The organism is Mesorhizobium sp. M1163, assembly GCF_040318415.1.
In the GTDB taxonomy this organism is placed as follows: domain Bacteria; phylum Pseudomonadota; class Alphaproteobacteria; order Rhizobiales; family Rhizobiaceae; genus Mesorhizobium.
Window position 1 is genome coordinate 56,449 of the sequence record NZ_JAMYMF010000009.1, and the last position, 56,870, is coordinate 113,318.

A 56,870-nucleotide genomic window follows, 5' to 3' on the forward strand; every position below is an offset into this window, starting at 1 on the left:
ATGCCGTGGCTCGGCGCGTTCCGGTCGATCGTCCGGCCTTCTGCGCCGGCCGTCCATCTGCCGTCGATCAGCATCTCGAAGCCGCGCACGGGCGCGTCGGCAAGCGCTGTTGGCCTGATCTCTAACGTCATCACCATTCTCCCTTGAAGACCGCCGCGCGCTTCTGCGAGAAGGCGGCGACGCCTTCCTTGAGATCCCCAGTCTTGGCGGCCAGAATCGAGCCGAGCGCTTCGACCGCCGAACCATTGTCCTCGCCATTCGCGACGGCGATCATTAGCTTCGATATCTCGACGGCCGCCGGTCCCCGCGTCGCGACCCGCGCCGCGTAGGCCTTCGCCTCGATGACGGCAGCGCCGCTGTCCACGACGGCGTCGACCAGTCCGTACTTGAGGGCTTCCTCGGCGGAGAACGTCTCACCTCCCAGGACCATGCGGCGAACTCCCGGTATCATGCCGAGCCCGGTCTCCGGCAGGCCGATGCGGATATTTTGTTCCGCGATGCGGAAGTCGGCTGCGGCCGCGAGTTCCAGGCCGCCGCCGAGCGCGTGGCCGTTGAGTGCGGCGATCACCGGCATGCGCAGAGTCGCCAGACGCTCGAAGACGCGATGGCCGAAGCGGACCCAGGCATGGCCGAACTCGTTCGCCTGCATGGCGCCCCAAGCTTTGATGTCGCCACCGGCGCTGAAGGCTCTGCCTTCGCCGGTAAGCACCACCGCGCGGACATCGATCATCGCCTCGACCTCGTCGCAGATGGCGGCCAATGCCTTCAGCATGTCAATATCGACGGCGTTGAGCTTCTCGGGTCGAGCGATCGTGACGGATGCGACCGCGCCTTCGGCGGCAAGCCTCATGTGCGCGTCAGCCATTACATGCCCCCGCCAAGCTACGGGCCGGCTTCACGGCAAGCGACAGGCCGATCGGCCTGTCGACGAAGAGCGCGCCGTCCATGACTTTTAGGGTGTCGGACACGATCAGCGGGAACTCCGACTGTTCAAGAATGCCGGTGTTGAGATCGATGCCCGGCGCAATTTCAGTCAGCACGACGCCGTCCGGCGTCAGTCTCATCACGCCGCGCTCGGTGACATAGGTGATATCCTGGCGCTGTTCGATGGCTCGCCTGCCCGAAAAGGTGACGTGCTCGACCTCTTTGACGAGCTTCCTAAGCTTGCCCTCCTTCTCTACAACGACCTTGCCGTCCTCGACAGCGAGCTTGGCGCCGGCATTGAACATGCCGGAGAAGACGATCTTCCTCGCCCTTGCCGTAATGTCGACGAAGCCGCCGGCGCCCGCCGTGATATGAGGGCGGAACGAGAGCTTTGACACGTTGACGGAGCCGTCGCGGCCTATCTCTAGGAATGACAGCAGCGAGGCGTCGAAACCTGCCCCTTGGAAATATGTAAACTGGTAGGGCGAGGGCATGAAGGCGTCGGCATTCGCGGCGCAGCCAAAGGCGAAGTCAAGCAGCGGCACGCCCCCGACCGCCCCCTGTTCGATGACCCAAGTGACCGCGCCGTGCAGCCCTTCCTCCAGGAGAATGCGTGGGACATTGGCCGAAATCCCGAAGCCGAGATTGACGGCGCTGCCCGCCTCGAGTTCCTGCGCGACGCGCCGCGCGATTATCTTCTGGATGTTGAACTCCGGCACGCGAAAACTTTCGAGCGGCCGAAAAATCTCACCCGAGATTGCAGGGTCGTAGAGCGTCTGCGTTGTCTGTTTCTGGTCGGGATCGACGACGACGTAGTCGACGAGAATTCCGGGCACTCGCACGTCATGCGGCCTCATCGATCCGTCCTTGGTGATGCGCTTCACCTGGGCGATGACGATGCCGCCATTGTTGTGGGCCGCGAGCGCTTGGTCGAGGCCGCCGAGATAGGCGCCTTCGTGTTCGTAGGTCAAATTGCCGCGCTCGTCCGCCGTCGTGGCACGGATGATCGCTACCTGCGGCGCGATCGCCTCGAAGTAGAGGTACTCCTCACCGTAGAATTGGATTTTGCTCACCACGGGCCGGGCTTCCGCGGCCGCATTCATCGCGCAGCCCTGGCGGTTCGGGTCGGCGAAGGTGTCGAGCCCGATCTTGGTGATAACGCCCGGGCGCTTCGCGGCCGCTTCGCGGTGCATGTCGAAGAGCACTCCGGAAGGGATGTTGTACGCCGCCACGTCGTTGCTTGCGATCATTTGCCAAATGAGGGGCGGCTCGGCGGTGGAAGGACCTGAAGGGTAGGAGCCGCCGATGATGGTCTTCAAGAGGCCTTTTTGGGCTATGTAATCGACGCCGTTGATGCCGCTCATGTCGCCCGCGGCAATCGGGTGGAGCGTGGTCAGGTCGCGCGGATGCCCGGCGGCCTCGAAGCGTTCGCCGATCGCCTTCAGCATCAGGTCCGGGCAACCGAGCCCGCTCGAGGACGAGACCGACACGACAGCGCCATCCGGAATGAGGGCGGCGGCTTGGGCGGGGGTGATGTGCTTGCTCATTGCGGGATGCTCAAAGTCCTGGTTCGACGCGCATATGTCTTGGCGCGCCCAACACTGGAACTGACGACTGATACGACCTGCCTCGGCTTCCCCGCATACCAGTGACCCACTCGCGCGCGATCATGCTCGCACCGATCAATGCCCATCGAACCGTCATCCTAACTTCCCCTCTGGTTTGCTCTGGCCAGTTCCACAACTCTGGCGGACGACCAGCCTGACCGCCGCAATGATGTTCTCCGCATCTGCTTTTCCCGCATTGATCTGCTTCAGAAGGAGGTGTGCGGCGCGCCTGCCCATAGCTTGCGGATCGACCGAGATCGTCGTCAGGGCCGGAACCGCCGTTTTCGCCTCGATAACGTCGTCGAAACCTACCACCGCGAAGTCCCGCCCCGGTTCCATGCGCCGAGCGCGCAATCCATCACACACGCCAAACGCCACCGCGTCATTGAAGCAGACGGCCCCGGTCGGTCGATCGCTGATGGTCATCGCACGTCCGATGGCTTCCACGCCACCTGCTCTCGAGGGAATGGACGGAACAACTAACTCCTCATCGAACTTAAGACCACTTTCGTCCATCGCTTTGCGGTAACCAGACCGTCGCTCGGCAAACACAGCCGTATCTGGAAAGCCTCCCAAAAAAGCGATCCGGCTATGCCCTAGCGACACCAAATGCTTGACCGCCATCGCCACGCCGCCAACGTTATCAGACACAATCGACGACATTCTCGCGCCGGGCAGGCTGCGGACTACCACAACCACCGGGATTCCTGACGCCACGAGCGGCTTGAAGTCTGCTGCATCGGTGGCGCGGGCCGGCGAAACGATAAGCCCCGAAATTCCATGCTCACGCATCGAGGCAACCACCTCTCGCTGCCGGTCGGTATTTTCACTCGTATTTGAGAGGAACTGGACGAAGCCCGCCGACTGGACGACCGTGTCGACCCCTACGGCCAACTCTGCAAAGAAGCTGTTTGTAAGATCGTTCACCACGACACCGATGATGCCCGATCTGGCGCTCGCCTGTCGAAGGTTTGCGGCACCCCGGTTGTAGACATACCCCAACTCGCGCATTGTCGCGTTGACCTTGGAACGCGTCGCTTCCTTCACCAGAGGCGAGCCCTGCAAGACCAACGAAACCGTGGACTTGGAAACGCCTGCGGCTTTGGCGATGTCGATGACAGTCAGTCTCGCCTTTGACATCGCAACCTCGGTCTTCTCAAATTAGGCTTCAAACAATTGGAACGTTCCTAGCTTGTCAAGCGGAATTTTATCTAATGGGAGCGCCTGTCACCCGCCGCTTTTGTCATTGCGCCCCGATGGTGTGCCATAAAGCCCCATATTTGCAGTCCTTTGGGTAGACCTAGCTTGAAGCGGTGCAGATCTGGGCCCGATGGGTGAGGGAAAATAGTTGTTGCAATTTAGAACGTTCCAATTTATTGAGTTAATCCGTGCGATCACGCCGGTCACGCGCGGCGTCCACAAACACCGGAGCGGTGTCGATCCATCGCTTGATCGTAGTCGGTGGAGGAGGTGGTCCATTCGAAGCCGGCACGGCCGGCGGCGAGGATATCAAGCCAAACAAACTGAACAGGGAGTGAATGGATGATACGCAACGTCATGAAGTCGGCCGTCCTCGCAGCGGCCACAGCGATGTTCGCCGCGGGTTCGGCCAACGCGGAGCAGGTCGTGCTAAAATTCTGGGACAACCAGCGGGCCGAATCCGATTTCAATCAGAATCAGCAGAACGCCTTGAAGCGCTTCGAGAAGGAAAACCCCGAAATCAAAGTAGAGCTTACCACAATACCATATTCGGAGTACCAACAGCGCTTGTTGACGGCGGTACAGGGCGGTAATGCGCCTGATGTAGCCACCCTGGATCAAATCTGGATGGGCGCCTTTGCTCAAGCCGGCGCAATTACGGCTCTCGACGACCAAGTCAAGACTTCCGGTCTTACGGGCGACACTTTCTTCAAAGGAGCCTGGGACTCGAACGTTTCTGACGGCAAGCTCTGGGGAATCCCCATCAACGTGGACGTTTGGTCCTTCACTTATTACAACACGGCACTCCTCAAAGAGGCTGGCGTTGATCCTGCCTCGCTAAAGACCTTCGAGGGATTGAAGGCAGCGGCGCCGAAGCTTACGGACAAGTCCAAGGGCCGCTACGGCATTGGCTTGTTCGGCCACAAGGGGGAAGACACGGTCGTCGTTCTCGATACTTTCATCTTCTCCAATGGCGGTAAAGTCTTGGATGAGAAGGGCAAATGCGCGCTCACCAGCCCTGAAGCGGTCGGGGCATTGAGTTACCTGCAGTCACTGGTGCCATATGCGCCGCAGGGCATCATGAACGCCAGTTCCGCAACGATGCGCGAACTTTTTCTAAACGGATCTCTTGCAACGGAGTTCTGGCCCGCGCTGGAGCAGCCGACTCTGCAGAAGTCCAAACTTGACTGGGATTTCGTTGTAGGGAATGCGCCCGAAGGTAAGACGGCGATTGGCACGTATGGTGGGTGGAACCTTGCCATCTTTGAAGCTTCCCAGCACAAGGAAGCCGCTTGGAAACTCATCCAGTTCCTAACCCGCGAAGACGTGAACGGCGATGTTGTCGAACTTGTCCCGGCAAACATGAAGGCCGCAAAAAGCTTTTTGGCGGCAAACCGCAAAGGTGCGGATCTCATCATCCCTCATCTCGAGAATGCCTCACCCCGGCCGTTGTCACCTCGCTATCTCGAAGTCGCCGACATCGAGGTGACTCTAGCGCAGGATGTATTTTCCGGAATGGATCCGCAGAAGGCAGCCGGCAAGGCCTGCACTGCTATCGACGCCCTTAACTAGTCACCAGGACTAAGCCGGGCTCGGGCTTTGCCCCGAGCCCGGCCCTCTCTATCGGGAAATGACACAATGTCCCATCGTGAACGCTGGATGGCCTGGATTTTCGTAGCTCCGGCGCTGCTGCTGGTCGGCGCACTTATGTATTACCCGATGATCGGCACCATAATTGAAAGCCTTTATTCGACCTCGTTCATCAACCCGGTGCCGAAGTTCCAGGGGCTTGCAGCGTATTACAAGATCTTGGCCGATCCGATCTTCGGCCAAGTAGTGTGGAACTCCCTCATTTGGACTGTCTTTGTGGTAGCACTGCAGAATGTGTTCGGCTTGCTGGTCGCACTGCTGCTCAATCAGCAGATGCCTGGCCAGGGACTTATGCGGTCGTTGGTGCTTTTGCCTTGGGTCCTCCCCGGCGTAGTGGCCGCCATCCTTTGGCGATTCATGTATGACCCGCAACTCGGTTTGGTGAACTCGTTACTTATTAGCCTGGGACTGATCGACCACGGTACCGCTTGGCTGGCGGAAACGTCGACAGCCATGGGCTCGATCATTATGGCGGCCGTATGGAAAGGGTTCCCCTTCTCGGCGATCGTCTACTTAGCGGCCCTGCAGACGGTCGACCAAGAGCAGGTCGAGGCCGCCAAGATAGACGGAGCGGGAGCGACTAGGCGCCTGTTTGACGTTGTGCTCCCCGGAATCAAAGACGTGATCGCCATCAATCTCCTCCTTACCACTATCCTCACTTTCAATTACTTCGACATAATCTGGGTGATGACAAACGGTGGCCCACAGAATGCCACAGCCATCTTCCCAACCCAGATCTACGAACTCGGTTTCGGACAATTTCGCTTTGGCGAAGCCGCTGTATATGGCGTTTTTTCAATCTTGGTCCTGGCGCTGCTGATAATGGTCTATTTCGGCGTTTTGTCGCGCGGCCGGCATAGGGGGAAGGCGTCATGAACACCCGTTCCCACAGGAGCCGCCAAGCCGCACTGCTGGCCCTCAACGTCGTATTGGCGCTGATAATCCTGGTGCCCTTCTTTTGGATGGTTTCAGTGTCGTTGAAGCCGGCGGCCGAGCCTTTTTCCATTCCCGCCAGGCTGTGGCCGGAGAACCCGACCTTCGACAACTACATCACTGCATTCCGGCCGGAGTTCCGAACCTATTTTATGAATTCGGTCATCGTTTCACTGTCCACCGTCATCATCACCGTTTCGTTAGCCCTGCTGGCCGCCTATGCATTTACGCGCACCCACGTCCGCCTACTTATCATCGCCATGACGCTGGTGATCGTCACGCAGATGTTCCCGGCCAGCGCCATCATCATCCCGATCTACAAGATGATGAAGGGGGCCAACCTACTCAACACATATACGTCGTTGATCCTCGCCTACGTCACCGTAACCTTGCCGGTGGCGATCTGGATGCTGCGTGGCTTCATGGCCAATTTGCCGCTGACACTCGAAGAAGCGGCGGCGATCGATGGGGCCGGGCCGTTCAGAACGTTTTTCGAGATAATCGTGCCGCTTTGCCGGCCGGGGATAGTCGCCACTGCAGTCTTTGTGCTTATCGTCACCTGGCAGGAGTTCCTCTTTGCGCTCTCCTTTACCTCGACCAAGGAGATGCGCACGCTGCCAGTTGGAGTGAATGACTTTATCGGCCAGTACGGCATCCGCTACGGAGAGCTCATGGCCTCATCCGTGATGATCTCCATGCCCGTGGTCGCTGTCTTCTTCTTTCTGCAACGACAGTTCGTAGCAGGCCTGACGGCCGGCGCGGTGAAGGGCTGACGTGTCGGATATCATGCTCTTGGATATTCCTGAGCCCAGCATCGCGTTGCTGACGTGGGACTGGCTGGAGAAGCTGAACGTAGTGCCCTCTGATCCAGACGTGCATGTGCATATTCTCACCGGTACTGACGTTGGCGCCTTAGCACTTGGCACCGACATCGCCGGCTACATGGGCCGACCTGAGCGGGAGTTCATGGAGTTTCAGTTTGCTCGATGCGGGCTGAACGACCGTCGGAGGCGTTCCCAAAACCGACCATCGCCGTCAACGATTTATCGTGACAAATACTCCACAGCTATGACTGCTGTCCGTAGCATCGTCCACGAAGGGATATGATCTTGGCCTCCGTAACGTTGTCATCCGTATCTAAATTTTGGGGCTCCTTTGTCGCCGTGGAAAAGATCTCGCTCGCCATGGCCGATGGCGAGTTCATCGTGTTGCTCGGGCCCTCTGGCTGTGGCAAGTCCACCACAATGCGCATGATCGCCGGGCTCGACGACCCGAGCGCTGGCGAGATTCGCATAGACGATCGTGTGGTCAACGATTTGCCCCCGGGTAAACGCGACCTCGCCATGGTGTTCCAGAACTATGGCCTCTATCCGCATATGACCGTGGCGGACAATATTGGTTATCCGCTCAAAGTCGCAGGTGTGAACCGTGAGGAACGCGAGCGCCAGGTACGCGCCGCCGCCGAGCGCGTCGAACTCGGCGGGCTTCTAGAGCGCAAACCCGGTCAACTGTCCGGCGGGCAAAGACAGCGCGTGGCGCTCGGTCGTGCCATCGTACGCACGCCCAAACTGTTTTTGATGGACGAACCTCTGTCCAATCTCGACGCCAAGCTGCGCGTCTATATGCGCGCGGAATTGAAGCACCTGCAGCGCGACCTCGGTACCACTACGATCTATGTGACGCACGACCAGGTCGAAGCGATGACGCTGGCTGACCGTGTCGCCGTGATGGCGAACGGCAAACTACAGCAGGTCGGCACACCCCTCGACATCTACAACACGCCGGCAAACGTCTTTGTTGCCGGCTTCCTCGGCAATCCACCCATGAACCTGCTTCCGATAGCAATTGCCGACGGACGGGTGCAGGACTCCGAGTTGACGCTTGCGGCTCCGGCCGGCGTGAACGGCGCGATCACCGTCGGCCAGCGACCCGAAGATATGCGGCTCAGCGAAACAGACGCGGGTAATATGGCCGGCGAGGTTTATACCACCGAACTATTGGGCGACAGCACGCTGGTTACCGTAAAGGTCGGCAAAAACTTGGTCGCCGTGAAGACCGACAAAAATACCAAGGTGCACATGGGAGAAAACGTCGGCATCCGCTTCGATCCGAAACATCTGCATTTCTTCGACACGACCAGCGGCACGCGGGTCGCGTTCGACGCAAGTAGGTGAGGCTAGTCAATATCTCATGCAGCGTGACACCTACAAAGTTGAATTCACAGTCGAGCCTTGAGGTAAGATAATGAACGCCGAATTGCGTTGGGGGATTCTAGCGACCGGCTGGATTGCTGATCTCTTTGTCCAGGATTTGCAGCTTGCCGGTCATCGTGTCTCGGCTGTCGGCTCTCGAACACAGGCAGGAGCCGACAAGTTCGCCAATCGTTTCAGTATTCCCAACGCGCACGCCAGCTACAAGGACCTTTTGTCGGACCCGGAGGTCGATATTATCTATGTGGCTACACCCCATCCGATGCACGCCGACAACGCGCTTAAGGCGCTGACCGCCGGCAAGCACGTGCTTATCGAAAAGCCATTCACGATCAATGCACGGGAAGCGCGCAATGTCGTTGATTTCGCCTCTGCGAAAAACCTGGTCGTGATGGAGGCGATGTGGACGCGCTTCCTTCCTCATATGGTGCGCATCCGGGAGATCATCGCATCAGGAGTGCTTGGAAAGATCTATTCGGTGATCGCCGATCATACTCGTGACCTTCCTGGCGATCCCAATCATCGGCTCAACGCTCTGGAACTCGGCGGAGGCGCCCTGCTTGATCTCGCCATTTACCCCATTTCGTTCGCCTTTGACGTGCTCGGAGAGCCTGAACACATCGTTTCGATGGCTCGGATTAAGGAGACAGGAGTGGACGCTGAGGTAGCAACTATCTTCCAACACGCCGGCGGGGCTTTGTCTACCACCATCTCCAGTCTCGACAACACCGGACCCAATGTTGCATCGATCCTCGGCACCGAGGGGAGAGTTGAGATTGCATCTACCTGGTATTCGCCAACTTCATTTCGCCACATCGACAAGAATGACAGGGTGATAGAAGAGTATTCGTCGTCGGTAGCAGGACGTGGCATGCAATATGAAGCTGCCGAAATGGAGAGGCTTGTGACGGCTGGAAAATTGTCCGGTGAGATCATGCCTGCTAACGAGACCGTGTCGATAATGCAATCACTTGATACGATCAGGGCGCAAATCGGACTGCGCTATCCGAACGAATAGAGCATTTTAGTTGATTTCGGTCGAGAAGTGCTGGAGCGGATGCCGCGACGACGGCCGCGGACCGCACCTTGGCTTGGGCTGGTAGACCTCCGGCGGCTTTATTACTTGATTACTTGAGCAAGCCCTTGATCCTAAAGTCAGGGTCTATCAGCGAACTGGCCGCAACCACAGTTCCGCGCTCGATGAGCTTCTCGAGAACACTCATGTCCCTCGCGACCGTGTTCCCCTGTCCTATTGCGGCGGCCGCTGAGACCCGGGCATCTTGATCGCACTGAAAGACGATGCGGACCCCACCGGAGGCTGCGCGGTGATGTATATCCCGGGTTAGATCGAACTGCCCTGCGACCTGCAGAGTCAGATCGAACTGATCCGACCAAAACCACGGGACTTTCTGGTACTCTCCACTGGCACCGAGCATGGCTGCTGCGGCATGGGCACCCTGGTCCTGTGCGGCCTTCCAGCTTTCAAGTCGCATACGGGCTCCTCGCCACTCGAAATTGCAGCAGTCGCCTGCGGCGAAGATATTGGGTTCGGAGGTTCGGAATGCGCTGTCGACAACAATCCCGTTATCCACGAACAGACCGGCCTTTTCGGCGAGCTCGGTATTAGGGATCGCCCCGACGCCAGCGATAACGGCGTCGAACTCCAGTTCAATCCCGTTGGCCAGCACAATGCGGTTCGTTCCAGCCTCGGTGACGACAGTACCAGTCAGAATCTTGACCCCTGCGGTTTCGTGCCGCGCGTGAACGATTTGGGCGATCGCCCCGGGCACGGCGCGTCCGAGAATGCGCGGTGCGGTCTCGATCACCGTAACCTCGGCACCTGCCTGCCGCGCAGTCGCGGCGAGTTCAAGGCCAATGAATCCGCCACCAATGACCCCGATGCGCGCATTGCTGCTGAACTCCAGCATAATGCGCCGCGCCTGCACATCGGTTCGTAGTGTGAGACAGCCTTCAAGGCCAGGAAACAATCTGGCACGGGCTCCCGTCGCAAGGAGCAACTGATCATACGTCAAGAGCGTGCCATCGGCGAGGTGAATCTCCCGCCTCTCAGGCACCAGAGACTCGACCAGCGCACCACGTCGGAGTTCGATCCCTGCTCCGGGATAGGCATCTTCGGCACGAATGGCCTTGGGATTGGCTAGCATCGTCTTGGATAACGGCGGTCGTTCATATGGCAGAGCTTTCTCTGCAGTCAGCAACGTTACCGACCCTTGAAAACCAAGTTCCCGCAACGTGAATGCGGCGCGGACACCGCATTCTCCGGCGCCGACAATAGCTATCTCTGCCATGCGGTCCTTCACTTCAGCTCTTGAGAACGACTTTGTTGTCTGGCGCAAACTGTTCGTTCAATGGAACCAGAGCAGCGCCAATCGCGCGGGCGTTAAACCCGATCGAGCCCACACGGAACTCAGGAATGATGATGCCCTCCAGATCGTAGCCTGCCACTCGTTCCCGGACGCTCACGATGAGACGATCGAGGAGAGGTCGCAAGAGGACGCCGTCAACAACGACACTATCGGCTTCGATGAAGCTCGTGCCAGAGATGGCCGCAAAAGCAAGTGCATCCGCCGCCAGATCGCACCACTCATCGAAACAGGCAAGTGCCGGTTCATCAAGCTTGGCGACGGATCCACCATCTTCACGGAACGTCTTCATTGGCAATTTGTGCTGCGCCGCAAGGACCTCCAACCGATTGAGGGAGGCGGCTTGACTCAACCGCGCGGGCGCTGGACTCCTATTGTGCGATCCAAGTTTAAGAGGGATTGCACCCACCGCGCCCGCGTTGCCGGTGTGGCCGGTAATTAGATTGCCCTCCAAAACAACACTGCCGCCAATCAAGGTGCTGATGTAAAAGTATACGATTGACCGATTCCGGTTCTCTCTCCGGAAATCAATCTCAGCCAAGCAAGCAGCGTCAGCGTCATTGAGCACCACGGCGCTCAAGCCGGAGGTTTCTTCGACCCTGGCGACCATGTCGGCCTCCCGCCAGCGTGGGGATGCACCGCCAGGATCACCGATGACGGCTATGCCAGACTCGATCGCCGTTGGAGCAGCAATACCTACGCCCACGAGTCTGGATTTCTGGACGCGGCTCAAATCATCCTTCAGGCTGTCGAACGCTGTTCCCATCAGGCCCGAGACGACGTCCGCGTCGAGGGCATCGTAGGCAAAGCTTTTCTTAGCAATCACCCGGCGGTCGAACGATAGAGCCAGCAGATCCAAGGAGCGGCGGCCAATCTTGACCCCGATCGAAATCGCTCCATCCGGTGCAATCTCGATCGGAGTAGAAGGCTGACCAATCCGGCCGCGGATTACGTCCTTCTTCCGCAGGTATCCTTCCTTGAGGAGGCGATTTACGATAATCGTGACCGTTTGCGAGGACAAATGTGTAATGCGCGCGATCTCGGCCTTGGAAAGCGCGCCAGCCTCCTGGATCAGACTAAGGATTAAGCGCTCATTGTAGTGTTTGACACCTATCTGGTTGCCGCCACGGTGCGTCGCGTTGCCTACGAATGCGTTGAAGGTGCTGTCGACTGACATTAGATACAGCTCGCGTTTTCAGGGGCGTTAAGATCGGAAACGCCGGTTATCATGGCGCCCTTCTCGTTACTGCTGGCCGGTCTTGACGTCCAGAACGCCCGCGATGCCATCGCGCCAGTGCCCGCCGCGTCTGATATCCCAATTGAGGCTCCCTTTGAGCGCGTGAATGCGGTCGTAGTGCTTCGTCTTCCACCCGTCAGCTTGCCGTAGGATCGACGGCCGAAATCTGGCATGATTTTTTTTGTAAATCAACCGGATTTAGTTATTGACCATTTGTTGGAATATTGGCATGTTGTAGGCTGATCGGGCCTTTCGGGGCGAGATCGAAAGGAGCATCCGATGGACGATCTTAAGTTTGGAACGCGCAGCAAGCGCGGCGATTGGGCTCCCAACGAGCTGTTGGAGCCGGCGCCAATATGGCTCTTCCCTCCCAATCCAAAGAAGCTTCTGAAGTGGCTTCCATCTTACTTCTTTCCGTACAACCTGCTGTTCATGGTCTCGGCACTCGCCTACTGGCAGCTGGTTGTCCCTGACGCCGCAGTCCTGCAGAACTTTGCATGGGGTTGGTCGCTGAAAATGCTGGCGGTGAACCTCATCCTGGCCTTTCTCTGGTACCAAAGCTGGGAGTTGCCGCTTTACGTTCGCCGTCGGCAGGGGAACCGATTTAAGTACAACCACAAGTTCCCGGCGGATCAGCAATCAAATGTATTTTGGTTCAATAAGCAGACCCTCGACAATATGCTGCGGTCGCTGCTGATCGGTGTACCGATATGGACGTGCCTGCAGGTCTTGATGCTGTGGAGTTCCGCGAATGGATACATACCCTGGCTCAACTTCGCCGAGCACCCTGTGTGGCTCGGGGTCGTGGCTGTCGTGGTGCCAATAATTCACGACTTCCACTTCTATTGCATCCACCGGCTGATCCACGTCCCAGTGCTCTACAAATACGTCCATTCGGTGCACCACAACTCCATAAATCCCAGCCCGTGGTCATCGCTATCGATGCATCCCATTGAGCACTTGCTCTATTTCGGGGTGGTTTTCTGGCACTTCGTTATCCCCTCAAACCCCGTCATTGCACTCTACCAGCTACACTTCGCGGGTTTCGGCGCCGTGCCTGGGCACATCGGTTTCGACACGGTTGAGACCAGCGATGAGCAGGGGTTCGATACCCACGCCTATATGCACTACCTCCACCATAAGTATTTCGAGGTGAATTACGGAGGCGAGGGGCTCGTCCCCGTGGACCGGATGTTCGGCACCTATCACGACGGGTCGAAGGAATCTGACGAACGGATGAAGGCGCGTTTCCGCGCCAAGAAAGAGCGCCTCAAGGACAAATCGGCCTGAACCCGCTCGAACCCTGTTGCCTCAAAATCTAGCGAGAGTGACGATGCCTTGGATTGACGTTTGTGGAGCCGACGACCTGGAAGAGGAAGGCGGCCTACGGTTCGACCATGCAGGTAAGACGTTCGCAATCTTCCGGAATCATCAGGACCAGTATTACTGCACGGACGGGCTTTGTACCCACGAGAATATCCACCTCGCCGACGGGTTGGTGATGGAGAATACGGTGGAATGCCCCAAGCATGCCTCGGTCTTCGACTTCACAACCGGCGAGGTCGAGACGCCTCCCGCCTGCGATAACCTGCGCACCTACGCCGTTAAGGTCGAAGGCGGCCGCGTGATAATCGATGTCTGAGGGACTATCCGTTGACCGACATCAACCCGAAAGCCGTAATCGCGGAAGTCACGGCTCTTCCGGAGACGGTTGAAAAGGTCCGCGGCTTGCTATGCGACTACGGGCGCATTGTTCGGCAAGAACCTGGGAACCGAGCGTTTGCCTGCCGCCAAGTCGACGGTCGACCAGACAAGTTTGTCGTCTACGAGGTCTACGCGGACCAGGCGGCCTTCGAGACGCACCTTTCCGCACCCGAGAACGCTCGATTGAACGCCAAGCTTGGGACCCTCGTTCAGGGTGCCGGTTCAGTCCTGACCTTCCTGATACCCGTTGAGTAAGCGAGACTCATTAAAGGGAGTCGCATTTCGCGGAGACCCACGATCATGTACCACAACAGACCTCACGTCGAAGACATACGCGCGAAGAAGCGACGGGGCGAAAAGCTTTCGATGCTCTATGTCACCAGCACGGAGGAAGCCGCCGCCGCCGCCGCTGCGGGGATCGATCTCCTGTCAATCGAGGCAAAGGACTTCACCCCCGAAATGCGTGAGGCGGCGGGGGCGTGCTTCGTGCAGATCGGCCTGACGCCGCCAACGAAAGGAACCGTGGACGGAAAGCTGCTGGTCAGCGCCGAGCAATTCCTGGAGGCGGCTTACCGCTACACAGCGATTGGGGGCGATTGTTTCTATTGTGCCGCTTCTTTCGATATCCAGAGGACAATGTGCGAAAATCACATTCCGATTGTCGCTCATGTGGGCCTTATTCCATCTTACGTTACCTGGACCGGCTGGCGCGCTGTCGGAAAGACCGCATCAGAGGCGCTGACGATGTGGAAGCGACTAAAACGGCTCGAGGAAATCGGTTGTTTCGCTGTTGAGCTTGAGGTCGTTCCCGGCCGGATAGCCGAGTTCTTCGCCAAAAACACATCGATGATCTACTTCAGCCTCGGTTCGGGCTCAGGTGGCGATGTCCAGTACCTGTTCGCAGAGGACGTGCTCGGCTACGGCCGGAACCGCCTTCCGCGCCACGCCAAGGCGTATCGCAACTTCAAGGCCGAGTTCGACCGACTGAATAGTGAACGCGTCGCGGCATTCCGGGAATTCCGGGCTGACATCTATTCCGGTGCCTATCCCGGACCCGAACACACTGCGGCGATCCCGGAGGCTGAATTTGAAACCTTTCTTAGTCACTTGGGATCTCGATAGTGAGACTTGCTCCGTCTCAATATCAGTATCCACTTTTTCGATCTATTCTCAGTTGAGATAGACTAATTGTCCCTCGGTCCGCAGGGATTTCCATCGCAGCCGCGCTGGTCGTACCGGCACGGCGTCCAGCATTCTTCGACGCCCGCGAGACCGAAAGGCAAAATCATGACCGTTGGCATTCAACCCAGCAAGCTCATCGACGGAAAAGCAGTCGCAAACACCCTTACCACGCAGATTGCCGCCGATGTAGCTGCGCTGAGATCGGCAACCGGAAAAGTGCCGGGCTTGGCAGTGATCTTAGTGGGAGAAGACCCAGCGAGTGCTGTCTATGTCGCATACAAACACCGTCAGACGCTTGCGGTGGGTATGGCGTCCTTTGAACACAAACTTCCAGCCGACACCAATCAGGACGACCTGTTGTCAATCGTTAATGAATTGAATCAGGACCCTTCTGTGCATGGCATTTTGGTACAGCTACCATTGCCGTCTCAGATTGATCCGAACATGGTTCTCAACGCGATTGATCCGACCAAAGACGTCGACGGGTTTCATGTCCAGAATGCCGGCAGGCTGGCGACCGGCCAAGAAGGGTTCGTTCCGTGCACTCCTCGCGGCTGCCTATTGCTCCTGAAGCATCGTCTCGGCGATTTAGCTGGTCTCCACGCGATCATAGTTGGACGAAGCAATATCGTCGGCAAACCAATGGCCCAACTGTTGCTGGCTGAGAATTGCACTGTAACAGTCGCTCATTCGCGGACCCGCGAACTTCCGGCTCTCTGCAGGATGGCCGACATTCTAGTCGCCGCGGTCGGACGCGCAGAAATGATCCGAGGTGATTGGATCAAGCCAGGCGCGGTTGTCGTCGACATAGGTATCAATCGGGTGACCCAAGGCGGAAAGCCGCGCCTTGTTGGCGATGTCGCATTTGCAGAGGCTGCTCACGTTCAAGCGATTACACCTGTCCCAGGCGGCGTGGGTCCGATGACAATCGCGTGTTTGCTCGCGAATACCCTTTCCGCATTCCGTCACACCTTGGCGGCGCGAAACAACTGAGGAACGAACAATGTCGAAATTTGCACTTCGCGTGAAATGTCGTTCCACCAGGGGCATAGTGGCTGCGATCTCCAGCTTTCTCGCTGATCAAACTTGCAACATCACGGACAGTGCGCAGTTTGACGATGTTGATACTGGCAACTTCTTTATGAGAGTGAGCTTCCGGTCTGAAGGTGGGCGAAACCTGGACGAGCTCCGCGTCGGCTTCGATCCAATCGCATCGCGCTTCGCGATGGATTCAGAATTCTTTGACGAGGCCGTGAAGCGAAGAGTTATCGTCATGGTCTCTCGCTTCGGCCACTGCCTCAACGATCTCCTCTACCGTTGGCGCATTGGCGCTCTCCCGATCGATATCGTGGCGGTGATCTCCAATCACATGGAATATCAAAAGGTCGTGGTGAATCACGACATTCCGTTTCACTGCATCATGGTAACGAAGGAAAATAAAGCCGAAGCGGAAGCCCAGCAGATGCTTGTAGTGACCGAGACCAAGGCCGAGCTGATCGTTCTAGCTCGCTACATGCAGGTTCTCTCGGATGAAATATGTCGGAAGATGTCCGGCCGCATTATCAACATCCACCATTCGTTTCTTCCTTCGTTCAAGGGCGCCAATCCCTACAAGCAAGCGTATGAACGCGGAGTGAAATTGATCGGCGCGACCTCTCATTACGTCACTGCCGATCTAGATGAGGGGCCGATCATTGAGCAAGACATCATTCGGGTGACACATGCGCAGTCCAATGAGGATTACGTCAGCTTGGGTCGTGACGTTGAAGCACAGGCCTTGGCACGGGCGATACACGCCCACATCCATGGCCGAGTTTTCCTAAACGGGAACAAGACGGTTGTATTTCCACCATCACCCGGTTCGTTCGCCTCAGAACGAATGGGGTAGCGATAGAAAGGTTCTGTCGCAAACTTTTCGGAAAGGTCATTTGCAGCTTCCGGCCTGCTCGGCGAATTCCGCCGCAATCATGGCTGGGACGAATGGGCACACGACCCCCGCTACACCAACGAGCACTGGCGGATGGAGAGCGTCTTCCTGCGCGCGAGGGATATGGCCATCGCTGAGGCGGCCGGAAACGCGTGAATGGAAATTGTGCCTCAGCTGACATTCCTATGACCTGAGCGTTTATCCGGGACCTCATTTCCATGATACAGAAACGGCAGTTGCGGCTCGGAGCGTAAGACGGCAGAGCTTGCCGCCACTACTCCGCAGCCTCGGCATAGTGCGCTGGCACATAGTTGAGAATGGGTCCGAGCCAGCGCTCCACTTCCGCGAGCGGCATGTCCTTGCGGCGTGCATAGTCCTCAACCTGGTCGCGTTCGACCTTGGCGACGCCGAAATAATAGCTTTCGGTATGCGACAGATAGATCCCCGACACAGACGAGCCGGGCCACATCGCATAGCTTTCGGTCAGGCTCACCCCGGCATTGCGCTCGCTGTCGAGCAGCCGGAACAGTGTGGCCTTCTCGGTGTGGTCGGGCTGGGCGGGATAACCGGGCGCCGGGCGGATGCCGCGATAGGGCTCGCCGATCAGCTCGTCCGGCGCCAGCTTTTCGTCGACCGCATAGCCCCAGAACTCCTTGCGCACCTTCTCGTGCATGCGCTCGGCGAAGGCCTCAGCGACGCGGTCGGCCAGCGCCTTGACCATGATCGACGAATAGTCGTCATTGGCCCTCTCAAATCGTTCGGCGATCGCCACCTCCTCGATGCCGGCCGTGACGATGAAGCCGCCGATGTAGTCGGGCTTGCCGCTGTCCACCGGCGCGACGAAATCCGACAATGCGACATTGGCCTTGCCGTCGCGCTTGGTCAGTTGTTGGCGCAGCGTGAAGAAGGTCGCCAGCTCCTGCGATCGCCCCTCATCCGTGAACAGCCTGATATCGTCGCCGGTGGCATTGGCCGGCCAGAAGCCGATGACGCCGCGTGGCGCAAACCATTTTTCGGCGATGATCTGCTTCAGCATCGCCTGCGCATCCTCGAACAGCTGGCGCGCGGCGGGTCCTTGCGCTTCGTCTTCGAGGATCTTGGGATAGCGCCCTTTCAGCTCCCAGGTCTGGAAGAACGGCGTCCAGTCGATGTAGCGCGCGAGTTCCGTGAGATCCCAGTTCTCGAAGACCTTCACACCTGTGAAGGACGGCTTCGGCGGCTCATATTCAGACCAATCGATCCGATGCGCATTGGCCCTCGCCTTGGCCAGCGGCAGCCGCTGCTTGTCGGCTTCGGACCGGGCATGCGCGTCGGCGACTTTCTTGTATTCGGCGCGCAACGTGTCGACATACTTCGCCTTGCTGTCATTCGACAGCAAGGACGACACCACGCCGACCGCCCGGCTGGCGTCGGTGACGTAGACGGTCTGGCCTTTCGCATAGCGCGGGTGGATCTTGACCGCCGTGTGCACGCGGCTGGTCGTCGCGCCGCCGATCAAAAGCGGAATGTCAAAGCCTTCGCGCTCCATCTCGGCGGCCATGTGCGCCATCTCGTCGAGCGAGGGCGTGATCAGGCCGGACAGGCCGATGATGTCGACATTTTGCTCTCGCGCCCTCTGCAGGATTTTTGCCGCCGGCACCATGACGCCGAGATCGATGATCTCGTAATTGTTGCAGGCCAGCACGACGCCGACGATGTTCTTGCCGATGTCGTGGACATCGCCCTTCACCGTCGCCATCAGGATCTTGCCCGCCGTCTGGCGTTCGCCATTGTCGATGCCATTGGCGGTATTGGCCAGCTTCTCGGCCTCCATATGCGGCAGCAAGCCGGCCACCGCCTGTTTCATCACCCGCGCCGATTTCACCACTTGCGGTAGGAACATCTTGCCGGCGCCGAACAAGTCGCCGACGACGTTCATGCCGGCCATCAGCGGGCCTTCGATGACATGCAGCGGGCGCTCGGCGGCCAGCCGCGCTTCCTCGGTGTCGGCATCGATGAATTCGGTGATGCCGTTGACCAGCGCATGGCTGATCCGCTGCGCAACTGGCAATTCGCGCCAGGCGAGGTCGCGCTCCTTGGCTTCCTGGCCCGCCGTGCCCTTGAAGCGTTCGGCGATCTCCAGCATGCGTTCGGTGGCGGTGCCGCCGCCTTTCGGTTGACGGTTGTTGACGACATCCTCGCAGGCTTCGCGCAGGTCGGGATCGATGGATTCGTAGACGGCAAGCTGTCCGGCGTTGACGATGCCCATGTCCATGCCCGCCTGGATAGCATGGTAAAGCAACACCGCATGCATGGCCTCGCGCACCGGCTCGTTGCCCCTGAACGAGAAGGACAGGTTCGACACGCCGCCTGAGATATGGACATGCGGCAGCGTCCCGGTGATCTCTCCCGTCGCCTCGATGAAGTCGACGCCGTAATTGTCGTGCTCCTCGATGCCGGTGGCAATGGCGAAGACATTGGGGTCGAAGACGATATCCTCGGGCGGGAAGCCGGCCTGTTCGGTCAAAAGCTTGTAGGCGCGGGTGCAGATTTCGACCTTGCGCGCTTTGGTGTCGGCCTGGCCGTCCTCGTCGAAGGCCATGACGACCACCGCCGCGCCATAGGCGCGCACGAGTCTGGCATGATGCAGGAATGCCGCCTCGCCTTCCTTCATAGAGATGGAGTTGACCAGCGGCTTGCCCTGCACGCATTTCAGGCCGGCTTCGATGATCTCCCATTTGGAACTGTCGACCATGACAGGAACACGGGCGATGTCCGGCTCGGCGGCGATCAGGTTGAGGTACTCCACCATCGCCCTCTTCGAATCGATCAGTCCCTCGTCCATGTTGATGTCGATGATCTGCGCGCCATTGGCGACTTGGTCGCGCGCCACGTCGAGCGCGGCGACATAGTCGCCCGCCGTGATCAGCTTGCGGAACTTGGCTGAGCCGGTGACATTGGTGCGCTCGCCGACATTGACGAAGGGAATCTCATCCGTCAGCGTGAACGGTTCCAACCCGGACAGGCGCATCTTGCGCACGATGTCGGGAATGGTGCGCGGCGGATATTTCCGCACCGCCTCTGCGATGGCGCGGATGTGCTCAGGCGTCGAACCGCAGCAGCCGCCAACGATATTGACCAGCCCCTCGCGGGCGAAATCCTCGATCTGCGCGGCCATGAATTCCGGGCTCTCGTCATAACGGCCGAATTCATTGGGCAGGCCGGCATTTGGATAGGCGCAGACAAAAGTGTTGGCGACGCCTGATATCTCGGCCAGATGCTCGCGCATGGCATTGGCGCCGAGCGCGCAGTTGAGGCCGATGGTGAAGGGGCTGGCATGGCGCACCGAATGCCAGAAGGCGGTCGGCGTCTGGCCGGACAGCGTGCGGCCGGACAGATCGGTGATGGTGCCGGAAATCATCACCGGCAGGCGCACGCCCTTCTCATTGAAGACCTCTTCTGCTGCGAAGATTGCCGCCTTGGCGTTCAGCGTGTCGAAGATCGTCTCGATCAGGATGATGTCGACGCCGCCATCGATCAGGCCGCGCAGCTGCTCGCCATAGGCGAGGCGCAATTCGTCGAAGGTCACGGCGCGATAGCCGGGATTGTTGACGTCGGGCGACATCGAGGCGGTGCGGTTGGTCGGCCCCAGCGCGCCGGCGACGAAACGGCGCTTGCCATCCTGCTGCTCGGCACGAACAGCGGCGCGCCGCACCAGCCGCGCGCCATCGCGATTCAGCGCATAGACGGCATCCTCCATGCCGTAATCGGCCTGGGTGATCGACGTCGAGGAGAAGGTGTTGGTTTCGAGGATATCCGCGCCTGCGATGGCGTATTGATAGTGGATCTCCTCGATTGCCTTCGGCTGCGTCAGGATCAGAAGATCGTTGTTGCCTTGCTGATGGCAGGCGCAGCCGGCGAAGGCCTCACCACGGAAATGATCTTCATCGAAACCCAGCCCCTGGATCTGCGTGCCCATGGCGCCGTCGAGGATGAGGATGCGCTCACGCGCCGCTGCCGTCAGCGCCGCAAGCACTTCCGACTCGTCGGGCTTTGCCGCGACGGAGCCGAACAATGCGTCCAGCGATGCAGAATTCTGCGACATTTTCATCCTCAAGACGACAGTAGTGTCCATTCACATAAAGACATCTTTATGTCAACATACGCGCTCCAGCCTGGGTGTCGCGCACCGGAGAGAAAGTTTTGTGTCAAAATCGGTCCAAAAGCAGATGAGATGGATGAGCGGCATGCTCTCGAAGCGGCTTGGGCGGCAGCGCTCAAGCCGGCGCCGCTCCCATGTGTCTCGACCGATGCAAACAATATTGTGGCCTTTGGCCCAAACTGTCCACTATCGAACGGACGCATTATAGTCGAACGTTTTGCATTTCGTGCGAAGCCCTCAAAGCAACAAAAGAAGACGCGCGCGGGGAGAAGGCGGCCGGCCCAACTTGAGTATCAGCGCGGAGCTACATCATCAGGATGGCACGTCACTTGCACATCAACTTTGGGAAGCCATCGTGACGGCAATTGCCCGCAAACCAAGGGAGATGACGATGGCAATTCGCCTGAATTGCTCGGAGCAACTGAAGATGGCTGAAGATCTGCAGGCGTACCATGCCGAGCCACGGGGACTGATTATGTGGCGAGCCGAGTTGAAGCAATTCATTGACGATCGGGCGAAACACAATAGTCGGCATTGTCTCGCCGTCTGAGGTTGGACGTGAAGGGACCGCGGGCGGGAATATCAGGCGAGAGCTCGGGTCAGAGCTTCCCATACCGCAAGCGTCGAGGCGACGGAGATCGGTCAGGAAATGCTGAGCGTTATGAGCGGGCTCGGGAGGAAGAGAATGCGGAAGGTTGAGAAGATCAGACGAAGCGCTGCTGCAGGCTCCTGCCGAATGAAAGCCCTGCATCGTCCGCTAACGCTTTCGCAGCGTTAGGTGGGAATTCTCAGTCTGCTGGTGCGGCTGACGCTATTCCTAAAACGCGACGAAACAGCTCGAATCTAACCAGGACGCAGGTCAGGGGCCTAGCGCGACACTTCTACAAAATCTCGAAATGAAGAGTACCAATATGACGGATAAACCCTCGGTCTCTATCCTGAAAGAAACCCGCGACAACGAGAAGCGGGTTATCATGCTTCCGCAAGGTGTTCGACAGTTTGTCGAGGCCGGTTTTAAGGTTTACGTTGAGCATGATGCCGGAGCCGCCTCGGGAGCGTTTGATGGGGACTACAAGGCGGCAGGGGGCGAAATCGTTTCAACAGACGAGGCTTGGACAGTTTCTCCATTCCTCTTGAAATATAAGTTTCCGAGCGTCGCCGAACGGCGGTACCTGTGCCGCCCGCTGCATATTGGCGCATACTTTTACCCAGGCGAAAACTACGAGCTAACGCACCACCTGCGCGAGCATGGGGTGACAGCCTATAGCTATGAGTACTTTCAGGCCGCAGATGGTTCGTTTCCGCTCATGACGCCCGATAGCGAGATCAGCGGGAAATTGGCTGTGCTCTTTGGGGCCCATCACCTGCTATCGACGCAGGGAGGGCTCGGCATAATGCTGGCTTCCCTACCGGGGATGAAGCCGCCGAAAGTCGTCGTCATCGGGCATGGAAATGTCGGCGCAGCAGCTGCTCGAACAGCCGCAGGTCTCGGAAACGAAGTTGTTGTCTTTGGCTACCGCGAGGAAAGCCTCCGCCGATTTGAGGCGACCGTTCCCTCGAACGTCAAATGCCTGATTGTCTCGCAAGAAGCCCTGGAGCGAGAGATACCCGACGCCGACCTGGTGATCGGAGCGACTTTGATTTCGACCTACGATACACCAGCGATGCTCACAGACGAACTCGTCAAGAAGATGAAGGAAGGCTCGATGATCATCGACGTCACTTGCGGCTATGGAGCAGGATACATCCCGACGGCCCATACATTCACCTGGATGGGCGCGGCACCATATAAGGTGCATGGCGTTTGGCACTACAAGGATCCCGTAATGCCAGCTCACGTGCATCAGACGGCGTCGATCGGGGCAACCACAAACCATACGCGTTATCTTATTAGTCTCGGCAAATCGATTTTCCTTAAGGATTTCCAGGACTCGGTTTCCCAAAAGGGCAAATTTGTTGAAAACGGTGAGATCATCCATCCGCACGTGATTAGCGACTTTGCCTTGATCGAGGCATTGGCCAAGAAATCCGCGTGAGGGGGCGGCCATGGCGATGCGGCATAAGATATCATATAAAGAACGGGCCGCGTACTACGATGTCGAATATACGGACACTGTAGACCATGCTTTTCTCGCCAGTCTTGTTGGTGGTTCTACGCGCTCGGTCCTTGAGATTCCGTGTGGGGTCGGGCGTAACGCGCTTAATTTGGCTCGAAGCGGATGTTCGATAGTCGCTGTCGACAACGAACCGGCTATGGTCGAACGGCTGACAGAAAAGGCTGAAAAACTCGGCTTCAACAATGTGTCAGCACTCGTTGGGGATCTCCGGACGTTGGACCTCGAAGAGCGGTTCGACCTTATCCTCGTGCCCCGAGAGGCATTTCAGCTGTTGGTAGACTTGTCCCAGGCGCGGCAGTCGCTCAAAGCGCTGCGACGGCACCTCTCGGACGATGGGACATTGATGATCGACCTATCGTCTTTCGCAAAGGTCAGGCCAGAACAGGCCTACCTCCAGCCAGACTATTTCGATCCTACTGCCCCTGATGGCAGTTGGCGCTTTGAGTGGACGCGCCCGCTAGCCGCCAGGCTCACGTTGTCTCGTCATCGTATGCAGCAACACAATTGTGACGGCACAGTCGACGTGTCGTTCAGACACATTCGTGACACTGAGACGGCCATCGACGAGACCGAGACGACCATTCGACTTAGGCCTTACTGCGTCGACGAGTTCACGGCGCTCTGCGTCGATGCTGGATTGAAGGTTGAAAAGGTGTTCGGCGACTACGGACGCAACTGGTACCAGCCGAACGACGCCCGAATGATTTTTCTTCTCAGCGCAACTACCGACATTCGGGACGATCAGCTCCCCCCGTCCGGGGTTATGTGGGAACTCGGCCGAGGGTTCCAGAACGACCGTGATGCCTTTCGAACGAAAGACCTGCAGTTGGTTCCAATGCGTCCGTCCGTCCGAGCTTATTTTGAGACCTATCTGACGGAGTATTTCTCCGGCCCCTTCATCAAGGGCCAAGGGGCCGAGGATATTTTGAAGGCGATGGCGGAATGGGGCGTTATGGGAAATGCTCTCGATCTGGGATCTGGAACTTCGACGCTGTTCTGGTATCTCCCAACCAAGGGAGTCAATCGCCTCTCTTGCTGCGACATCGCGCCTGAAGCCCTTAGCGTGCTAGCGAACTTCGTACGGAGCAATCAACCGCTTCCTGAGTGTTACGGTTGGGTAGCCGATCATTTCAAAATATCCAATCACTCGGTCAACCAGCTTCGCGAGCGCTTTGCCGAGTTCTTGATTTTCGACTGCCTGAAGCGGTGGCCAAGTTGGATGGACAGCCACCGATACGACTTGATCACTGCCTTCGGTAATCTAGCGATTTCGGGGACAGCTGACGCGTACGACGATTGCTTCCAGCACATCGCTGATCACCTTGCACCCACGGGCCGAACTATCGGAGCGGATTGGGCAAGGCGGCAGTCATTTGCGCAGAAGGATGGGCACGACAATTCGTATTTGAGCATCGAACTGATAGCCAGCGCGATGAAGAATGCGGGGCTCACCCCGCTGGAATGCCGTCGTATCGAGATACAGCGGGACCCACTTTACGACGCCATTTTCGTTTGGGTCGGCCAGAAAAATAGCTGAGCGATCTCCTTCGATATTTTGGAGCTTTTAGCATGTCGCACAATCGCGAAGGCGGTGCAGGTAGCTTTGTTTCAGTTAACGGCGTGATCTGCGCTGGCGCCCATTATATTGTCGATCTGTTCGCCGGCACAGGTTTGGCAATCCCGCTTTTATCGAAACAGCCATTACGAAAAGCGCACAGTCCGCTGGAGCCACTATACTTTTTTCAAACTTCCATCGGTTTTCACCCGAGGGTGTCTCAGGCGTACTGGTATTGGCGGAATCTCACATCAGTATCCATACTTGGCCAGAGCACAGCTATGCGGCATTAGATGTGGTTATGTGTGGCCGGGCCCGCCCCAAAGAGGCTATCGCCGTTCTGAAGGAAGAGTTCAAGCCGATCCGTGTCGTCGAGTATTTGCTTGCCCGCGGCAGAGCCGACAATGCCGACCAATACTCTCAACCGGATCGGATCGACTCCGAACGTTGGCTCAAGGGGCTTGAGCGCTAATTTTCGATTCATCAATCGCGCGTCGTCGATCTCGTGCGTCAGGCGCCCGTGATTTCGGGCACTGCATCCCGGCGGCCGCCAAGGCGAAGAAAGACCAGAGCTGCTCGATCACCGTAAAAGTGGGGAGTAGACGCTATGGGGCGAGCGGCGAGAGTGGGGCACCTTAGGCGCTGTTGGATCCACCATCAGAAGGAGGCACCCCATGTCGCAGTCTTTTGACGCGAGCCGGTCCCTTACCGCTCTTGAACAGGATAACACGGTCATCGCCGTCATCGAAATGAGCAAGGCGAAGTGGCTCGTCGCCGCGCTCGTACCGGGTCTCAAGCGCCAGCCCCTCAAGAAGATCGATGCTGCCGCACCATCACTGTTGAAGCTGCTGCAGCGCTGGCGCGACGAAGCCGGGCACACGATCAAGCGCATCGCCGTCACCTGTGAGGCGGCCGGCGTCGGCTTTTGGCTGGCGCGTTGGCTGTGGGCGCGCGACATCGAGGCCTATGCCATCCATCCCGCCAGCGTTGCGGTGTCGCGTGAGCACCGGCGCGCCCGTCTCGCCCGTGGTGACAAGGCGCCACAGGTGAGCGGGCTGACTATCTGCTGGAAGCGTTCTCAACGCCCCCCGCCACCACTCTTGCTGGTGTGGCGGGCAAGCTCGACGCTGTATTGCGTAAGGGCGAGGCTGGGAGGAATGCTCCGAATTCCCCTGGCCGCAAATCCGTTCCGCGCTGAACGATCTGGTGCGCTTCGGAAAGCTCGAACAGGGGCTTTCACGGTAAGCGGCGCTCTAGCCGGCAGGGTGGCAGCTGCTGCCGCGCCTGAAATACGACGATGGAGGGGAAGTCCGAGCAGCGCAGCGATTCGCAGGCGGCAATCGCAAAGTTTTGTTCACGCTGCCTAACTCGCTGAGCAGAAGACGATTGACGGGTGCCACTGGTGCCTTTCGAAAATTTCCCTGTGGATATTGCCTCTGTGACGACTTGGCGTCGTACCCGTTTGGTGGATGTTGAGTAGAAATAAGCAACTTGGGCTCGGGGGAATCATGAACAAGTTGCTTGTTGGTGCGGCAATGCTTGCCGCAGGCGTCTTCGGCGCGGATACATCTTTTGTTTCTTATATTAGAAGCTCTGCAGGGATGGCGGCCTTTGCGCAGGAGGCGCAAGGGACTTCGCCAGATGTTGGCGCACCATCGGACGGCGGCTTTGGTAATGGCGGGGCAGCGCTGGGTTCGGGAACAGCCTCCGGTACGGATGATGCTGGTGCAACGCCGGCGGCAAATGCCACGGGAGATGCCGCGCCCGCGGCCGAGGCTCCCGACGCGGCGGCCGAGGTAGGAACGACAGATCAGTCGACCGACAGCGAGGCCGCGCCCGAGGAGCCTGCCGCGACGACGTTGGCGACGACGACGACCTCCGAAAGCGGCGATCCGGAGGCGATCGGCACGCCGAAGGTGGATCTGCCGAAGAACTCTGGCAACGGCAATCTGGGCTATGCCATTGGCATCGACCTTTCGGACTTCCATGGCATCGAGCCGTCGATCGCGCTCACCTACGATTCTTCGCGCCGAACCAAGCTAGGTGCCCTCTACCAGGGCTGGCTGGGCTATGCCTGGGGTCTCGGCGGTTTCGATGTCATCGAGCGGGCAAGCCCGGGCTATGGCATGCCGGCCTTCGATGCCGCCTGTACAGCTCACCTCACCCCTGCCAAGCACCCTCTTTGCGTAGATCATCCATCGTCCGTGAAATGCCTTCGCGCAGGATCGCCACCGTGTCGTCGATCTGCTCTCGGCTGATGATCAGTGGCGGCGACATCACGCACATGTTGATCAGCGGCCGCACCAGGAGGCCGAGCTCATAGCAATGGGCATCGATACGTTTTCCGACATCCTTGTCGAGCTGCAGCGGGTCCTTGCTTTCGCGGTCGGCGACGCATTCGACACAGCCCATCAGTCCCAAGCCCCTCACCTCGCCGACCAGCGGCAACTCTTCCAGCGTCTTCAGCTGCGCCTGGAAATAGGGGGCGACCGCCTGCGTATGCGCAAGCACGCTTTCTTCCAGCAAATCGAGGTTTTTCAGCGCCACCGCACAGCCGACGGGGTGGCTGGTGTAGGTCAGCCCATGACCGAACATCGCATCGGGATGGTTCGAGCGGCGCAGTTGTTCCAGCAGCCGTTCCGAGATGATGACGCCGCCGAGCGGGAAAATAGCCCGAGGTGACGCCCTTGGCGAAAGTGATCATATCGGGATCGATGCCGAAGACCTCGCCCGAGGCGAAGACATGGCCAAGCCGGCCGAAGCCCGTCACCACCTCGTCGGAGACATAGAGGATGTCGTTGTCGCGGCAGATCTCGCGGATGCGCTTGAGATAGCCGTCGGGCGGCACGATGACACCGCCCGAGGCCTGCACGGGCTCACCAACGAAAGCGCCGATTCTGTCGGCGCCGACCCGGGCCACCGTGTCGCGGAACTGCTCGACCAGGAAATCGGTGAAGGCGGCAAGGCTCATGCCTTGCGGCCGGCGGAAAGGATCGGGCGAGGACAGCTTGATCACCAGCTCGTCGGCGCCATCCATCCAATCCCTGTCGCGCGGGCGGCCGTTGAGCGAGGCCTTCATCCTCAATTGTTTACGGCGGGAGGGCGAGCTCAGCCGCATGGAAGTAGCGGCGATGACGGGCCTCAGCCCAGCCGCAGTGTCTGGCGTTGCGGGCGAGTTGATCGAGGAAGGCATCGTTGTTGAAGGCAAGAGCGCGCAAAGCAGTGGCGGCCGTCGCCCGATACCGCTCAGTATCAATTACGCAAGGCATTGGTCCATCGGCTTCAAGCTATCGCAGCACCGGCTAGAGGGTACGCTCACCGACCTCTCCACCCAACCGATCGGCACTTGCGAGTTGCCGCTCGCTGACCATGAGCCGGCCACGGTCGCTGCAGCGGTCCAGAAGGGCGTCTCCACACTCCTGCGGAATAGGCGCGAAGGTCGTCAGAAACTTGTCGGTGTTGGCATGGCGATGCCCGGGCTGATCGACGTGAACAGAGGGATTTGCCTGGTATCGCAGCGCTTCGACTGGAGGGACGTGCCGATAGCGGCACTTATTGCATCACGCATCAGTGTGCCGGTCTGGGTCGACAACGACGTCAATGCATTCGCAATAGCTCAGCAGCTGTTCGGCCACGGGCGTCGGCGCAACTCAGTGCTGGTGCTGATCATTGGAACCGGCGTCGGGGCGGCGTTTATCTTCAACGGTCAGATCCATCGCCGTGCGCGTTTCGCTGCTGGCGAGATCGGATTCCCGGTCAAGGAAGACGCCGGCTCGATCGCCACCGAGGAGCGGCTGAGCTGGGATCGACGCTTGTCGGAACCGGCGATAGTCCGCGCTTGGCAGGAGATCCGCAAGCGCTCCCCCAAGACCCCTGTCGACCTTCAGCAGGCCGCAGCGAAGTGCGACCGGCTCGCATTAGAGTATCTGCGCGAAGTCGGTTGTGACATCGGGCGTCGGGTAACCGCAATGATCGATCTGGTCGATCCGGAAGTTGTCATCGTTGGAGGCGAGGCGGTCCGCTTCGGCCCTGCGCTCGTCGACCCCCTCGTGAACACTGTCAGAGAATCCTCGTTTGAGAAACCGCCAGCGGTCGAAATCGACTGGGACAACAATGTGTGGTCACGCGGGGCAGCAGCCCTGGCCATCCAGCAGTTTTTCGACTTTGAGAGCACGGCCGGATTTGAACGAAAAGCCAACGCGAGATGAGCGAGCCTGAGGACCCTCTCATGATCAAGGTAAGGCAGCTAGCCCACGAAGCGCCAAGCCGACGGCACCGAGCACCGCATCATTCTCCGCCAGCTTTCCGATCATGACGCGGGTGCGCATCGGGGAAGGCACATCGCGTGCCTTCATCAGCGTGTGCTTTTCGTAGACCGCAACGAGAGGCTTGAGCAGCATGTCGCCTGCTCGCGTCATACGCCCGCTGACGATGACGAGCGGCGGATTGATGATCGTGCCGATAAGGGCGAGCCCTCGGCCGGCCTGTTCCGCCATGTCCTCGATCATTCGACGCGCGCCCACATCACCCTGGGACGCCATCGCCGACACGTCGTAAATAGTGATGATGCGCCCATAAAGCCTCGACATCTCTTGCAGGGAGCGATCGACGCCAATCTGAACTTCGAGGCATCCACGGTTGCCGCAGCGGCACAATCCGCCATTAGGCTCGATGCTCATGTGACCGAATTCGCCGCCCCCTCCGGCGACCCCAGTGATAACTTTGCCGTTGCGAACGATCGCGCCGCCCACACCGAGATCGAGTTTCAACAGGACGAAGTCTTCATAACCGGCGGCTGCACCCCACATCATTTCGGCCAGCGCCGAGCAGTTGCTCTCGTTGTCCGCGAAGACCGGCTTCTCCAACACGGCGCCGAAAATCTGCGAAATGTTCACTCCCGCCCAGGTTGGCATGCCGTTGGCGCGCTGCACCATGCCCCCAGGGCTGACCGGCCCGCAGACCGAGACGCCGACGCCGAGCAGGGCCGAGATGTCCAGCCCGCAAACCCCGTAAGCCACGGTCACGATGTCCCTCACGACGGCCGCCGCGCATTGGGGCGAATAGCCCGGTTCAACTTCGATACTTTTCTCCAAAATTACTGAATGTGAGACATCGGCGATCGCCAGGCGGATGTCCTGCTGGTTGAGGTGAACGCCCACGCACGTGCCGGCACGCGGATTGAGCGTTAGCGGGGTCGCCGGTCGGCCGATTGCCCTAGGGGTGCTATTGGTCGCAGGTCCCTCAATGACAATTTCCAAGAGCTTCAGCTCCCCCACCGCGGTTGACACGGTAGAGCGAGCAAGTCCGGTGAGCCGGGCAACCTGTGCGGCCGACAGTGGCCCGCGCTCACATAGCGCCCTCACGATTTGGCTGGTGACGAAAGCTGACGTTGCGTTGCCCAGCAACGATCTCAGCGCATTCTCATTCAAAATTTCGCCTCACATCCGGCGCCTCTGCGCAATTCGTTTGTCTCAAAAATTTCCCAGCCAAGCTTAGGCCTCCTGACCGATGATGTGGAGGGAGTGCCCTCACCGTGCTTCACCCTACAACTGGCAAGGTCCGCGACTTCACAATGCTCCGCAAGGTGGCCATTCTGGATACGGCAAAGCTGAGATGCCATCGCGTCGATTCTTCTGTTTGTGGACATATTCCAACGAAATCGCCTCCGTGCCTGCCGGAGAAGGCGTTTAAGGCTGCCACTTGGTCGTCTGCGGCCACGATGGCCGAGATCTGCAAAGTTCAAATCAGCGAAAGCGAATGAGGCCGCCATCCGATGCTTGTAGCCATGTACGCCAACGCCGCCTTGCGGAAGTCCCAATACTCGGCAGCCGCGACCTGTTAACGAAGATGGCGAAGCTCGAAGGACAATCGCGGCTCGCTCTGTTCGCTTCGTAGCTTGCCGTCCGCACCGCGAGCAACACGAGAACTGCCAACACCGCCTGAAACGCCTCGGCCATCATATCAAACAGTCTCGCTAGCAGGTACGCCCGTGCGAACCATTGACATCCGCGATCATCCTTGAAGTTGCTGCATAAGCGTCGAGAAGTCCGCAACTTCCCAATGCTCGGCGAGATGCCCATTTTCAATTCGGTAGAGCCGAAACGCCATTGTATTGATCTCTCTGCCAGTGGCCTTGACACCGGCGAAATCGCCTTTGTGCGTCCCGCGGACGGCATTCAGGACAGCAACCTGGTCGCCTTCGGCGACGATCGCCGAAATCGGTAGCTTCAGATCAGCAAACGCTGAGTGAAGCCCCGCGAAGTACTGCTTGAGCGCCTCGCGCCCCCGACCTTGCCCAGCCAGATGGTCGTCATAATCCTGCGTAACGATCTCGTCGAAGACGCTGAAATTCCCGCTTTCGATGGCGGCGAAGAATCGCCGCACCAGTGCTTTGTTCCCTTCTAAGTTTGAGGACATACCGCCTTCTCCAATTCAACCTTTCGCTGCCATCGTGGCGCGTGCTGGTCATCCGAGTTGAACGAATTCCTGGCCGGAAACACCACCGCCGAACTGCTGCGCACGGCCGCCTTCAGCGATACCGCCCAGATCGACGGCGGCGAAGCCGAGGCGCTCGACAAGGTCCACGACAGCGAGCCGAGCCGATGGATCGTCACCCGAGACGAACAGCACACGACGGCCGCCGAGCACCGCCGGGTCGGCCCCGAGGATTGCGGCCGGAAGCGTGTTGAAGGCCTTGACCACACGCGCACCCGGGACGGCGTCAGCAACGATCTCCGTCGACAAACGACCCTTGAGGTCGCGCGGCGAGAACGCCGGGAAGTCGATCGCGTTCGTGGCGTCGACCACGATGCGGCTGTCCCATTCAACATCCTTCACTGCATCCTGTACTGCGTCGAAAGGGATAGCCAAAATGACGACGTCGGCCCGGAGAGCTTCGGAGGCAGTCACAGGCTTTACGATGGGCCCAAGTTCACTAACCAAACCAGCCAAGCTCTTTAGGCCCTTCGAGTTGGCGATGGCGATGTCGATTCCGTTGGCAACGAAACGCCGAGCGAGCGCGGTGCCGATCGCTCCCGATCCAACGATGGCGTAGTTCATCTTTTCGCCCTTCCTGATTCGTCAGCTTTCGCGGTCGGAGGCGGCTTTGCGTAACCGTTTCCCTTTCAGAACATTCCATTTGCATTGGCGCGAGGAATGTTTGGCGCGATCAACGGGGCCGAGTTCTGCGGATCGCCGACCACCTGCAAGGTGTCCCAATGCTCGATCGCTTTGCCGTTGGCATCCATTTTGTAGATGTCGACGCCGGCGATCCCGGTGTCATTCGGGTCGTCGTTGAAAAGATTCAGAAAATTCACATGGGCCCAGACGTAGTCGTCGAGGGCGATGATTTTGTGGACCACGACGCGCGCCAGAGCGCGTTCCTTGTTGATCTGGCCAAAAAACTGCGCCAGGGCGACTGGCCCATCTGCGATCAGGGGATTGTGCTGGATGTAACCCGGCGCGATGAACTTGGGCACATATTCTTCCGCCTTCTTCTGGTTGATCACCAGATCATAGAAGCCAAGGATGTTGTCCTTATTGCGAACGGCACGGCTGTCGTTGCCGTCTACGAGCTCAAGCATGGGGTATCTCCTTCTTATGAAGTGTGGATTTGCTGGAAGGCCCTAGCTCAGGCCGGCGACTTGAAGCCGGAGCCCATCCAGTTCAGCGTCGGACTTCTCGCGAGCTGCGCGGAGCATTTCGTCGGCGTCCTGTCCCAACGGCGCGCGGCTCGGTGCAGGTACCTGTTCGGCCAGTTCGACGATACGCTTCGCGGCCGCAGCCGACTCGAGCCCACTGCTCTGCATGCCGTTGAGCGTGTTCGCGAAGGTTTCGAATGTTTGACCGTATAACTCGCGCTGTTCAGAGGTCATATCGTCCGCGACCCGCTTTAGAGCGGCAGCCGTTTTCGCCGGTCCCCCAGTCTTCATATTGCCTGCCGCAGCCACCACGACATCGATGCCGAAGCGCTTCAGCTCGGCACGGTAGACGGCCGCAAATACCTCCATGGCGGCCTTCGATGCGCCTGATGGCCCATTGAACGGGAGCGGTACGCTGGCGGTCCAGGTGCTCACCTGGACGATGCGACCGCGCGCCTTCCTCAATGCGGGCAGGAACGCATTCATGACCGAGAGGGCGCCGAACACGTTGACGTCGAATTCGCGCCGGATGGCGTCGAGCGGCAAAATCTCGATCGGGCCGGGGGTAAGGATCCCTGCGTTGTTGATCAGAAGATCGAGGGCGCCATCGCCGAGCGCGTCGGACACGTCGTCAGCCCAGGCTTTCACGGCCTGTTCCTTGGTCATGTCGCAGACGGTCAGGCTGACGCGTCCACCGGAGGCGTCCTTCAGATCCTGGACCTCTGCGGCGGACATGGCCGTGCCGAAAACAGTATAGCCCTTGGCCGCCAGTCCGAGCGCGATGTCGCGGCCAAGGCCACCGCCAGCGCCGGTGACTGCGGCGGAGCGTCTCAAGTGTTCAGAAGAGTTCGGCATTTGAGGTCTCCTTTTCAGTCGGTGCCCCGTGCTTTGACCGCGCCGCGCGGACGATCGGCGCTACTTCGGTTCCGAGCAGCTCGATCGAGCGCTTCATCGCAGCGGTTTCGAGGGATGCCGTGCTCATTTGGAAGGTGATCCTCGATACGCCGCCGAGTGCGCTGTCGGCATCGAGCATCTTGCTGGCGACGGTGTCCGGATCACCGATCAGAAAGGCGCCCTCCGGGCCGCACATCGCCTCGACTGCTGGCGCGACGGTGCAAACCAACCGCGTTCGCGGCCAATCGTCGTTGTCAGATGCGCCCAGCCGGGGAAGAAGGCATCCTTGGCTTTTGCGATGGTCTCTCCGACGAAGCCCATCGCATGGGCACCGACTGTGAGTTGCTCAAGCGCGTGCCCGGCGCGCAGTCCGCTCTCGCGGTAGAGATCGACGAGCGGGCGGAAGCGCTCAAAGCTGCCGCCGATGATCGCGACCATCAGTGGGAGGCCGAGCGTTCCGGCGCGTGCGAAGGATTGCGGCGTACCTCCGACGCCGAGCCACACCGGCAGGCGCTGCTGATGCGGCCGGAGGAAAACGCCTTGCCCGGTGAGTGCCGGGCGGAAGCGCCCCTCCCACGCGAGGTGGGTCTTCTCGCGAAGCTTGAGGAAGAGCTCGAGTTTCTCCGCAAAAAGATCGTCATAGTCCTCCATCCGAAAGCCGAACAATGGATAGGCCTCACCGAAGGAACCGCGGCCAACGACGATCTCGGCACGCCCCTTCGCGATCAGGTCGAGGGTTGCAAACTCCTGAAACACCCGCACAGGATCGGCGGCGCTCAGGACCGTGACGGCGCTCGTGAGGCGGATACTCTTGGTGCGGGCAGCCGCGGCCGCCAGAATGATCGCGGGTGCGGAATCGAGGAATTCGGCACGGTGGTGCTCGCCGATGCCGAACACGTCGAGGCCGACGTCGTCGGCAACCTCGACCTCCTCGAGGAGATCGGCCATGCGGTCGGTTGCCGAAGGCAGTTTGCCCGTCGCCGGATCAGGGAGGATTGCCGCGAAACTGTCGACACCGATTTCCATAACACCTCCTTGCAATGTGTTGTCAGCCGCGGGGCGCAATGCGCAATGGGTCAGGAGGCAGCGGGATGAACTCGGTCTCGCCAGCGATCTCGGGAAAGCGCCCCTGCCGCCAGTCGTCCTTCGCCTGTTCGATCCGGTGCTTGGAGCTCGAGACGAAGTTCCAGTAGATGTGGCGCGGCTCGGGAAAGGGTTCTCCGCCCACCATCATCAGATGGGCGCCGCTGCGCGCTTGCAGCACGATCTCGGCGCCGGGCTTGAAGACCACGAACTGCGCTTCGCCGAAGCTGCCCGTCTGGCCCGCGACTTCAATCTCGCCCGAGACGACAAACATCGCGCGCTCGATATGCTGGGCTGGGACCTGCAGGCGCGCGCCGGGCTTGAGCACGACATCGACATACATCAGGTCCGAATAAACCGGCACCGGCGAGCGTTCTCCGAAAGCTTCGCCCGCAACGATGGTGAGCGAGACTCCGTCCGCTTCGAGCGCAGGCAAGAAGTCTTCGGCATGATGGGAGAAACCCGGCTCCATCTCTTCCAGGGCCTTGGGCAGGGCGACCCAGATCTGCTGGCCGAACATCGCCCCGCCCTGCGTCTGGAATTTCGCAGGCGAACGCTCCGAATGGACGATGCCCCTGCCCGCCGTCATCCAGTTCACGTCGCCGGGCCGGATTGTCTCGACATTGCCGGCGCTGTCGCGATGAACCATCTCGCCCTCGAGTAGATAGCTCAGCGTCGAAAGGCCAATATGCGGATGCGGCCGGATCTCCGGGCCGGCCCCGGCGCGGAACACGATCGGTCCGAAATGGTCGAGGAAGATGAAGGGACCGACCGTCCGGCGCTGCGCAGACGGCAGCGCGCGACGAACCTTGAAGCCATCACCAAGATCCCGAACAGGTGGAAGCAGAACCTCTTCCACCGCTAGGTCGACCGTCGCACTCGAAATGGTCATTGCCGCCTCCTGTGCGTGGCGTGGGTCAGGCGGCTTTAGCGAGCGCCTGCATTGCACCCGAGAGCGCAGCCTCGCGCGCTTCAGGCCCGAAGCCGATCTTCTCGGCGTGGATGAAAGTGACATCGGTCAGCCCGATGAAGCCCAGAAGGGTCCGCAGATAGGGTTCCTGGAAATCCATCGCCTGAGCGGGACCTTCAGAGTAAAGACCGCCCCGAGACTCGATGACGAAGACGCGCTTGCCGGTCAGCAGCCCCTGCGGACCCGCCTCCGAATAGCTGAACGTCTCGCCAGCACGCAGAACGTAATCGAACCAGGCGCGCAGGCCGGTCGGGATGCTGAAATTGTACATCGGCGCGCCAATCACGACGGCGTCCGCGGAGCGGAGTTCGGCAATCAGTTCGTCCGAAAGAGCTCGGGCGGCGAGTTCCGTGTCGGTCGCGGGCTCGCCGCGGACACCCGCCACATCGGCGGTGGTAAGATGCGGAACCGGCACGGTACCAAGGTCGCGACGAATAACGGTTGCGCCGGGGCTGGCCTCCAGCAAGCGGTGAACAGCTTCCTCGACCAGAATTTTGGAAACGGACCGGTCGCCAAGAACACTGCTGTTGAGGACCAGAATACTTGCCATAACACTCTCCTTGGTACTGACCGATCCAAGATGCTGTTCAAAGGCGCGCGACGGTAGCCTCGCACAGCGCCAAGCTGTGTCGCGAAAACTGGAACGGCTGCGTCGGACGTAAACCTAGATCGAGGCGGCTGCGTATTCACCGCAGCGGCGTGCCGAAGGCTGCATGACTATGCCCGTATAGCCTCGCCTGCCTGTTGCTTCGGTATATCGAGCGCGGTCACCGCTCGCTTTCCGCTTCCCGCCCACGGCCATGATCACCCGCGTGCGGCGCCTCGTATGTCTCCCAACGGCATCGACTGCACTGAAGCCAAGAAGGCCAGAACCGGATCGCATGATCCGTCGTTTCGTCCGCGGCTTTTTACTTCCGCAGCGTATTCCACGGTGCATCGCTGGAGACATCGACCACCTCGTACCCTGTCGGTCTGACGGAGGGTCCGAGGATTGCGGCGATCTTCGCGGGCTGGTCGCCGGTATTGAACGAGGCGTGCACGACATCTGCCGGGATGAAGGCGGAATCGCCGGGACCGAGGATGCGCTTCTCACGATCGATCCACTGCTCGACCTGCCCGGCAAGGACAAGCACCACCTCTTCTTGGTCGGGATGCTTGTGGAAACTGTGTCCTTTGCCCGGATCGAAATTGACCTCGATCACCGTGAGTTGCTTTGCGCCCGTACTGGGCGGATCGCTGAGCCGCCGGGACGATCCAAAGTCATCGACCTTGAGCTGGGCTTCATTCGCGATAACGAATCTACCAGGCATCGGATTGCTCCCCACATTTGTTCTCTGATTTGGCAGCTCTTGAGTTTGACCGAATGCCGCATCAAACGGCAGAGCGGCGCTCAATGCTCCACGCGCGCTAAGCGCAAGGACGTCTCTTCTCGTCTCCGTCATTGCTGCTCCTCCGGTGGAAGCGAGGCGCTTAATGTTGAGTGGTATCGCTCCGACGGTGCGATGCGGTAGCCCTGCTGTTGGTCAAGCTGTGTCGCGAAACGCGGAACGCTAATGTTGGACCTTGAAGACCTACAAACGGGTGTCGACGGGGCGAGCTTAACAGGTCTTCGCCTTCGGCGCTGCATCACGCGTCGAATGGATATGTTTCGATGGGCCGGCGCAGCCGGAACGCGGAATTGTAAAACGCGGTAGCCTCTACGGCTCCGGCGATCGGCAGTTGATGCACCGCAGAGAACGCCGAAGCTCCGGTAAACATCAGCGAGCCGTCCCCGGACCAGATTTCCCCAGCGTAAAACTCCAGTGCCGACCGCACGAATTCGCACACGGCCAGGGGACCGCCGGGAACCGCCGAGCCGATGACCCGCAATCCGAACGCCTTGACGACCTGCGGATTGTCCGCACTGATTTCGCCGACCAATTGGCTGGGGCGGAAAATCCCTTGCGCCAGCACAACGTCGGCCGGTCGCGACAACCGGCCCGTGACCAGCCCGTACACATTGGACTGGTTCATGTCGAAATCGATCTCGCCCAGCAGCTTCGGATACCCCTCTCTCTCTCCCGCCCGGCGAGCATTCCTCGTTCGTTCGAAATGAAGATGTGCGGAACAAATCCGACCTCTTCGCCGCGGAAACGCGCGTGGATGATGTGGATGTATTCCCAGAACGGACCGACGCTGCTGAACCCGTAGGACAGGAACGTCACCGACACTTTGGTGTCTTGTTCGATTTCCAGGTCGGCAGGCAGCAACGCCGCCGCCGCCTCCGCATTCGTCCGATAGCTGAACGTCACCTGGTTCACGCCCCTGAACGACGCGTTTGTGAAACTCAGAGGGTCTGTATGTACTGGCATCGTTTGTGCCAGGATCCCGAGTCAGTTTGCCACGCATTGTCACGTCGCTCCTTCCGCCAAGTTTCCGGTCCCCAAGCCGAGCCTGCATCGAGAAGCGAGCCCCGGGGGGCGTCATTCAGAGAGCCGAGGCTGCCTGCGAGGCGATCACTGCGTGGCGCCCGCAACTCGCCATCAGCAGCCAGTCATGGCGCATCTCGTCAGGGAAAACGCTGCGGCCTTGCGAGCTTCTGAGCCTCGGGCATGTACCACTTGATGACGTCCCGGGCCGGGTCGGCGAGCGCCGACTTCCAATCGCGGAACAGCTCGGTGACCAGCGCGAGAGACGTATTCGGGACCGCACCGGCTGCCGTCAGGCGTTCGATCGCGGTGCGGTGGGCGAGCTGTGACATGCCGCCAACCGCGTCGACGACGAACATGGCTTCGTAGCCATCGTCCATTGCGTCGATGACCGGGAATGCCAGACAGATCTCGGTGTAGAGCGCGCCGAAGATCAGCCTCTTCTGCCCGTCTTTTCGACAGCGGCCCGGAATGCGGCATCTTCCCAGGCATCCATCGAGCTTCGGTCGATGACTTCGACGTCGCACAGTTCGTCCCTGATCGAAGCTCGGGTCGGACCGTTCACGCCCATCTCAACGCCGACCGTGCTCAGCACCACAGGGATGTTGAAAGCTTTGGCGGCCCTGATCAGAAACCGGACGTTCAGATCGATCTCGTCCGGTGTCGTCTCGGACTTCACGTTCTCCAACATCTCTTTCTGATAGTCGATCAGGATGAGCGCGACCTGTTCCGCAGTCCAGACACCGTGGGCTTCACTCATAACGATTTCCTTTGTCTGGGCATGAGTAGGACACGCGACCGGGTTTGCTGATGCCCGGTCGTCCCAAATCATCGGCTGGTTTGCTTCAATGCACGGGCTGGGTCCGGCGGGCATCCAGGCTTAACGAGCCCGCGCCGAAGGCAGCGACCTGAAGCAGACCACCGGCAATAGCGATGTTCTTGAGGAAATGGATCAGTTGGTTCTGGTCCGCGAGATCATGGTGAAACGCCAACGCGGCCGCCACGCTAAAGCCCGCCAGGACCAGGGCGATGATCCGTGTCTGATATCCAATCACGAGCAACACCCCGCCTCCGACCTCGACGATGATCGCGATCAGGTAGCCGAGAAGCGGTGCCGGAAGACCCGCCGAGGCGATATAGCCTTGTGCCATCGCGGGGGCCGCGATCTTGCCGAGGCCGCTCAGAAGAAACAGAACGGCGATCAGCACACGGCCGGCAGCCGCAAGTGTCGTGGTTTGATTTTGCATTCGTGATACCTGCGCTGTCTGAAAAGGGTGGTCAGAGGCCCATCGGCCTCCACCAATCCACACATATCGTTCCAGAAGGCGATGTGGTAGTGTTACACCAAGCCAAGCTGTGTCGCGAAAAGTGGAACGCTCATGTTGGACCTTGAGGACCTGCAAACATTTGTCGAAGTGGCCGATGCTGGCGGCGTCTCGCCGGCCGCCCGCCGGCTCGGGGTCTCCAAATCCATCGTCAGCCGGCGGCTGTTCCGGCTGGAAGCGGAACTTGGTGTGCAGCTTCTCGCACGGACCACCCGGGGCGCCGCGCTGACCGAAGCCGGCGTCACGTTCCGCGACCACGCGGCCCGTGTCTGCACCGAGATCGACGTCGCGCGGGAGACCATCTTGCCCGCTGGCGAGCTACGCGGGCGCCTGCGGATCGCAGCGCCGCTCTCCTTCGGAACAACACATCTGGCGCCGGTGTTTGCAGAACTTGCGAAGCGCCACCCGCTGCTGAGCGTGCATGCGTCTTACAGTGATCGCTTCGTCGATCTTGTCGGAGAGGGTTTCGACTGCGCCGTACGTGTCGGCTATCTCGTCGACTCCAACCTGATCGCGCGTCGCATAGGACCTATCCACGGAAGGCTCGTCGCGAGTCCGGATTACATCAAGGAGCATGGAGCTCCAGAGACGCTTGACGACCTTCCGATGCACCAAGCCGTGTTGCAGGGTACGGAAGCTTGGCAACTTATCGACGCAGACAAGACTGTTACCGCTCACCCGCAGGGACGGTTCAAGGCGGACAACGGCGTCGCGCTCGTCGCCGCGGCAGTGGCGGGCCTAGGGATCGCCGCGCTGCCGGATTTCCTGACCGAGGACCATTTGGCTTCCGGCGCCTTGGTGCCGGTGATGACACGCTATCAGTTTCCTGAGGCCGGCATATATGTCGTCCGACCGCCGGGACAGCACCCGGCGCGGAAAATCCGGGTGCTCACCGAACTGATGATCCAACATTTCGGCTCGGCGCCGGGATAGGGTAAAGGCGAACCAAGGCGCACCCGTGAGCATCGAGATTGATCGCGGCCTCCACCGGCGCGCCGATTACAAGTCAGCTCCCGACAGTATCGCCGGCACTGCAACAGGCGTCTCCAGAGTGTTCAGGACGAAAAGCAGTTGCCGATCTTCCGCTTCATCTAAAGTTCTTGGATGGCAAGAGCTGTCAGGAATCGGGCGACATAGGGGCCCAACGCTACATTTCGCATCACTCATGCGAGTCCAATGTCACGGCGATGCGGTGATGCCGCCGCAGACGTAGACGTAGAGCGTACGGCCGTTGATAAAACCTTCAGGCATCGGAGGCGAGGAAGACGCCGCCACCGCGCCCTTGCTGCGCGGGTTCCGACGACGCTTCGCTCAGGTCCGTACCCTAAGGGCTTGCTCCAGCCGATCGGCAATCTGTGTGACGATATAGGCAATAACCATATAGATCACGACGGCAATTACGAAGGCTTCGAGGTAGTAGAAGTTCAGCGCGGCGGTCAGCTGGGACTGGGCGAATATATCGACGACCTCGATGGCAAATCCGAGTGAAAGCGCCTTCATGATGACCATCATCGAGGTTGTCAGGTCGGGAATTGCGTGAGAGCCACCTGAGGAAACAGAATCCGTCGGAACAATTGGCCGCCGATGGCAGATGCGGCTCCAATTGGTGGAACCTCCTAGTGAGAAACGGAGGTGCCGGATACTGGCCGCTCAAATTTCTATTGTAGCTAGCTTAACTTTAAGTACGTTGATCATCTAAATTTCTCTGTAACGCCGGCAATTCTCGGATGGGGTTTATGCCTTCCATTCGAGGAAACGCGCGGGCCTTGTTTGCCGATCACGGCAACTCCGTGAGTGCCATCGATGAACTGATATTCCCAGTGCCAAAAAGCTTCTGTTTCTAGCGACGAATTTACTGTCAGGACGATAACATGCGGGTCGTTAGTGCCATTTGGATTTTGCTTCGTCGACTGCCACGGCCCTTGCTGTCCGTCACGCTGCTGGGCTGGGCTTTTATGGTCTGGTCAAAGATGGTTCCCACAACACCTGATCTTTGTTTAAGGGGAACATTCGCGCAGGCGCTTACGGCTAGGGCTGAAGCGGCGGTTGCAGGGGTGACCTGACGCTGGTCGCGTTATCGTGGTGCGCTATGCTGATGGGGATGATGGCCCCGCTGCTGGCGGCGCCGTTGGCCCATGTTTGGCAGCAGACCATTGGGCCTCCGCGGTAGCACGCAAGTTTGCTGTTCATGTTTCCCTACCTCTTGGTCTGGCTGGCAGTCGGCGTCGTCCTGATCCCGATTGTGGACCTGATCCAGGTGTCATTCTTGCCAGCGCTCTTCGGCGGGGCCATCGCTCTGATTCAAAGGCCGCAAGCGCCACATCATTACCGACACCGAGGGACACTTGGTCGGGCTGACGGTGCACACGGCTAACATCCAGGACAGGGATGGGGCAGTCGGCGTCAGCGCCTCCATTCGACGGCTTTATCCCTGGTTACGCCATCTGTTCGCCGACGGCGCCTATGCCGGAGAAAAACTGTCGCAGGCTCTGGCCAATCTCGGCACATGGACCATCGAAATTATCAAGCGCTCCGGCGCGGCCAAGGGCTTTGAGGTGGCTCTTCTCCGCTCGACGATGTGGAAAGGATAGGACTGGCATTCGCGTCGTGTAACTTAGACGTCCGCGCCTTAATGCGGCAAGACCGGTCGCATCTATGTTTGAGGGCATCGCGTTGAAACACCAAGAGCGCTAAGGGAGAACAAGCGGTGATTTTGGTGGGCGATCGCTATGATCGCTGCCCGGGTCGCCCGCAGTCAACTGTGCCGGCCATGGGAACGAGTTAGGAGCGCCAAATCCGGCTATTTAGTTGCGCGCGAGGAACATGAAAGCCGCGATCAGCCTTCGGTAGTTCCGGCCTGTCTGGAGCACCTATCAAATTGCTCTAGTCGACTGGAATCGCGCCAAATCACCAGTACATACATCGGCTACTTGAGCTTCGCCTCAAGCTTTTCGTCCCCAAAAGAATTACCTCCCAGGTGTGGCTCGATATCCGAAGCTTTATGATCCTATCCCACATCCGAGATATCCCCTCCGATCGATAATAGTGTTGCAGACGCGCCACTGCAATTGCTTACCGCGATCACTTCCGAGGATTGCTGATCCCGAGGACGTACATCAATAGGGCGTGGCGAGGATCGACTCGCCTCAGCCAATCGGACCGAGCGTACATCCGATCAGTGATCCTGAAGCGATCGCGCGCAGGAACTGCTGGAGAGAGCCATCCAATTCGTCGCTAATCCGGCGATGCGGCAGCGCGTTGAGCGGGATTTTCAGATAACGCAGGCCATTTTCCTCGACCTGAGGCAGCTCTCCTCCGCGAATATTGACCTGGAGGGCATGCAACATGAGCCTTGGCATCGGCAATGCCCTGTCTCGCGCCTCTCGAAGCCTGATGAACGCACTCCGAGATTGACCGGCGACGTGCTGGTTTTTCTCTTTCTGCTCCGCCACCGAACTCTCCCACAGAGCCTGGCGCCCTCCCGGCCTGTAGTCGTGACCGGTAAAGAGACGGGTCTCGCCGGGTAAGCTCAAAATGTCCTGGATGGACTGCCACAGATCAGCTGCGCTGCCGCCTGGAAAATCTGCACGGGCGGAGCCGCTATCGGGCATGAAAAGTGTGTCGTGAATGAACGCTGCATCGCCGATGACATAGCTTATCGACGCCAAGGTGTGTCCTGGCGAGTGCGTGACGCGCGCTTCCAGCTCGCCGATGTTGAAGGTCTCGCCGTCGCAAAACAGCCGATCCCATTGTGAGCCGTCACACGGGAGATCCGAGAAGTTATAGATCCGTTGCCAGATCCGCTGCACTTGCTTCACGCGCCCGCCGATCGCTGTCGGCACGCCGGTTTTCGCCTTGAGATAGCGCGCGGCCGAAAAGTGATCCGCATGCGGATGGGTGTCCAGGATCCACTCGAGCTTCAAATTGCGGATGTAGCCGCTGATCGCGTCCGCATTTGTCGTTGCTGTCGAGCCAGACTTTTCGTCGAAATCGAGCACCGGGTCGACGATGGCGCATCTTCGCGAACTCGGGCATGCAACGACATATTGGATGCTGCCCGTCCGTGCATCGTAGAAGCCGACGACTTCAGGCTGCTGCATGGGCGATGCCCTCGACTGCGGCTCGCGGGAAAAAGATCGCCCGGCCAGGGTCGAGGTCGTAGTCACGCTCGAAGTCCGTTGCGTCGGACGCAATCTGCGCCACGGCATCGAGTATGAACTGCACCTTCTCGTCCGGCAGCAGAACGCTGAAATTCAGCCGGGTGAATCCCGGCTTTTTCATTTCGTCGCCGGAGAGAATGGCTTGCCTGATTTCCTCGGACTGTTCGTCGTCGATCGACAGCAGTCTGTGAACATACGGGCCGGTGCAGGCGCAGCCACCGCGCGCCTGAATTCCGAACCGGTCGCTTAGCATGCGCGTGATCAACTGCTGGTGGACGTAGCCGTCCTTTCCGTTTTTGACCCGGAAGGAAAAGATCGGAAGCCGCTCAGGATCCGATAGACCGAGGAGCTCCAGCCGCGGCAGGGCTTTCCATGCGCGAAAAGCACGCCGCGCCAGCTCGCGATTGCGCGCTGTCATCGCGTCAAGTCCGATTGCATCCTTGACGATGAAGGCCAGCGCAGCTCGGATGTCGCCGATCACGTTGGGCGTGCCGGCTTCCTCGCGCGATTCCAGGCTGTCGCTGTAATCGTGTGTCTTCGGGGAGACAAACTTCACCGTCCCGCCACCTGGCCACGACGGCGTTTTCGTGGAAGGTCCGTCGCGTCGAACGATCAAGATGCCGGAGGCGCCGGGCCCCCCGAGGAACTTGTGAGGCGAAACAACGATCGCGTCGATCTCGGCATCAGGGGCGGGCGACATGGAAATCGGCAGGTACGGACCTGCGCCCGCATAATCCCAGATCATCTTTGCGCCGGCGGCCTTCACGATCGCGGTGATGGCCGCGACATCGCTGGTGATGCCCGTGACGTTCGAGGCCGCGGACATCGCGGATATCGTGAGACTTGGCGACCGGTCCGAAAGGGCGTCTTTGAGGTGAGACAGGTCCGGCCCGCCAGACGGATCTTCCGCGACTTCAATGATCTCTGCTCCGCTCTCGCGCCAGGGCAGAATGTTGGAGTGATGCTCATAAGGACCGATAATGATCCGAGGGCGCTTCCCCGCTGCCACGGCTTCAGCGACGCCCAATAGCTTTACGAGGCGGTTGATCCCCGACGTAGCGCCGGAGCCGGTGAAGATCACAGCATGCCGTTCGGTGGCCCCGCAGAATTGACCGATCAGGGCGCGCGCTTCCCGACGCATGCGGGTCATGAAGCCTCCGCAATACGAGGCTTCTGTGTGGCTGTTCGCGTAGTACGGCAGGACCTCGTCAAGCACAAAGCGCTCGATCTGATGGAGCGCGCGGCCTGACGCGACATAGTCGGCGTACACGAGGTCCTTTAGCCCGTAGGGACCCACGATTTTCGCCGTCGATCCCACAAGCCCATCCCGAAGGTCGGCGGTCATGTCAGCCTTTTTCTTCAGCCCCTGGCGGAACTTTGACAGAGGGGTCTCGGTCTGCCTTGTCGTTGGATGAGCAGCTTGCACGGTCAGTCTCCCGGCTCGGATATTGACTCAGATTGTAGCCTGCTCCACGGTCGGAAAATTCACCTATTTCCTGCAATTTTGCGCCGAGACCGTGTCAAATGATCGAAGATCGCGTGAAAATCGATGCATTTGATATGAAGATCTTGACGGCCGTGCAGATCGACGCAAGCCTTTCGCAGCGAGATTTGGCGGAGCGGGTCGGCCTGTCCCAGAATGCGTGCTGGCGGCGGATCCAGCGCCTCCAGTCGCTAGGTCTTATCCGCGGGTCTCACAGCAGTATCGATCTCCGCGCCCTGGGGCTCGATCTGACGGTTTTCGTAATGGTCCGCACTCGCCACCATTCCAAGGAGTGGAGTGAGGCGTTCCGTACCCATGTCGAACGGCTACCGGAGGTGATCGATTTCTATCGGATCGGAGGGGATTGGGACTACCTGATCAAGGTCGTGACACAAGGCATGTCCGGCTACGATGCATTCTACCAGAAACTGATCACGAACTTCGACCTGGCTACGGTGACAGGCTTCTTTTCCATGGAAGCGATCATCAACAATCGTCCAGTGGATCTGACCAATCTGCGATGAGGCGGCGCCCGCTGTAGGGCGCTTCGCCTTCATCGTCGCCAAGCCTTCGGCCGTGGCTCACCAGGGTGAGGTGTCGATTTTTTTTGCAAGAGCCCGCAGGTCTGGCAGAGCGTTCGCCCATCAGCTGTTTGCAGGCCTCAACTGAGCCTTGAGCTCCTCCGGCCTTGATGCGCGGGTCCTGACGACGCTTCGCTCAGGTCCGCACCCTAAGGGCTTGCTCCAGCCTGTCGGCAATCTGGGTGACGATATAGGCAATCACCATGTAGATCACGACGGCAATCACGAAGGCTTCGAGGTAGTAGTAGTTCAGCGCGGCGGTCAGCTGGGACTGGGCGAAGATATCGACAACCTCGATGGCGAATCCGAGAGAAAGCGCCTTCATGATGACCATCATCGAGGTTGTCAGGTCGGGAATTGCCGTGAGAGCCACCTGGGGAAACAGGATCCGTCGGAACAGTTGGCCGCTTGTATAGCCGAGCGAATGGGCGGCGTCTGACTGACCGGTGTCGAAGGCGTTCAAGGCTCCCTTGATAATCTCGGATTGGAACGCAGCGATGCAGCCTGTCACCGCAATAACAAGGATGACCGAGTTGGGTGTTTCATGGGCGTTGAAGTTGACGCCGAGCAACGAGAGCAGGAACTGGAATGCCGGGGGCAAACCGAAATAGGCGAGGAAAATCACGATGACCATCGGAACGCCCTTGAAGACGATCTTGTAAGCCATGATGAGCTCTCGCAGCACCGGAACGCGCCTATATTCGACGAGTGCGAAAATACTGCCGACTATCGTCGACAAGACGAAAATCGTGAGCGCCATTCCAAGCGTTACAGGTACGGCGCCCAGAATTTCCTGGGTATCCTGGAGCAAAATATCGGTCTCGAACATGGTTGAATACCCTTACGTCAGACGCTGGCAATGGCTGCGTTCTTGATCTGAGCTGTTGTCGTGGCCTCAGGTGCCTGCATCGGCGAGCGAAGCTCGAACAAATGCACGATGAACCAGGCTATCAGGCACATAAGCGCATAGATGACGGCCAGGACGAGGTATGTTTCGAACTGATATTGGTTATAGTCGCGCTCCATGATCAAATGCGCGGTCGCCATCACGTCCGCCGCCCCGATGTACATGACCAGCGCAACGTTGTGGATCAGGTAGATGATGGAGTTTCCATAGCCCGGCAATGCGAAGTGCACCGCTTGCGGGCCCACGATGCGGGTGATCTTCTGGCGAAAGGTATATCCGAGACTGTCGGCTGCATCATGCTGGCCGCGATCGACGGCCAGGTATGCAGGCCGCAGGACTTCCGACAGATAGCCGCCATGGTAAAAGCTCAGTCCGACCATCGCAGCGATCGTCGGCGAGAAGAAATCTGCGGAGCCGAACAGGGCCACCAATAGGGGGAGCCCATAGAACGCGACGAACAACTGGAGGACGACGGGAACGCTGCGGGCATAGGACACGTAGAGGTCGGTGAGGTGGCTGACCACTGGTATCCTGCGAATCCGCAATGTTGTCGCAACGAGCGCCAAGCAAAAGCCGACCAACATGGCGGTAAACGTGATAGCGAGCGTCAGCGGCAATGCCGAGAGCAACTCGGGAATCATAGCAGAAACATCCACTTTGAAACGCTCCTTCTTGCAATTCAGACTTGCCGCTGACGATATCTACTCAGATCGCATCATTTCATATACTTGACGATGCCTTCGCCAAACCACTTCTGCGAGAGCTTTTCGATCGTACCGTCGTCTTTCAACTCTTTGAGAACTTTGTTCACGTCATCGACCAGAACCTTGTTTTCATCTGACTTGTGAATAAGCATATAAGTATTGTTGGTGAAGACTGGTTCGGACGCCACGATGTCGAGCTTCTTTTCATCGATGACGGTCTGCTCACCAAGATTTGAAGGCAGGACCAGCGCGTCGAACTTGCCGTTCTGAACTTCGTCCAAACGGTTTGGATACGGGATTCCGGCGCTCGACGCCGTCACGTCAAGCTTGTATTGCGGATTTTCTTTTTGCCAGTTCATGATGAACTTATAGGTTCCGCCGCCAGCCGTGGTCGGAACGATCCTCTTGCCGACCAGGTCTTTCATTTCTTTGATGCCGCTGCCCTTTTTGCTGTAGATCTTCATCAGGCTGGCGCCCATGGGGTTTTCCGGAATGAAGAACTGCTTGGCGCGCTCGGGTGACTTGTAGTAACCGCCGACCGCGATGTCGTATTTGCCTGTGGCCAGGCCGGTTTCCTGCGCGATGTCGGAGACACCTTCCATTTCGAACTTGTATTGCGGCAGCTTTGCGTTGATCGCCCTCAGCAGATCGGGTTCATACCCTTGCGGCTCGACGCCGAGCGCGCCCCAAGCCAATGGCTTGGATTCGGCAGAGGTCGCGATCTTGATTGTCCGAACGGTCTGACCATAACTGATCCCTGCTGTCGCAAGGGCAATTGCGATACCGCCGGCGACGGCCAGGGCATAACGACGCGAAAAACTGGATTTGATTGCAGACATTTCTTAGGTTCCCTTCTTGTTGAGCTATTGAAAAGCGAGTTCTGACTGCAGGAATTGAGCAAGTCGTGGGCTGGATGGTGCATCGAAGATCTCAGCCGGACTGCCGTCGGCGGCAACCACGCCACGATCCATGAAGACGATCCGGTTTGAGATGCTCCTTGCGAATTGCATCTCGTGGGTCACAAGCAGCGAAGTGATCCCGGACGACGTGACGTCCTTGATCACCTTAAGAACCTCACCTACCAGTTCTGGATCAAGCGATGATGTCGGTTCGTCGAAGAGCATCACATCCGGCCGAACCGCCAGCGCTCGTGCGATTCCAGTCCGCTGGAGCTGACCGCCTGACAATTGGGACGGATAGCTGTCCCGCTTGGCGGAGAGGCCAACTCGTTCAAGCTCCCTGAGCGCGATTTCACGGGCTTCGTCCGTGGATTTGCGCTGCACGACGACCAGCGGATCCATGACGTTCTGGAGGACGGTCATGTTCTTGAAGACGTTGAATTGCTGAAAGACCATCGCTGTCCGCAGCCGTATCGCCTGGATGGCTGCCTTGTCCGCGCGCTGGTAATCCATCCGAATCTGGTCGAACGCGATGGTTCCAGATGCCGGCTTAACCAGGTAGTTGATGCATTTCAGCAGGGTGGTCTTGCCGGTGCCGCTTGGGCCGATGATTGACACAACGTCACCTCGCTTTACCGAGAGATTGACGCCGTTCAGGACCTGCGTGCTTCCGTAGGACAGCTTTATATCTTTGAGTTCAAGCATTCTGATTGGTGCCCTTCAGAGTGTGGGACGGAGTGCCTTGATCGCATGCGATATCATCACCCGCTCTCCGCATGGCCGAGAACGTGCATCAGCCGGTTTGCCCAGCCGAAGATCGATATGGCGTGGATCAGGTCAATGATCTCGCAGTCATCCATGCCGACTGATCGAAGCGCGGCGATATCGTCTGTCGTCGCTTCCGACGGTGCCGCCGATAGGCGACGGGCAAAGCTGTAGATTGCCGCATCGCGGGGCCCGAGCGCTTCAGGTTTATCGAGATAAAGTGCGGTGACCACTTGGTCGCTCTTGGTCAGCTCTGCATGCCTGCGGGCGTGGACAACGGCACAGAATTTGCAGCCATTGACGATCGAGGCTCCCAACGCGCCAAGTTCGCGATCGGGACGAGCGAGCCCACCCTCGACGTACATGATCGCGTTGAACAAGATAGTGCGGGCAAGATAGCTTTCCGGATCATGCACAAGGGTGCGCACATATTCCGAAACTTTCTTGGCCGATGGCGTAACCTTCATCGCATCGAGCTGTTCCGGCGTGGCCCCGGACAACTCGACCGGCGCGATGTATGGCTGCCAGTTCAGCGGCTTCAGGCGCACCGAGGAAATCATGCCGACCTCATCAATCGCAAGCCGGTCGCCACCCGTGTCTGGAAGTTGACGAAGGCGATCAGTTCGGAGAGCGCGACGATCTGAGGATTGTTCAATCCAGCCTTGTCCAGGAGCGCGATGTGGCTTGCTTCCGCCTTTTTCGGCGTCAGGGTGATCAGGTCAACATGACGGACGATGGTCGCCAATGGTTCTTCCAGAGCCGTTTCGCCCTGGGTCACGGCCAGAAGCTGCTCGGTCGGACCAAGCTGAGCCAGCTGCATATCATATTCGGCCACCAGGACCGGATCGGCGTTCAGGGCGGCCATGCGGCGGGCAAGAGCAACACGCAAGTTCGGCGCCAGCCCCTGATCATTTGCCGGCTGCAGCACCGAGAGGCGACATTCTTCCGCCCCGTGCACGAATTCGGGCCGAAACCGCCTTGCGGCGAAAAGCGCATCGTCCGGCGAAAGACCGGCGGCTTTGTCAATTGCGTCGATCACCACGCGGCCTCCTTATGCAACGTTGAATCGACCCATTCGTCCCCCAGAAGTTCCGGGATGTCGTAAGCGATCAGATTGGCGAAGTGGGTTTCGACATCTTCGGCAAACAGCGATGCGGCAATGCCGCGGACCAGACGGTCGGCCCCGGCGCTGACGGCTGGGATGTCGCCGGAGACCTTGCCGTGGGTGAGCATGGCGGCGTCGTTGAAGCAGTGGATATGCGCCAGCATCGGGCAGGAGCCGGGGACGCGTTCGCGAAACTCGAAGGCGGGACCGAGATCCGGCGCGTCCGACATGCCTGCACGAGCCGGCCCCATATCCGGCCTATATCGGCCATCCGACCAGGTGCGGATATGTGGGGCGATCGCCGCAAATTCCGGGCGGCCGCTGAAGTCATTTGAAAAGCCGGTTGCCGCGATCAGGAAGTCGTAGCGCATCGGCCCCTGCGTGGTTTCCACCAGCAGGGTCCCTGCCTCCTCCTTCACCGCAACTATGCCGCAGTCGAGAAGGAACCGAGCATTCGAATGGCGAGACACGCGAAGTGTCGATGAACGCGGCGGCGGTGTTTGGGTCGAGGCGGTATAATCGAAGAATTTCCACTTCCAGGCGTCGGGCAAGTGATGCATGCCGAGTACAACACCCGGACTGCCAATGCCGGTCAGCTTGTTGATGCGCGGCATTTCCTTGCGCCGGATCAACATGTCGACAGAGCCGGCACCCGCCTCGAGTGCCGTTGCGGCATTATCCATGGAAGAGGCGCCAGCGCCGATCACCGCCACACGCTTGCCTTTCAGCGTGTCGAAGTCGATGTCATCGGCAGAATGGGCCCAATAGGCGCGATCGATGCCACTGAGGAAATCGGGCACGGCAAAACCGCCCAACCCGGACCGACCAGTGGCCAGAACGAGACGACGGGTGAGAACCCGGCCGGTTTCCGCGCCTTCGATATCGATCGCAATCAGATCTCCAACAGGGGCTAGTCCGGTCATGCGCACGCTGTTGCGCACCGGCAGGCCAAGAACCTTGCGGTACCAGACCAGGTAGTCCATCCACTGGCCCTTGGGGATTTTGTCCAGCGACCCCCAGGCCTCAACGCCCCATTGCGCCGTGAACCAGGCGCGGAACGTCAATTGCGGCAGGCCGAGCGACGGACCGTTGAGGGTTTTCGGCGACCGGAGCGTTTGCATGCGGGCAAACGTTACCCATGGTCCTTCGAGCCCGGCCGGAGCCGCATCATAGGCAACGACATTGGTTATCCCGGTCAGCACCAGCTTTGCCGTGGTAGCAAGTCCGCACATGCCAGCGCCGATCACGACGACATCACGGACCGGCACGCCATCGTGCGAACGCGCGGGAACCCATGGCTTGGCGGGCAGTTCGAGAAAGTCGAGATCTTGCGCGAGCTGTGCTTCGAGCGCAGCAAGACCTGTCGACGTTGGCGCGGCGGGGGTATGCCTCATATTCCTGTTCCGTGATTTGTGCCGGATGCAGGATCGCTCACCAATTGGCCAGCGAGGGTCGGATCTAGTTTCTTGAAGCCGACGATCGACCGTTCAGCCACCGCCTCGACCGCATCCATTAACGCCTGCGCGACTGGACGAAGGGGGCGTTTCTCGGCAGCCACAACGCCCCAATAAAAGAGAACGGTCACGTCGATCGGGCGAATGACGACACCAGGCAGGGCCACGCCATAGGCGGTGAGGGGATCAATGACAGCCGCAACGCCAGTCCGCCGGACGATCTGCAACGCGCCATATGCGGTATTGGTCCGGATCACTGGCCCGGTGTCGATGCCTCTGGCCGCCAAGGCCTTGGAGACATGCAACTGGAAACGCAGGGGGTTGAGCAACGTTGCGACGCGGCGACCGGCAAAAGCGGATAGCGGTATGACGTCAAGTTCAGCCAGCGGATCGTCCTCCCGCACGGCAGCAACATCAGGCGCTGAATAAAGCCGCAGGACATCCAGACCAGGCGTATCGAGCGGCAGGCTTGAAAACCCGATCTCGGCACGTCCGCTGCGCACCTCCTGGGCGACGATCGAGGGGAGAAACTGCCCCAGATGCGTCTCGTGCGGAAGTTCGACACCTTTGAGCTCGGCCATGGCCGTCGGGATCAAGCCAGTACCGATCGCGGAGGTGGCAACAATCTGCAGGATCCGCCCTCTGCCGGCGGCAATCATCTTGGCCCGCGCGGCAAGCTCGGTGAAGGACATCAGCAGTCGCCGCGCTTCCTCCTCGAAGGCGGCACCTTCTTCAGACAGCTGCACCCGTCGACCGACCCGGTGCAGCAATTCGAAACCAAGCTCTGCTTCGAGCTCCTGAATGGTGCGTGTCACCGAAGGCTGGGAACACCCGAGCATCTCGGCAGCCTTGGTGATGCTGCCATTGGCGGCAACGGCAAGAAAGGCCTGGAGATCTCGCGTTTCCATTTACGCCTACATGCGCGTTGTGTATGAGTAAGATCGTCTCATTCATTTTTGATATATGTCAAGCGGGAAACGAATATTCGCTGCGGCATGTTGCAATCGCGGGCTCAGGCCGGAATCCCATCGCCAGAAGCCGACGATGGCAGATGCGGCTCCGATTTGTGGAACCTCCTAGTGAGAAATGGAGGCTGCAATGCAACAGGAGGGAATTTATGCGCGTAAGCATTCTTGGCGCCGGAGCGATTGCTTACGGCCTTGCCGCCTATCTGGCCGAAGCGGGACATGACCCTATGCTTTGGTCGCCTTCCGGAGAACGCACCAAGGCGCTGGCCGCCGGTGGATTGCTGAAGGCTACCGGAGCTATCAAGGCAACGACTAAGGTGCGCATCGCCAAGGATTGCGAAGACGCCATTGCCGATGCCGACGTCGTCATAATCGCGTTGCCGGCTTACGGCCACAAGATGGTGATGGACGCTGCCACTCCTTATCTAAGCGACGGAACGCCGGTTATCATCAGCTCGCACAGTTCCTTTGGGGCACTGTGTCTCTCCAAGCAGCTTGCGGACCGGAAGGTTAGCCTGCCGATCGTCGTCTGGGGTACCACGCTCGTGACTGGGCAACAGCGCGGGCCAGCCGAAATCGATGTTGCAACCGTTCGCCAGAAACTGGATGTCGCGACGCTGCCTTTCAGTGCTCAGGACCAAGGGTTCGAGCTTTGCACGAGCTTGTTCGGCGATCGTTTCGTCAAGCGCGACGGCATGCTTGCTATCGCGCTCAGCAACCTCAATCCGCAGAACCATCTTGGGATCGCTCTTCTTAATCTCACACGCATGGAGAAGGGAGAACAGTGGAGCCAGGCCGGAAACGTCACCCCGGCTGTCGGCCGCTTTATCGAGGCTCTGGACGCGGAACGATTGGCGATCGCCGCCCGTTTTGGAATTGCCGTGCGCACAGTTGAAGAGCATTTTTCATTGTCGTTTCACGTCCCCATGGCCACCGTTTCGGAAATGAACCAGGAGATGGATCGCCAAGGCCGCGGCGGCTTCGGCCCGTCAACCATCGAAAGCCGCTATATCCTCGAGGACGTTCCGTTCGGGCTGCTGCCGACCGTTTTGTTGGGGAAGATCAGCGGAAATTCAGCGATTCTCCATGAATCTGGAATTGCCATATTCTCGGCGGCTTACGGTCGCGATCTTAAGGGAGATAATGATATTCTTCCCGCGCTGGGCTTCGAGGGAATGGCAAAAGCGGACCTCGAAAACCTTTGCCGTAAGGGATTTTAACAAGTTTCCACAGTGGACTGGGACATAGGCCAAGTGCCCGAAAAACCACCGGGGCTGGTTGCCGGCGAGCACGACATGCAGGTTCCTCGGCGAGCGCCGGGAGATGTCTCCAGGAACTCAGCACGAGATCAAATGGTCCCGCCCGGCGGTGTGAGTGGGTCTGTAGCAGGGTCCGTCATCGAAACCCAGTGCGGCATGGTTCCATCAGTTGCCAGATGCCTGAACATTGCATCAACTGCGCAGGCGCTTCGCGCCTCCATCAAGATACCGGCCATGCAGGCGCCGACAGTCCGGAACAACGAGTGTCGTAGCCCGTTCAGGATAAGTGGTTCGTCCACAATCAGCTACGCGAGATAGACATGTTCCGATTTCTAACGTGGGCAGGGACCATCTTGGGTCTGACGATGTCACCGGCGCAGGCCGCCAGTGATGCGGATCAGGCTGTCGAACAATTTCACCGTACCTGTCTGGCCGAGGGTCCCAATTTCGAGCGCATGATAGAGACCGCGCACGAACGCAGGTGGACACTTATTGCCGAAGCAGGCTTCGCCGAACTCGCGCCAATCGCTAATCCAACCTCATTGGAGGCATGGCTGGTGGCCGAAGCGGAGGAAGGATTGCCAGCAGGAACCATCATCGGCACCACCAAGGCAACGATGAGCGGCAAACCGGTGCAGACGTGTACGCTGGCATTTCCCGATATCGATCAAGAGGCATTTCGGAAGAGTTTCTTCACCCGTACGGATGCCGAGAAGATTGCCGAAGATCGCGATACGGAGGAGTTCTCGCGTCTCTACATCCTCGTTGCCGGCGGACGTAAGCAATTTGTCCGGCTGGTGGTCCTGCCTTCAACGCCACCAGGAAACCCGCGCGTCGTTGCCAGTTCGATCATGGCCGACTGACATGTCATTCCTCCCGCCCCCGTGCTCCTCTGGAGGGCGAACACTGCGAAATGTCGCGAGCAGCAGAAGGTCGTAGATAATTTTCAGCCCACCGGCGATGATCAGGGGCCAGCCAAAGCTGGAGACGGCAAGGAGAGCCCCTGCGAGGACCGGACTGGCGGCCGCCGCGAGGCTGCGGGGGACGGCGGTGATGCTCGCCGCGGCAGCCCGCTCTTCGGGCGTCACCACGGCCATGACGTACGATGTGCGGGTCGGCACGTCCATCTGCGACAGCGCGCTTCTAATCAGCAGAAGAGCGATAGCCGGAGCGACGCTCGGCATGAACGGGATGAGCACCAGACAGAGGCTCGACGGAAGGTGCGTAAACACCATCGTGTTTATGAGTCCGATCTGCTGGGAAATTCGCACAGCGACCAAATAGGACGCAGCCGAAAGGACACCCGTCCAGAAGAAGATTGCGCCGGTCGCGGCCAGCGACAGGCCGAACCGTTGAAAGAGCCAGAGGGCCAACAACGATTGGACGATGAAGCCGCCTGCGAAAGCGTCGAGGCTGAAGAGCGCTGCGAGTGACAGAACGATGGAGCGAGACCTGCGCAATGGCTGTGCCGACACTTTGCCTGCATCAGGCGCGTCACTCGGCAGCCGCCGATAGAGGAGCACCGCCGCCAACCCAAGTGAGGCATAAAATAGAAAAGCTGCCTGGAGGGCCTGCTTCATTTCCAGGCCGATGGCGTCGCGGAGAAAGTCGGGCGCTCCTGCGGCCAGCGCTCCGACGGCGCCGGCGAGAGAGCCGATGAGGCTGTAGCGCGCAAAGAGCGCCGTGCGGTCGCGGTCGGTGACGCTCTGCGCAAGCTGCGCATGTTCGAGCGGTAGAAACACGCTGACGTCCCCTGAAGATGGGTTCAGCGTGCCGACGAACGCGATGAGAAGCAGCGGCCAGAAGTCGTGAACGACAGCGAAGACCACCCCCGTTGCTATCATCAGGACAGCCGCTGCGGTCAGCAGCGCTCGACGGGAGAAGCGGTGCGCGACGATCCCAACAGCCAGGGTGAGGACGGCTGAGCCCGCGAGCGTCGCCGTCGACAGGGTTCCGATCTCGAAGGCGTCGAAGCCGAGCGTGGCCAGATAGGCGGGAAGCAGGATGCTGACCAGACCGTCACCGAACGCCCGCAGTCCCCTTGATATCAGCAGGTTCGCAGCAGTCGGCTCAGCACCGGCAGGAAGGAGCCTGAAGCGCCGCTTCGAAATAGCTTTGCGCAAACCGTGCGCGAGCCACTGTAACGTCAACAATGCCTCCTCACCACTGGTAAGCGGCGCTGGCTGCACGGGTTAGATCGCTCCCGTTGCCATCCCGTAGAGCAGCCCGAGGATCGAACAGCCGACGAGCACCGGGAGCATGCCGATCTTGAAGCGAAACACCGCTAGCAGCGCACCCAATGTCAGGACGAGGGACGGGACGTTGACGGAGCTGAATGCGGGCACATCGACCGTCATGCCGAACCCTTTGACCTCGCGCAGTGCTCCAAACAGAACGTGAAGCGCGAACCACACCGCCAGGTTCAGGATCACGCCCACCACGGCTGCCGTTATGGTCGCCAGCGCGGCGGACAAGGCCTTGTTGCTGCGCAACGTTTCCACGAACGGCGCACCGACAAATATCCAGAGGAAGCAAGGTGTGAAGGTGACCCAGGTGGTGAGCAGGCCGCCCAACGTTCCAGCGAGCAGCGGATTAAGCGATCCCGGCGCTCGATACGCGCCCATGAACCCGACGAACTGCGTCACCATGATCAAGGGGCCAGGCGTCGTCTCCGCCATGCCGAGGCCGTCCAGCATCTCGCCTGGCTTCAGCCAGCCATATGTATCGACAGCCTGCTGCGCCACGTAAGCGAGGACGGCGTAGGCGCCTCCGAAGGTCACGACCGCCATCTTCGAGAAAAAGACCGCGATATCGGCGAAGACATTGCCGGACCCGAACAGCACGAAAAGGCCGAGGACAGGTGCCAGCCATAGCACCAGAAACACACCTCCGATCTTCAACGACCAGCTGACCGGCGGGCGAGCATGGGCAGGAATGCCTTCGCCGAGCGCCGATTCCGCGTCGGCGACCTGCTTGCCGCCGACCTTGCCATGGCCGTTGCCCGCCATGAACGCTGCCAGCCCGGCCCGCCCGCCGACGTACCCGATCACTCCGGCCGTCAGGACAATGAGCGGGAACGGGAGATGGAACAGGAAGAGCCCGATAAAGGCGGCGGCGGCGAGGCCTGTCATGACCTTGTTCTTGAGCGCTCGCTTGCCGACCCGGATAACCGCCTCGAGCACGATGGCGAGGACAGCGGCCTTCAGGCCGAAGAAAAGCGCCTGCACCGCGCCGACATTGCCTAAAATCGCATAGATCCAGCTCAGCGCCATGATGGCGATGACGCCCGGCAGTACGAACAGCGTGCCGGCCACGAGCCCGCCTCGGGTTTTATGCAGGAGCCACCCGATGTAGACGGCGAGCTGCTGGGCCTCCGGTCCTGGCAGCAGCATGCAGTAGTTCAGCGCATGCAGGAACCGCGTCTCGCCGATCCAGCGCTTCTCCTCAACGAGGATGCGATGCATTACCGCGATCTGGCCGGCCGGGCCACCAAA

The 56,870-nt window shown here is 59.3% G+C and carries 53 protein-coding genes and 6 pseudogenes (2 of these 59 only partly in view); 24 read left to right on the plus strand and 35 right to left on the minus strand.

The annotated features are described in order from the left end of the window. The 5 genes from NKH43_RS11000 to NKH43_RS11020 all read right to left on the minus strand — a co-directional run. Positions 1–137, minus strand: the 5' portion of a protein-coding gene (locus NKH43_RS11000) for an aldehyde dehydrogenase family protein (protein ID WP_023721611.1). 1,423 nt of this gene lie to the left of the window's left edge; 137 of the gene's 1,560 nt are visible here — the first part of the coding sequence; its start codon is at positions 135–137; the stop codon falls past the left edge of the window. Beyond that, positions 131–865, minus strand: a complete 735-nt coding sequence (locus tag NKH43_RS11005) for an enoyl-CoA hydratase/isomerase family protein (RefSeq protein ID WP_023721610.1) — start codon at positions 863–865, stop codon at positions 131–133. Before NKH43_RS11005 ends, NKH43_RS11000 begins: the two co-directional genes overlap by 7 nt. Then, entirely contained in the window at positions 858–2,471 is a 1,614-nt protein-coding gene (locus NKH43_RS11010) for an acyl CoA:acetate/3-ketoacid CoA transferase (protein ID WP_023721609.1), read from the minus strand. Before NKH43_RS11010 ends, NKH43_RS11005 begins: the two co-directional genes overlap by 8 nt. A gap of 153 nt (positions 2,472–2,624) precedes the next feature. Continuing rightward, positions 2,625–3,671 (minus strand): LacI family DNA-binding transcriptional regulator, encoded by a 1,047-nt coding sequence (locus tag NKH43_RS11015; protein ID WP_023721608.1) that lies wholly within the window; start codon positions 3,669–3,671, stop codon positions 2,625–2,627. Between the two features lie 263 nt (positions 3,672–3,934). Beyond that, the gene (locus NKH43_RS11020) at positions 3,935–4,090 is read right to left on the minus strand and encodes a hypothetical protein (protein ID WP_210164501.1); all 156 of its coding nucleotides are present in this window, start codon (positions 4,088–4,090) and stop codon (positions 3,935–3,937) included. On the opposite strand from NKH43_RS11020, the gene NKH43_RS11025 reads away from it, so the two are divergent. From NKH43_RS11025 to NKH43_RS11050, 6 genes are all read left to right on the plus strand, one after another. Then, positions 4,074–5,303, plus strand: a complete 1,230-nt coding sequence (locus tag NKH43_RS11025) for an ABC transporter substrate-binding protein (protein WP_023721607.1) — start codon at positions 4,074–4,076, stop codon at positions 5,301–5,303. The genes NKH43_RS11020 and NKH43_RS11025 overlap by 17 nt on opposite strands. 66 nt (positions 5,304–5,369) lie before the next feature. Next, a complete protein-coding gene (locus tag NKH43_RS11030) occupies positions 5,370–6,257 on the plus strand; it encodes a carbohydrate ABC transporter permease (RefSeq protein WP_031194747.1) in 888 nt (295 codons plus the stop codon). Beyond that, positions 6,254–7,087: a carbohydrate ABC transporter permease gene (locus tag NKH43_RS11035; RefSeq protein WP_023721605.1), complete on the plus strand. Its 834-nt coding sequence runs from the start codon at positions 6,254–6,256 to the stop codon at positions 7,085–7,087. Before NKH43_RS11030 ends, NKH43_RS11035 begins: the two co-directional genes overlap by 4 nt. A gap of 1 nt (position 7,088) precedes the next feature. After that, positions 7,089–7,421 carry a Clp protease/crotonase-like domain-containing protein gene (locus NKH43_RS11040; protein WP_031194746.1) on the plus strand — a complete coding sequence of 111 codons (333 nt, stop codon included), beginning with the start codon at positions 7,089–7,091 and terminating at the stop codon, positions 7,419–7,421. A gap of 2 nt (positions 7,422–7,423) precedes the next feature. Next, positions 7,424–8,488, plus strand: a complete 1,065-nt coding sequence (locus NKH43_RS11045) for an ABC transporter ATP-binding protein (protein ID WP_031194744.1) — start codon at positions 7,424–7,426, stop codon at positions 8,486–8,488. 70 nt (positions 8,489–8,558) lie between these two features. Next, a complete protein-coding gene (locus NKH43_RS11050) occupies positions 8,559–9,542 on the plus strand; it encodes a Gfo/Idh/MocA family protein (RefSeq protein WP_023721602.1) in 984 nt (327 codons plus the stop codon). A 109-nt stretch (positions 9,543–9,651) separates the two neighbouring features. Here the strand turns inward: NKH43_RS11050 and NKH43_RS11055 are convergent, their stop codons facing one another. Beyond that, complete coding sequence (locus tag NKH43_RS11055; protein ID WP_352620143.1) at positions 9,652–10,833, minus strand: NAD(P)/FAD-dependent oxidoreductase; 1,182 nt, start codon at positions 10,831–10,833, stop codon at positions 9,652–9,654. A 13-nt stretch (positions 10,834–10,846) separates the two neighbouring features. Beyond that, the gene (locus NKH43_RS11060) at positions 10,847–12,085 is read right to left on the minus strand and encodes an ROK family transcriptional regulator (RefSeq protein ID WP_023721600.1); all 1,239 of its coding nucleotides are present in this window, start codon (positions 12,083–12,085) and stop codon (positions 10,847–10,849) included. Between the two features lie 339 nt (positions 12,086–12,424). Between NKH43_RS11060 and NKH43_RS11065 the strand changes: the two genes are divergently transcribed. The 6 genes from NKH43_RS11065 (at position 12,425) to purU (ending at position 16,919) form a co-directional block, all read left to right on the plus strand. Next, positions 12,425–13,435 (plus strand): sterol desaturase family protein, encoded by a 1,011-nt coding sequence (locus tag NKH43_RS11065; RefSeq protein WP_023721598.1) that lies wholly within the window; start codon positions 12,425–12,427, stop codon positions 13,433–13,435. Positions 13,436–13,472: 37 nt separating this feature from the next. Continuing rightward, positions 13,473–13,787: a MocE family 2Fe-2S type ferredoxin gene (locus tag NKH43_RS11070; protein WP_036245547.1), complete on the plus strand. Its 315-nt coding sequence runs from the start codon at positions 13,473–13,475 to the stop codon at positions 13,785–13,787. An 11-nt stretch (positions 13,788–13,798) separates the two neighbouring features. Further along, positions 13,799–14,104: a putative quinol monooxygenase gene (locus NKH43_RS11075; RefSeq protein ID WP_352452576.1), complete on the plus strand. Its 306-nt coding sequence runs from the start codon at positions 13,799–13,801 to the stop codon at positions 14,102–14,104. A 45-nt stretch (positions 14,105–14,149) separates the two neighbouring features. Continuing rightward, on the plus strand, positions 14,150–14,971 hold the full coding sequence (locus NKH43_RS11080) for a 3-methyl-2-oxobutanoate hydroxymethyltransferase (RefSeq protein WP_023721595.1): 822 nt from the start codon (positions 14,150–14,152) through the stop codon (positions 14,969–14,971). A 165-nt stretch (positions 14,972–15,136) separates the two neighbouring features. After that, on the plus strand, positions 15,137–16,024 hold the full coding sequence (gene folD / locus NKH43_RS11085) for a bifunctional methylenetetrahydrofolate dehydrogenase/methenyltetrahydrofolate cyclohydrolase FolD (RefSeq protein ID WP_023721594.1): 888 nt from the start codon (positions 15,137–15,139) through the stop codon (positions 16,022–16,024). A 10-nt stretch (positions 16,025–16,034) separates the two neighbouring features. Further along, positions 16,035–16,919 carry a formyltetrahydrofolate deformylase gene (gene purU, locus NKH43_RS11090; RefSeq protein WP_031194740.1) on the plus strand — a complete coding sequence of 295 codons (885 nt, stop codon included), beginning with the start codon at positions 16,035–16,037 and terminating at the stop codon, positions 16,917–16,919. 313 nt (positions 16,920–17,232) lie between these two features. On the opposite strand, the gene metH is transcribed toward purU, so the two are convergent. After that, complete coding sequence (gene metH / locus NKH43_RS11095; RefSeq protein ID WP_352858115.1) at positions 17,233–21,042, minus strand: methionine synthase; 3,810 nt, start codon at positions 21,040–21,042, stop codon at positions 17,233–17,235. A gap of 412 nt (positions 21,043–21,454) precedes the next feature. Here metH and NKH43_RS11100 point away from each other — a divergent pair, with 412 nt between their 5' ends. The 6 genes from NKH43_RS11100 to NKH43_RS11125 all read left to right on the plus strand — a co-directional run bounded on the left by NKH43_RS11100 (position 21,455) and on the right by NKH43_RS11125 (position 27,029). Continuing rightward, on the plus strand, positions 21,455–21,649 hold the full coding sequence (locus NKH43_RS11100; protein ID WP_156948200.1) for a hypothetical protein: 195 nt from the start codon (positions 21,455–21,457) through the stop codon (positions 21,647–21,649). A gap of 346 nt (positions 21,650–21,995) precedes the next feature. Then, the gene (locus NKH43_RS11105; RefSeq protein ID WP_352547721.1) at positions 21,996–23,135 is read left to right on the plus strand and encodes an NAD(P)-dependent oxidoreductase; all 1,140 of its coding nucleotides are present in this window, start codon (positions 21,996–21,998) and stop codon (positions 23,133–23,135) included. 16 nt (positions 23,136–23,151) lie between these two features. Further along, positions 23,152–24,753, plus strand: coding sequence for a methyltransferase domain-containing protein (locus NKH43_RS11110; RefSeq protein WP_352803387.1), 1,602 nt, complete (start codon positions 23,152–23,154; stop codon positions 24,751–24,753). An 88-nt stretch (positions 24,754–24,841) separates the two neighbouring features. Further along, a complete protein-coding gene (gene speD / locus NKH43_RS11115; protein ID WP_352620154.1) occupies positions 24,842–25,243 on the plus strand; it encodes an adenosylmethionine decarboxylase in 402 nt (133 codons plus the stop codon). A 202-nt stretch (positions 25,244–25,445) separates the two neighbouring features. Then, positions 25,446–26,138 (plus strand): hypothetical protein, encoded by a 693-nt coding sequence (locus NKH43_RS11120; RefSeq protein WP_352620140.1) that lies wholly within the window; start codon positions 25,446–25,448, stop codon positions 26,136–26,138. Between the two features lie 234 nt (positions 26,139–26,372). Beyond that, positions 26,373–27,029 carry a hypothetical protein gene (locus NKH43_RS11125; protein WP_352620139.1) on the plus strand — a complete coding sequence of 219 codons (657 nt, stop codon included), beginning with the start codon at positions 26,373–26,375 and terminating at the stop codon, positions 27,027–27,029. On the opposite strand, the pseudogene NKH43_RS11130 reads toward NKH43_RS11125, so the two are convergent. After that, positions 26,932–27,850: pseudogene (locus tag NKH43_RS11130) on the minus strand (aminotransferase class III-fold pyridoxal phosphate-dependent enzyme); the annotation flags it as partial. The gene NKH43_RS11125 and the pseudogene NKH43_RS11130 sit on opposite strands and share 98 nt — an antisense overlap. A 52-nt stretch (positions 27,851–27,902) precedes the next feature. On the opposite strand from NKH43_RS11130, the gene NKH43_RS11135 reads away from it, so the two are divergent. Continuing rightward, a complete protein-coding gene (locus NKH43_RS11135) occupies positions 27,903–28,979 on the plus strand; it encodes an ROK family protein (RefSeq protein ID WP_352755701.1) in 1,077 nt (358 codons plus the stop codon). A 24-nt stretch (positions 28,980–29,003) separates the two neighbouring features. On the opposite strand, the gene NKH43_RS11140 is transcribed toward NKH43_RS11135, so the two are convergent. The 13 genes and pseudogenes from NKH43_RS11140 to NKH43_RS11200 all read right to left on the minus strand — a co-directional run bounded on the left by NKH43_RS11140 (position 29,004) and on the right by NKH43_RS11200 (position 39,013). Next, a complete protein-coding gene (locus tag NKH43_RS11140; protein WP_352491425.1) occupies positions 29,004–30,029 on the minus strand; it encodes an ROK family protein in 1,026 nt (341 codons plus the stop codon). Between the two features lie 754 nt (positions 30,030–30,783). Next, complete coding sequence (locus NKH43_RS11145) at positions 30,784–31,188, minus strand: ester cyclase (RefSeq protein WP_352620138.1); 405 nt, start codon at positions 31,186–31,188, stop codon at positions 30,784–30,786. Between the two features lie 48 nt (positions 31,189–31,236). After that, a complete protein-coding gene (locus NKH43_RS11150; protein ID WP_023721580.1) occupies positions 31,237–31,830 on the minus strand; it encodes an NADPH-dependent F420 reductase in 594 nt (197 codons plus the stop codon). Between the two features lie 65 nt (positions 31,831–31,895). Beyond that, the gene (locus NKH43_RS11155; RefSeq protein WP_023721579.1) at positions 31,896–32,354 is read right to left on the minus strand and encodes a nuclear transport factor 2 family protein; all 459 of its coding nucleotides are present in this window, start codon (positions 32,352–32,354) and stop codon (positions 31,896–31,898) included. Between the two features lie 42 nt (positions 32,355–32,396). Continuing rightward, positions 32,397–33,266: an SDR family NAD(P)-dependent oxidoreductase gene (locus NKH43_RS11160; protein WP_352620137.1), complete on the minus strand. Its 870-nt coding sequence runs from the start codon at positions 33,264–33,266 to the stop codon at positions 32,397–32,399. Continuing rightward, positions 33,250–34,331, minus strand: a pseudogene (locus NKH43_RS11165) (Atu2307/SP_0267 family LLM class monooxygenase). The gene NKH43_RS11160 and the pseudogene NKH43_RS11165 overlap by 17 nt, the downstream one beginning before the upstream one ends. A gap of 22 nt (positions 34,332–34,353) precedes the next feature. Next, positions 34,354–35,280, minus strand: a complete 927-nt coding sequence (locus NKH43_RS11170; RefSeq protein WP_023721576.1) for a pirin family protein — start codon at positions 35,278–35,280, stop codon at positions 34,354–34,356. 25 nt (positions 35,281–35,305) lie between these two features. Next, positions 35,306–35,908: an FMN-dependent NADH-azoreductase gene (locus tag NKH43_RS11175; protein ID WP_352620136.1), complete on the minus strand. Its 603-nt coding sequence runs from the start codon at positions 35,906–35,908 to the stop codon at positions 35,306–35,308. Between the two features lie 358 nt (positions 35,909–36,266). Further along, complete coding sequence (locus tag NKH43_RS11180; protein WP_352620135.1) at positions 36,267–36,800, minus strand: cupin domain-containing protein; 534 nt, start codon at positions 36,798–36,800, stop codon at positions 36,267–36,269. Between the two features lie 184 nt (positions 36,801–36,984). After that, positions 36,985–37,371 (minus strand): acetoacetate decarboxylase family protein, encoded by a 387-nt coding sequence (locus NKH43_RS11185; protein ID WP_352620134.1) that lies wholly within the window; start codon positions 37,369–37,371, stop codon positions 36,985–36,987. Continuing rightward, complete coding sequence (locus NKH43_RS11190) at positions 37,368–37,709, minus strand: acetoacetate decarboxylase family protein (protein WP_352620133.1); 342 nt, start codon at positions 37,707–37,709, stop codon at positions 37,368–37,370. The genes NKH43_RS11185 and NKH43_RS11190 overlap by 4 nt, the downstream gene beginning before the upstream one ends. A 197-nt stretch (positions 37,710–37,906) precedes the next feature. After that, positions 37,907–38,640, minus strand: a pseudogene (locus tag NKH43_RS11195) (isochorismatase family protein). Next, positions 38,612–39,013, minus strand: coding sequence for a DoxX family protein (locus NKH43_RS11200; RefSeq protein ID WP_352620132.1), 402 nt, complete (start codon positions 39,011–39,013; stop codon positions 38,612–38,614). Before NKH43_RS11200 ends, NKH43_RS11195 begins: the two are co-directional and overlap by 29 nt. A 135-nt stretch (positions 39,014–39,148) precedes the next feature. Between NKH43_RS11200 and NKH43_RS11205 the strand changes: the two genes are divergently transcribed. Then, on the plus strand, positions 39,149–40,024 hold the full coding sequence (locus NKH43_RS11205) for a LysR family transcriptional regulator (protein ID WP_352620153.1): 876 nt from the start codon (positions 39,149–39,151) through the stop codon (positions 40,022–40,024). Positions 40,025–40,402: 378 nt separating this feature from the next. On the opposite strand, the pseudogene NKH43_RS11210 reads toward NKH43_RS11205, so the two are convergent. Continuing rightward, positions 40,403–40,668: pseudogene (locus NKH43_RS11210) on the minus strand (ABC transporter permease family protein); the annotation flags it as partial. A gap of 726 nt (positions 40,669–41,394) precedes the next feature. On the opposite strand from NKH43_RS11210, the pseudogene NKH43_RS11215 reads away from it, so the two are divergent. Further along, positions 41,395–41,649: pseudogene (locus NKH43_RS11215) on the plus strand (IS5/IS1182 family transposase); the annotation flags it as partial. A gap of 690 nt (positions 41,650–42,339) precedes the next feature. Here NKH43_RS11215 and NKH43_RS11220 read toward each other — a convergent pair. Then, positions 42,340–43,191 (minus strand): annotated as a pseudogene (locus NKH43_RS11220) (MBL fold metallo-hydrolase); the annotation flags it as partial. Further along, positions 43,178–44,596, minus strand: a complete 1,419-nt coding sequence (locus tag NKH43_RS11225) for an aminotransferase class V-fold PLP-dependent enzyme (protein WP_352803271.1) — start codon at positions 44,594–44,596, stop codon at positions 43,178–43,180. The pseudogene NKH43_RS11220 and the gene NKH43_RS11225, both read right to left, overlap by 14 nt. 179 nt (positions 44,597–44,775) lie before the next feature. On the opposite strand from NKH43_RS11225, the gene NKH43_RS11230 reads away from it, so the two are divergent. Further along, positions 44,776–45,258 (plus strand): Lrp/AsnC family transcriptional regulator, encoded by a 483-nt coding sequence (locus NKH43_RS11230; RefSeq protein ID WP_352620130.1) that lies wholly within the window; start codon positions 44,776–44,778, stop codon positions 45,256–45,258. Between the two features lie 193 nt (positions 45,259–45,451). Here NKH43_RS11230 and NKH43_RS11235 read toward each other — a convergent pair whose 3' ends face one another. The 8 genes from NKH43_RS11235 to NKH43_RS11270 all read right to left on the minus strand — a co-directional run bounded on the left by NKH43_RS11235 (position 45,452) and on the right by NKH43_RS11270 (position 52,057). After that, positions 45,452–46,144, minus strand: a complete 693-nt coding sequence (locus NKH43_RS11235) for an amino acid ABC transporter permease (RefSeq protein ID WP_352620129.1) — start codon at positions 46,142–46,144, stop codon at positions 45,452–45,454. A gap of 17 nt (positions 46,145–46,161) precedes the next feature. Continuing rightward, the gene (locus NKH43_RS11240; protein ID WP_031194726.1) at positions 46,162–46,878 is read right to left on the minus strand and encodes an amino acid ABC transporter permease; all 717 of its coding nucleotides are present in this window, start codon (positions 46,876–46,878) and stop codon (positions 46,162–46,164) included. Between the two features lie 59 nt (positions 46,879–46,937). Continuing rightward, positions 46,938–47,765, minus strand: a complete 828-nt coding sequence (locus NKH43_RS11245) for a transporter substrate-binding domain-containing protein (RefSeq protein WP_352508389.1) — start codon at positions 47,763–47,765, stop codon at positions 46,938–46,940. Between the two features lie 24 nt (positions 47,766–47,789). Then, a complete protein-coding gene (locus NKH43_RS11250) occupies positions 47,790–48,530 on the minus strand; it encodes an amino acid ABC transporter ATP-binding protein (RefSeq protein WP_352858125.1) in 741 nt (246 codons plus the stop codon). Between the two features lie 56 nt (positions 48,531–48,586). Continuing rightward, on the minus strand, positions 48,587–49,150 hold the full coding sequence (locus NKH43_RS11255; RefSeq protein ID WP_352858128.1) for a peroxidase-related enzyme: 564 nt from the start codon (positions 49,148–49,150) through the stop codon (positions 48,587–48,589). After that, entirely contained in the window at positions 49,147–49,518 is a 372-nt protein-coding gene (locus NKH43_RS11260; protein ID WP_352858131.1) for a hypothetical protein, read from the minus strand. Before NKH43_RS11260 ends, NKH43_RS11255 begins: the two co-directional genes overlap by 4 nt. 107 nt (positions 49,519–49,625) lie before the next feature. Then, positions 49,626–51,089 carry an NAD(P)-binding domain-containing protein gene (locus NKH43_RS11265; protein WP_352858134.1) on the minus strand — a complete coding sequence of 488 codons (1,464 nt, stop codon included), beginning with the start codon at positions 51,087–51,089 and terminating at the stop codon, positions 49,626–49,628. Beyond that, positions 51,086–52,057, minus strand: a complete 972-nt coding sequence (locus NKH43_RS11270; protein ID WP_352622517.1) for a LysR family transcriptional regulator — start codon at positions 52,055–52,057, stop codon at positions 51,086–51,088. Before NKH43_RS11270 ends, NKH43_RS11265 begins: the two co-directional genes overlap by 4 nt. A 209-nt stretch (positions 52,058–52,266) precedes the next feature. Here NKH43_RS11270 and NKH43_RS11275 point away from each other — a divergent pair, with 209 nt between their 5' ends. Further along, positions 52,267–53,337: an NAD/NADP octopine/nopaline dehydrogenase family protein gene (locus tag NKH43_RS11275; protein WP_352622519.1), complete on the plus strand. Its 1,071-nt coding sequence runs from the start codon at positions 52,267–52,269 to the stop codon at positions 53,335–53,337. Between the two features lie 359 nt (positions 53,338–53,696). Further along, a complete protein-coding gene (locus NKH43_RS11280; RefSeq protein WP_352466320.1) occupies positions 53,697–54,239 on the plus strand; it encodes a hypothetical protein in 543 nt (180 codons plus the stop codon). Here NKH43_RS11280 and NKH43_RS11285 read toward each other — a convergent pair. Continuing rightward, positions 54,186–55,487, minus strand: a complete 1,302-nt coding sequence (locus NKH43_RS11285; RefSeq protein ID WP_502896190.1) for an MFS transporter — start codon at positions 55,485–55,487, stop codon at positions 54,186–54,188. The genes NKH43_RS11280 and NKH43_RS11285 overlap by 54 nt on opposite strands. Before the next feature lie 81 nt (positions 55,488–55,568). Continuing rightward, on the minus strand, positions 55,569–56,870 hold the 3' portion of the coding sequence (chrA, locus tag NKH43_RS11290; protein WP_352466319.1) for a chromate efflux transporter. It continues 108 nt past the right edge of the window; 1,302 of the gene's 1,410 nt are visible here — the last part of the coding sequence; the start codon falls outside the window, past its right edge; the stop codon is at positions 55,569–55,571.

What these genes read in the sequence shown, in the direction of transcription:
- NKH43_RS11005 (WP_023721610.1), bottom strand. Translation starts at nt 865, where the DNA reads ATGGCTGACGCGCACATGAGGCTTGCCGCCGAAGGCGCGGTCGCATCC.
- NKH43_RS11010 (WP_023721609.1), bottom strand. Translation starts at nt 2,471, where the DNA reads ATGAGCAAGCACATCACCCCCGCCCAAGCCGCCGCCCTCATTCCGGAT.
- NKH43_RS11015 (WP_023721608.1), bottom strand. Translation starts at nt 3,671, where the DNA reads ATGTCAAAGGCGAGACTGACTGTCATCGACATCGCCAAAGCCGCAGGC.
- NKH43_RS11025 (WP_023721607.1), top strand. Translation starts at nt 4,074, where the DNA reads ATGATACGCAACGTCATGAAGTCGGCCGTCCTCGCAGCGGCCACAGCG.
- NKH43_RS11020 (WP_210164501.1), bottom strand. Translation starts at nt 4,090, where the DNA reads ATGACGTTGCGTATCATCCATTCACTCCCTGTTCAGTTTGTTTGGCTT.
- NKH43_RS11030 (WP_031194747.1), top strand. Translation starts at nt 5,370, where the DNA reads ATGTCCCATCGTGAACGCTGGATGGCCTGGATTTTCGTAGCTCCGGCG.
- NKH43_RS11035 (WP_023721605.1), top strand. Translation starts at nt 6,254, where the DNA reads ATGAACACCCGTTCCCACAGGAGCCGCCAAGCCGCACTGCTGGCCCTC.
- NKH43_RS11050 (WP_023721602.1), top strand. Translation starts at nt 8,559, where the DNA reads ATGAACGCCGAATTGCGTTGGGGGATTCTAGCGACCGGCTGGATTGCT.
- NKH43_RS11055 (WP_352620143.1), bottom strand. Translation starts at nt 10,833, where the DNA reads ATGGCAGAGATAGCTATTGTCGGCGCCGGAGAATGCGGTGTCCGCGCC.
- NKH43_RS11060 (WP_023721600.1), bottom strand. Translation starts at nt 12,085, where the DNA reads ATGTCAGTCGACAGCACCTTCAACGCATTCGTAGGCAACGCGACGCAC.
- NKH43_RS11065 (WP_023721598.1), top strand. Translation starts at nt 12,425, where the DNA reads ATGGACGATCTTAAGTTTGGAACGCGCAGCAAGCGCGGCGATTGGGCT.
- NKH43_RS11080 (WP_023721595.1), top strand. Translation starts at nt 14,150, where the DNA reads ATGTACCACAACAGACCTCACGTCGAAGACATACGCGCGAAGAAGCGA.
- folD (WP_023721594.1), top strand. Translation starts at nt 15,137, where the DNA reads ATGACCGTTGGCATTCAACCCAGCAAGCTCATCGACGGAAAAGCAGTC.
- purU (WP_031194740.1), top strand. Translation starts at nt 16,035, where the DNA reads ATGTCGAAATTTGCACTTCGCGTGAAATGTCGTTCCACCAGGGGCATA.
- metH (WP_352858115.1), bottom strand. Translation starts at nt 21,042, where the DNA reads ATGTCGCAGAATTCTGCATCGCTGGACGCATTGTTCGGCTCCGTCGCG.
- NKH43_RS11105 (WP_352547721.1), top strand. Translation starts at nt 21,996, where the DNA reads ATGAAGAGTACCAATATGACGGATAAACCCTCGGTCTCTATCCTGAAA.
- NKH43_RS11110 (WP_352803387.1), top strand. Translation starts at nt 23,152, where the DNA reads ATGCGGCATAAGATATCATATAAAGAACGGGCCGCGTACTACGATGTC.
- NKH43_RS11120 (WP_352620140.1), top strand. Translation starts at nt 25,446, where the DNA reads ATGTCGCAGTCTTTTGACGCGAGCCGGTCCCTTACCGCTCTTGAACAG.
- NKH43_RS11125 (WP_352620139.1), top strand. Translation starts at nt 26,373, where the DNA reads ATGGCGGCCTTTGCGCAGGAGGCGCAAGGGACTTCGCCAGATGTTGGC.
- NKH43_RS11135 (WP_352755701.1), top strand. Translation starts at nt 27,903, where the DNA reads ATGACGGGCCTCAGCCCAGCCGCAGTGTCTGGCGTTGCGGGCGAGTTG.
- NKH43_RS11145 (WP_352620138.1), bottom strand. Translation starts at nt 31,188, where the DNA reads ATGTCCTCAAACTTAGAAGGGAACAAAGCACTGGTGCGGCGATTCTTC.
- NKH43_RS11150 (WP_023721580.1), bottom strand. Translation starts at nt 31,830, where the DNA reads ATGAACTACGCCATCGTTGGATCGGGAGCGATCGGCACCGCGCTCGCT.
- NKH43_RS11155 (WP_023721579.1), bottom strand. Translation starts at nt 32,354, where the DNA reads ATGCTTGAGCTCGTAGACGGCAACGACAGCCGTGCCGTTCGCAATAAG.
- NKH43_RS11160 (WP_352620137.1), bottom strand. Translation starts at nt 33,266, where the DNA reads ATGCCGAACTCTTCTGAACACTTGAGACGCTCCGCCGCAGTCACCGGC.
- NKH43_RS11170 (WP_023721576.1), bottom strand. Translation starts at nt 35,280, where the DNA reads ATGACCATTTCGAGTGCGACGGTCGACCTAGCGGTGGAAGAGGTTCTG.
- NKH43_RS11175 (WP_352620136.1), bottom strand. Translation starts at nt 35,908, where the DNA reads ATGGCAAGTATTCTGGTCCTCAACAGCAGTGTTCTTGGCGACCGGTCC.
- NKH43_RS11180 (WP_352620135.1), bottom strand. Translation starts at nt 36,800, where the DNA reads ATGACGGAGACGAGAAGAGACGTCCTTGCGCTTAGCGCGCGTGGAGCA.
- NKH43_RS11185 (WP_352620134.1), bottom strand. Translation starts at nt 37,371, where the DNA reads ATGAACCAGTCCAATGTGTACGGGCTGGTCACGGGCCGGTTGTCGCGA.
- NKH43_RS11190 (WP_352620133.1), bottom strand. Translation starts at nt 37,709, where the DNA reads ATGCCAGTACATACAGACCCTCTGAGTTTCACAAACGCGTCGTTCAGG.
- NKH43_RS11200 (WP_352620132.1), bottom strand. Translation starts at nt 39,013, where the DNA reads ATGCAAAATCAAACCACGACACTTGCGGCTGCCGGCCGTGTGCTGATC.
- NKH43_RS11225 (WP_352803271.1), bottom strand. Translation starts at nt 44,596, where the DNA reads ATGACCGCCGACCTTCGGGATGGGCTTGTGGGATCGACGGCGAAAATC.
- NKH43_RS11230 (WP_352620130.1), top strand. Translation starts at nt 44,776, where the DNA reads ATGATCGAAGATCGCGTGAAAATCGATGCATTTGATATGAAGATCTTG.
- NKH43_RS11235 (WP_352620129.1), bottom strand. Translation starts at nt 46,144, where the DNA reads ATGTTCGAGACCGATATTTTGCTCCAGGATACCCAGGAAATTCTGGGC.
- NKH43_RS11245 (WP_352508389.1), bottom strand. Translation starts at nt 47,765, where the DNA reads ATGTCTGCAATCAAATCCAGTTTTTCGCGTCGTTATGCCCTGGCCGTC.
- NKH43_RS11250 (WP_352858125.1), bottom strand. Translation starts at nt 48,530, where the DNA reads ATGCTTGAACTCAAAGATATAAAGCTGTCCTACGGAAGCACGCAGGTC.
- NKH43_RS11255 (WP_352858128.1), bottom strand. Translation starts at nt 49,150, where the DNA reads ATGATTTCCTCGGTGCGCCTGAAGCCGCTGAACTGGCAGCCATACATC.
- NKH43_RS11265 (WP_352858134.1), bottom strand. Translation starts at nt 51,089, where the DNA reads ATGAGGCATACCCCCGCCGCGCCAACGTCGACAGGTCTTGCTGCGCTC.
- NKH43_RS11270 (WP_352622517.1), bottom strand. Translation starts at nt 52,057, where the DNA reads ATGGAAACGCGAGATCTCCAGGCCTTTCTTGCCGTTGCCGCCAATGGC.
- NKH43_RS11275 (WP_352622519.1), top strand. Translation starts at nt 52,267, where the DNA reads ATGCGCGTAAGCATTCTTGGCGCCGGAGCGATTGCTTACGGCCTTGCC.
- NKH43_RS11280 (WP_352466320.1), top strand. Translation starts at nt 53,697, where the DNA reads ATGTTCCGATTTCTAACGTGGGCAGGGACCATCTTGGGTCTGACGATG.